Source organism: Pseudomonas sp. GW821-FHT07E12 (genome assembly GCF_058986605.1).
In genome coordinates this window covers 1-56530 of sequence record NZ_JBYSVX010000008.1, presented here as the reverse complement: position 1 = coordinate 56530, position 56530 = coordinate 1, and the positions used below count along the sequence as shown (strand labels likewise).

The following is a 56530-nucleotide window of genomic DNA, read 5'->3' as shown; positions in this document are numbered from 1 at the left end:
CATCAAATCGCAGCGGATCTCGGTGGAGAACGCGCTGGAAACCGCGCGGCAGGCGCTGGCGAGGATCATCGGCCGCGCGCCCGGCGAGCTGGCGAAGCTGCGCGAGGATTTCCCGATGTCGATGCCGGTGCCGTCCGATGTCGAAGCCTGGGTCGCGCAAGCCTCACAGAACAATCCCGACATCGGTGCCAACACGCACAGCCTGCGCGCCGCCGAGCATGCGGTGTCCGCCGCACGCGGCGGCCATCTGCCGACGCTCGCCGCCAGCCTCAGCTACGGCAAGACCGGTGCGTGGTACACCCGCGCGGCCAGCGATCCGAGCTATGGGCGCAGCGAGACCGCGATCGGCCTGACCTTGAACTTCCCGCTGTTCAGCGGCGGACTGACCCACGCGCAGGTACGCCAGGCACTGGCGCAGCGCGATGCAGCGGCCAGCCAGCTGGAAATCGCACACCGCGAGGCCGATTACGAAATCCGCACGTACTACAAGGCACTGGAACAGGGCGTCACCCAGGTCGAGGCGGCGCGTCAGGCGATGACGGCGGCGACCGATTCGGTGCGCTCGATGCAGATGGGGTACGAGATCGGCACGCAGAGCCTGACCAACCTGGTGGTCGCGATCGGCACGCTGGCCGACACCCAGAGCCAGTACTCCAGCACCCGCCACCAGTTCGTGCTCAACCTGCTGCTGCTCAAGCAGGCCGCCGGCGTGCTGGCGCCGGAGGATCTGGAAGAGATCAACCGCTGGTTGAAGTAGGACGCCTCGTCCCCTCGAACGGCTCGCGCCGCATTGCTGCTTCGATTGCCGGACTGTCGTGCTGGCAGGCGGTGGACTCTCTCCCCATCGTCCTTCCAGCACGGCAGTCCGGCGATCTTTTTTGTGAATCCCTCACAAGAGCGCGGCACATCCTTGTGCCGGGACTCTCTTTGTGAATCCCTCACAAAAGCACGGCACATCCTTGTGCCGGGACTCTTCTTTTTTTTCTACGGCTGCACCACCGTGATCGTGGTCGGATTGCTGCGGCCGACGCCGCGCAGTTCCGGCCGGTACATGTCCTCGACCAGCGACGGCGGCACCGTGTAAGTACCCGGCGTCACCGCGCGTACCAGGTAGAACACCTGCGCCTTGCCGCCTTGCGCCAGGCCCAGCGCGGCGACATAGCGATCGTCGCGGAACTCCTCGTGCTTGACGTCGGCGGCGTTGGCGCGATCGCTGATGTCGATCCCGTCCACCACCACGTCGGCCCACTGCTTGGCGTCGCCGAGATTGAAATTCTCGATCTCCAGGCCGGCTGGCAGCAGGTCGGTGAGCAATGCATCCGGCATCGGAGTACCGGCGGTGATCGACACGCGCACGATCAGCGCCTCGCCCTCGACCAGCGGCCGCGGCGTCCACGGCTTGCCGTCGGTGGTGTACCAACTGCGTTCCACGCTGATGTTGCGCTGGTCCGGCTCCGGTGCGCTGCGCGGAACACCGGCCACTTCCAGACTCGCGAACAGCGGCGCTTCGCCTTCAGGCACGAAACGCACACCGCGTGCGAGCTGGGCGCTGTCGAACACGCGGCCGAACAGCTTGGCCGGCGCGATCGGCTCGACCTGATCGCCCACGTGCAACTGCCCGCCCACCAGCTTCTTCTGGTTCACCAGCAGCACCTTGCCCAGACGCGCCAGCGCGACCTGCTCCTGCGTGCTCAGCCATAGCCAGCCGCTGTTGCGGCGCGCATCCAGCGCCCGGCCCAGGCTGACCGCACGGGCGTCGTACTCGGGCCTGGACAGGCCACGCTCGTGCAGCAGCGCAATCATCAGCGCATCGTCGCGCACCTCACTGCCGTAATCGCCGAAGTGGTACGGACGCGTGCTGTTGTCCTTGGCGAAACCTTCCTTGATCGCCGCTTCGCCGCGCTTGGCATCGCCCTGCAAGCTCAATGCGATGCCCAGATGCACCAGCGACAGTCCGCTGACCGCCTTCGCACGATCGTTGTCGTACAGCGCGCGCAGAGTACCCAGCGGCGCACGGTTGACGCGCGCCAGCACGTAGCCGGACCAGGCCTGGTTGGCGAACTTCAACTGGTCGCGACGCTCCTGGCCGTAGAACTGGTTGCCGCCGGCCAGCAGATCCTCGCTGAGACGGTTGAGCGCCTTCTGCAGCACGTTCTCCGGCACCGCGAAGCCGGCATCCTTGGCATCGAGCAGGAACTCGGCGATATACGGGGTCAGCCCCGGATTGACATAGGCGTCATCGCCCCACATCGAGAAGTGCCCGCTGGAGACCTGCATCGAGGCCAAGCGGCCAAATGCGCCCTCCATGCGTTCGCGACGCTTGTCGGTCTCCAGCCCCTGGCTGCCGAGCAGGCGTGCGGTGGCGTCGTCGAGCAGCAGCGCGGCGTAACCCTTGCTGGTGGTCTGCTCGGCGCAGCCGTACGGATACTCCAGCGCGCCCTTCAACGCGCTGCCGAACGGAATCGGCGGCAATGCGCTGACCACCATGCGCGCGTTGATCGAGCCGCTCATCAGGCCGTCGGCCAGGCTCGCATCGAAGCTCACCGGCGCGATCGGATCGATCACCCGCGTCTGCGCGCGCAGTACCGACGGCCATGCCGCGCGTACCGGCAGGTCGTAACTGCGATCGACCTTGAAGCCGTTGCCTTCCAAGCGTACCCGTACCTTGGCCACGCCGTAGCCTTCCTGTGCGGTGAGCGGGAAGTTCAACGTGGTCTTGCCGTCCACGCCCAGCTTGGCGCTGTTGCTGCCCGCGCCGATCGCCAGCGGGCCGCTGCCGTCCACGCGCACCGCGAACTCGCCGGGCTTGCCGGTGAAGTTCTGCACGTCGAGGGTGACGGTGCTGCGGTCACCGGGCGCCATCACCCGCGGCATGCTCGCCTCGGCCAGGATCGGCGCGCGCACCACGGTTTCCGCGTCGCGGTTGCCGTAACGATCGTCCGAATAGACCAGTGCGGACACGCGCAGGGTGCCGTTGAAGTCCGGCACCGGCAGCTGCACGCGCGCGTTGCCCTGAGCATCGAGCTTGACCGAACCGGAGAACAGATCGACGGTCTGCACCCGCGCGGTCGGACGCTTGGCCTGCGGCAACGCCTCCAGCCCCATGTCGCCACCGAACTTCAGCTTGCCGGTCGCGCCCTCGAAGCTCTCGATCACGCGACCATAGATGTCGTAGGCATCCACGCCAAGACGCCGCTGGGCGAAGAAGTACGCCGGCGCATCCGGCACCGGGAAGCGGGTGATGTTGAGAATGCCCACATCCACCGCCGAGATCGTCACGTGCGCGCTCTTGCCGGCCAGCTCCGGCACGCTGACCGTCACCGGCAACGGCTGCTCGGGACGCATCTGCCTGGGCGCCACCAGCCCGACCGCGACGCGTCGCGTCTTGCGATCCATCGGCACATGCGCAACGCCGACCGCACGCGCCGGGGTGATTTTGCTCGGCGCACTGCCACCTCGGAACACCAGCGCGGTGACGTAGACGTCCTGGCGCTCCCAGTCGGCGGTGACCGGGATCTCGAAGGTACTGCCGGCCTTGACGTCGATGTCCTGCACGTACAGCGGCTTGTCGCTCTCCACGATCAACAGGCCCTTGCCGGCATGCGGCGGGGTCAACGTGACCTTGAGCGTGTCGCCGGCGCGGTAGGCGGCCTTGTCCAGCGACAGCTTGACCTTGTCCGGACGCGCGTCCAGGCCACGGTTGTCGTCGTTCCAGCTCCAGCCGGCGCGGAACGGATAGCGCGTGGTCAGGCCGGTGGTCGGGTCGAACACATCGACGCGGTACTCGCCCCACTCCACCGGGAACTCGAACTTGCCGGTCTCGGTGCCGACATCCAGCGTGCGCGTCTGCTTGTTCTCGAAGCGCCGGGTGAAGTCGTAATCCCAGCGATCGGAAACGTAGCTCCAGTGGTAGTCACGCAGCTCGCGCACCAAGGTGACTTTCAAGCCCTTGGCCGGCTGCGGCTTGCCGTCGGCATCGACGCGGGTCAGTTCGAAACGGGCATTGCCGTTGGCATCGGCGCCATCGGTATCGTCGAACAGCGGGCGCACCGCGACCAACGCGTTGGCCGGCCACAGCACGCGCTTGAGCGTGCGGCTGACGGTACGCCCGCCGGTCTCGTAGACGCTGCCGGACACGATCGCGCCGATCGGCGTGGCCGGCTTGGCGCCGACCGGCAGTTCGATGTCCTCGGCCAGCTTGCCGTCGGCACCGAACTCGGTGTCGATCACGTCCTTGGCCTCGCGCGGCAGCTCCTGGGTCGGATCGCCGAAGAACCAGCCCGGCATCGCATCGAGCGGATGCTGCTCCACCATCACCGCCAGCTTGGCAGTGAAGCGGTTGCCGTCGGCCGGCGCGCCGTACAGATACGCCGCGTCGGCGGTGAGCTTGAACGGCTCGCCCGGCTTGATCGTCTTCTGCGCGCTGCCCAGCTCGAGTTTCATGCGCTCGGGCAGGAACTCTTCCACGCGCACGGTCATGCCCTGCACCGCTTCCTTGCTGGCCGGATCGGTACGGAACTCGACCTGCCAGCGCCCGGTCGGCGCATCGGCGGGAATCGCCTGGGCGAACTCGAAATAGCCCTGCTCGCCCGGCTGCAGGCGGGTTTCGCGGAAGGTCTTGCCGTCCGGCTGTTTCAGGCGCAGGAACACCGGCTGTGCCTTGACCGGCTTACCGTCGTTGTCGCGCAGGATCGCCGACACCCGCATCGTCTCGCCCGGGCGGTACAGATCACGCCCGGACCAGGCGAATACGTCGAACCAGGCGTTCTCGCGCCCGGCCACCGCGAATTCGCTCAGGTCCAGCGCCGGCTGGTTGAACGGCAGCAGGGTCACGTCGTTGCCACTGCGCGCGACCAGCACCTGCGCGGCATCGAGGCGATAGTTCAACAGTGCGTTGCCGTTGCCGTCGGTGCTGCCCTTCAAGGCCACCTCGCCCTTGGCATCGAGGATGCGCAGCTCGACGTTCTTCAGCGCATCGCCGCTTTTCAGCGAGGCGGTGTGGACGAACAACTGGTCCTTGTAGGCACGCGTGTGCAGGCCGATGTCGCTGACCGTGAAGAACACGGTGTCGTACTGGTTGTCGAAACTGCCGGTGCGCTTCATCACCGCGAAGTACAGACCCGGCTCCTGCAGTTGCTTGATCTCCTGGATCGGCAGGTAGGTCAGCGCGCGCTCGTTCTTCTTGCTGTCGAGCAGGAAGCGGTTGACGTAGACCGAATCGGCCAACTTCGAAATCGGCGACCTCTCGCCGTAGTTGTTGTCCAGTTCCCAGCTGCTGCGGCGACCGCCGCGCTGGTACTGACTGAAGAACGCCGGCAGTTGGTTCTCGCGCACGCGCAGGAACTCGACGTCCACCTCCGGCACGTTGACCGACACCACCGGCAGGCCGCGGCTCTCGCGCGCCGGCAGCACGCTGCCCTGCGAAGCGAAGCCGGCGGCGGGTTCGAGTTCGCCGGTGTAGACCTTCTCGCGCACTTCCTTGCCGAGGCGGCTGCCGTCGGCGGCGAGCAGATCGCCGGAAAGGATCAGGCTGTAATTCTTGGCCGCCTCCACGAACGGATAGCGCAGGGTCTTGCCGTCATCGGACAACGACCAGCCGCTGTCACCGTCGCCGACCTTCTCCTCGAAGCGCACCAGCTTGTCGAAATCCTGGGTACCTACCAGCGGGCGCGAGAACTCCAGCGCCAGCGCCAGGCCGTCGCCCTTCTGGTCGGGGTAGGCGCGTACCAGCGCGAAGCCCTTGACGGCCTCCTGCCTGGTCTGGATCGCCTCGCCACTGACAGACGGCAGCTGACCGGTCTCGTTGCGCTCGCAACCCGCCACGACCAGCAACGCCAGCGCAGCGACGCATGCAGCGCCGCGAACACGCCCCCAAAATCCCTTCGCCACTGACTGCCCGTCCATGCACCGCTCCTTGATGGAGCGGCGAGTATAGCGCCGGGCTGCTACCGCCTTGGGACAGTAATCCCTGCGGTAATCCCTGCGTAGGAGCGGCTTCAGCCGCGATGGGGCTCCCCCTTTGAATCCCCGCACATGGATGTGCGGGCCTTTGCGAGGGATTCGCATGAAAGCCCCATCGCGGCTGAAGCCGCTCCTACGGATATTCGACCTGCATTTCAGCGCAGCAGACGATCCATGTAGAAATCGATCAGGCCAGCCTTGTCCAGCTTCAGGCAGGCCTGCACGTTCGGCCGGCCCGGCGTCTGGCGGGTATGGCCTTCGGCGTCGACGACGATGTGCAGCGGCACCGTCGGGCACAGCGACGGCGCCAGCAGCTGCGCCACCGGCACCACGTCGAACAGGGTCGGGGTGGCGCTCGCCCAGGGCTGGTCGGTGTCGCGCCACTGGTAATAGAGCTGGGTCAGCGCGTCGGTCAGGCCGTCGCCGTGGGCGAACAACGACACCCGTGCGGATTCCTCCAGCTTCACCTGGGTCGCGTCCAACGGCAGCATCGTGATCGGCACGCCGGAAGCGAACACCGCCTGCGCCGCAGGGATGTCGGCGACGATGTTGTACTCGGGCGCCGGCGGATTCGGCGCGCGGTAGTCGGACTTGCCATAGCCGACCCGCACCGAGCCGCCCATCAGCACGATCTGCTTGAGCTGGCCGAACGCGGCCGGGTCGCGCTTGAGCGCCAGCGCGGCATCGGTCAGCGGACCCAGCACCAGCAGCGTCACCTGCCCCGGCTGCTGGCGTGCCTGCTGCAGGATCAGGTCCACCGCCGACGGCGTACCGGTCGGCAGCGTGCCGCGCTCAGCCCAGCGCGCCTGGCTGAACGGGATCGCGCTGCGGGTCGGCTCGCCGATCGCCAGCGGAATGTCCGCGCGCCCGGCCTCGACCAGCAGGTGCTGCAGCAAGCGTGCACGCAGCGCGGTATCGCCCCAGGCCGACGCGATACCGCGCAGGTCGAACTCGGGACTGCGCAGCAGCAGGCCAAGCGCGAACGCATCGTCGATGTCGTCACCGACGTCGGTGGACACCACCACCGGTTGCCGCGCCGGCGGCGTGGCCGACAGCGACCCGGCCACGCACGACAGCATCAGCGCGGCCAGCCAGCCGCTCGCACGCATTCCCATCACACCACCTCGAAAAGAAAAGTAAGAACCCCGCACATGGATGTGCGGTGCTGTTGCGAGGGACTCGCCCCAAAGAACCCCCGCACACGGATGTGCGGCGCTCTTGCGAGGGACTCGCAAACAAGACCGCCGGCATGATAGCCGGCGGTCGGGTGACACGGACTGCTGAAACCAGCGATCAGAACGCGGCGCGGAACTGCACGCCGATGATGCGCGGATCGTTGATGAAGCCAGTCAGGTTGTCGAAGTCGATCGCACCCACGGCACGGATCTGGTTGGTGCAGTTGCGGCAGAACACCGAGGCCTCGTAGGCACCGTTGGCCCAGGTGTAGCCGATCTTGGCACCGCCCTCGAGCAGCGGCTGGCCGACGAACTCACGCGACTGGTACAGGAAGAAGTTGACCTCGCTGCGGTACGACCAGTCGGTGTAGAAGAACAGTTCGCCATCCGGCCCCATCGGGATGCCATAGCGCAGCGTGGCGTTGCCGATCCACTTGGCCGCCTGCGGCAGCGGGTTGCCGTTGATCAGCGCGTAGCCATTGGCGTTGACCGGATCGGTCACCGTGCACACCCACGGCGAGCAGGTCGAGGTCGCCAGGCCGGGATCCTTGATCTCGGTGTGGTTGTAGCTGCCGTTCAAGGTGAAACGCAGGTTCTCGGTGACCAGCGCCTCGAAGTCGAACTCGGCGCCGTAGGCCTCGCTCTTCTTCGCATTGATCAGCTGCACCGCATTGGAAGTGCCGCCCACCGCGGTCAGCTGCTGGTCCTTGATGTCCATGCTGTAGACGTCGAAGCTGATGCGCGCGCGCTTTTCGAACAGGTCGGCTTTGACACCCAGTTCGTAGGACGTGACGGTTTCGGGCCGGGCCACGGTCACCGGCACGCCCGAGGACGGCGGACCGAAGCTGGCGCCGCGGAAGCCGGTCGAGAAGCGCGCGTACAGGTTGACGTCGTCGGTCAGGTTGAAGATCGCGCTGGCATCGCCGGTCACCTTCGAGCCACTGGTCTCGCCGCCGATCGGCACCGCGGTGCTGCGATCCCACTGCAAGATGTCGAAGGTCTTCTTGTCGTGGGTGTAACGCAGGCCGGCACGCAGGTTGAGCTGCTCGCTGGCCTGGTAGTTCAGCGAGCCGAACGCCGCCCAGGAGGTGTTCTTCTGGCGGGTCAGGTCGTAGCCGGTGAGTGCACCACGGCCGATCGTGTCGTAGTCGTAGGCTTCGCCCTCGACGTTGTCGTTGAAGTAGTACAGGCCGGCCTGCCAGTTCAGCGGGCCGGCGTACTGCGACTCGGCGCGCAGCTCCTGGGTGAACTGATCAACGCTCTTGATGCCGCCGGCGGTTTCCACCGAGAACGGGATGAAGCCCGGGCCATACGGCTGGCTCGGATCGACAAAGGCGCCGGCGCCGTAGCCGCCATCGATGTCACCACGGCTGTAGTACTTGGAAATGCCTTCGTAACCGGTGATCGAGTGCAGCGCGATGTCGCCCAGGTTCCAGCTCAGGTTGGCGCTGCCGCCGTAGGTGGTCAGCTCCTGCGCGTTGTGGCCGTCGATGTAGGCCTTGTCCGGATCGAAGCCATCCACCAACTGGTTGGTGCCGGCCTGGAAGATGTTGGCGCGGAACAGCCGCGCGGTGCCGTTGAGCTTGCGCGCATGGGCGTTGAACAACGCCTCGAAGTCCTCGCTGGGCTTGAACAGCAGTTGCACGCGTGCGGCTGCGTCGTCGTAGCCTTCCAGCTTCTGCCCGGTGATCTGGCTGGTCACCCAGTCGTTGCGATGCTGCTGCAGCACCGACACGCGCGCCGCCCAGGCATCGTTGATCGGCAGGTTGATCGCGCCTTCCAGCGAGGTGGTGGTGTAGGTGGCCACCGACGCGCTGACATAGCCGTCGTTGCTGCCGATCACCGGCTTGACCGAGTTGAACTTGACCACGCCGGCCGGGGTGTTGCGGCCGAACAGCGTGCCCTGCGGGCCGCGCAGCACTTCCACCGCGGCCAGATCGAACATCGGGAAGCCCTTCAGGAAGGCGTTCTCCTGCACCACGTCGTCATAGATCAGCGACACCGGCTGCGAGGCGTAGGTGGTGAAGTCGGTATTGCCGTAGCCGCGGATGTAGAAACGCGGGAATACGCGGCCGTTGGAGGATTCCACGTTCAGGCTCGGCACCTTGCCGGCCAGCACGCGCACGTCCGAGGCGCTGGTGGAAATGGCATCCAGGTACTCGGCGCGCAACACACTGGCCGAGACCGGCACGTCCTTGGAGTCTTCGGAGCGCCGCTCGGCGGTCACCTTGACCGAATCGAGCTGGGCGATACCGCCGGCGGCCTGCTGGGCAAGGGCGGCGAACGGGGCGGTGGAAAGGACGGCTAAGGCAAGTGCGCTGACGCGCAGCGAGCGGTTGGCAGACATGAAGCGCTCCGGAGCTGGGGGTGGCGGTCGTCGGTTGTGGCGGCGTTTGCCGCGTCGCAACACAATTAACACAAACTACACACCCGCAACACCTTCTCGTCACACTCCGCGGGTTCTTTTTTGCCGGTCGCCCCCGCCGTCGCGTATTCATCCACTCCGGCAGCGCCGGGACTGGGTCACGGCACCCGCAGCACCTCACCCGGCACCCGCACCCAGCCTTCCATCAGCACCCGGGCGCTGCGGCTCATGATCGCCTTGGTCACCGTCCAAACCCCGTCCAGCTGCCGGGCCTCGGCGCCGACGCGCAGCGTGCCGGAGGGGTGCCCGAAGCGCACCGCGCTGCGTTCGCCTCCACCTGCAGCCAGGTTCACCAGCGTGCCCGGGATCGCCGCGGCAGTGCCGATCGCCACCGCCGCGGTGCCCATCATCGCGTGGTGCAGCTTGCCCATCGACATCGCCCGCACCCGCAGGTCGATATCGCCCGCGTCCACGCGCTTGCCGCTGGATGCCACGTAACCCTCGGGAGACGCGACGAACGCGACCTTCGGCGTGTGCTGACGCCGGGCGGCCTCGCCGATATCGGCGATCAACCCCATCCGCACCGCGCCATGCGCGCGGATCGCCTCGAACATCGCCAGCGCCTTCGGATCGCTGTTGATCGCGTCCTGCAACTCGCTGCCGGTGTAGCCGATGTCGGCGGCGTTCACGAAGATGGTCGGGATGCCGGCATTGATCAGTGTCGCCTTCAGCGTGCCGACGCCGGGCACATCGAGATCATCGACCACGTGCCCGGTCGGGAACATCGCCCCACCCTGCTCGCCTTCATCCGCCGGATCAAGGAATTCCAGTTGCACCTCGGCGGCCGGGAACGTCACCCCATCCAGTTCGAAATCGCCGGTCTCCTGCACCTGCCCATCGGTGATCGGCACCTGCGCGACGATGCTCTTGCCGATGTTGGCCTGCCAGATGCGTACCGTGCACACGCCATCGCGCGGCACCCTGTCAGGATCGACCAGACCGTTGGCGATCGCGAACGGCCCCACCGCCGCCGACAGGTTGCCGCAGTTGCCGGACCAGTCGACGAAGGCGCTGTCGATCGACACCTGGCCGAACAGATAGTCGACATCGAAACCGGGCCGCGCACTCCTGGCCACGATCACCGTCTTGCTGGTGCTGGACGTCGCCCCACCCATGCCATCGATCTGCTTGGCATACGGATCCGGGCTGCCGATCACCCGCAGCAGCAACGCATCGCGCACCGGCCCCGGCGACTGCGCCGCCGCCGGCAGATCCTGCAGGCGGAAGAACACGCCTTTGGAGGTGCCACCGCGCAGATAGGTGGCGGGAATGCGGATCTGTGGGAGCTGGGACATGAGGGGGTCTCTGATGGCTTGTTGGCTGCAAAACGTTCCACTCGTCATTCCCGCTTGATCAGCCATTCGGTTGCTGAAAAGCGCTTCGCGGGAATGACGAGCAAGGGATTCAGGCCGCCTGCGCAGACTCCAGGAAATCCTGCGCAAAACGCTGCAACACGCCGCCGGCTTCGTAGATCGAGACTTCCTCGTCCGAATCCAATCGGCACGTCACCGGCACCTGCACGCTCTCGCCATTGGCGCGATGGACCACCAGCGTCAGATCGGCCCGTGGCTTGCGCTCGCCGATCACGTCGAACGTCTCGCTGCCATCGAGCGCCAACGTCTGCCGGTTCGTGCCCGGCTTGAACTCCAGCGGCAGCACGCCCATGCCGATCAGGTTGGTGCGGTGAATACGCTCGAAGCCCTCGGCAACGATCACCTCCACGCCGGCCAATCGCACGCCCTTGGCGGCCCAGTCACGCGAGCTGCCCTGGCCGTAGTCGGCGCCCGCGACGATGATCAACGGTTGCTTGCGCTGCATGTAGGTTTCGATCGCCTCCCACATCCGCAGCACCTTGCCCTCCGGCTCGACCCGCGCCAGCGAGCCTTGCTTCACGCTGCCGTCGTCGTTGCGCACCATCTCGTTGAACAACTTCGGATTGGCGAAGGTCGCACGCTGCGCGGTGAGGTGATCGCCACGATGGGTCGCGTAGGAATTGAAGTCCTCTTCCGGCAAGCCCATCTTCGCCAGGTATTCGCCAGCGGCGCTGTCGAGCATGATCGCGTTGGACGGCGAAAGATGATCGGTGGTGATGTTGTCCCCGAGCAGCGCCAGCGGCCGCATGCCGCGCAATGTGCGCGCTCCGGCCAATGCGCCTTCCCAGTAAGGCGGGCGTCGGATGTAGGTGCTCATCGGCCGCCAGTCATACAGCGGGTCGATCTTGCCGCCGTACTCGACGCGCACGTCGAACATCGGCCCGTACACCTTGCGGAACTGCTCGGGCTTGACCGAGGCCTTCACCACCGCCTCGATTTCCTCGTCGCCCGGCCAGATGTCCTTGAGTCGGATCTCCTTGCCGTCGACCACCGCCAGCACGTCTTTTTCGATGTCGAAACGGATCGTGCCGGCGATCGCATACGCCACCACCAGCGGCGGCGAGGCCAGGAACGCCTGTTTGGCATACGGATGGATGCGGCCGTCGAAGTTGCGATTGCCCGACAGCACTGCCACCGCGTACAGATCGCGCTCGACGATCTCCTGCTGGATCACCGGATCCAGCGCGCCGCTCATCCCATTGCAGGTCGTGCAGGCGAAGCCGACCACGCCGAAGCCGAGCTTTTCCAGCTCATCTTCGAGACCGGCCTCCTTCAGATACAACTGCACCGCGCGCGAGCCCGGCGCCAGCGACGACTTCACCCACGGCTTGCGCAGCAGCCCGAGTCGATTGGCGTTGCGCGCCAGCAGGCCCGCGGCGATCACGTTGCGCGGATTGGAGGTGTTGGTGCAGCTGGTGATCGCGGCGATGATCACCGCGCCGTCGGGCATCAATCCTTCCGCTTCCTGCGCGCGCGCCTGCGCCAGATCCGTGGCGATGCCGCGTGCGGCCAGCTCGCTGGTCGCCACGCGCGCATGCGGGTTGGACGGACCGGCCATGTTGCGGGTGACATTGGACAGATCGAAATGCAGCACGCGCTCGTATTGCGCCTGCGTGAGTTGATCGGCCCACAGTCCGGTGGTCTTGGCATAGGTTTCGACCAGCGCGATCTGCTTTTCCTCGCGACCAGTCAAACGCAGGTAATCCAGCGTCTGCGTATCGATGTAGAACATCGCCGCAGTCGCGCCGTACTCCGGGCACATGTTGGAGATGGTCGCGCGATCGCCGATGGTCAGCGCGGCAGCACCTTCGCCGAAGAATTCCAGATACGCGCCGACCACCTTCTGCTTGCGCAGGAACTCGGTCAGCGCCAGCACGATGTCGGTACAGGTGATGCCCGGTCCCGGCTTTCCGCTCAGCTCGACGCCGACGATGTCCGGCAGGCGCATCCACGAGGCGCGACCGAGCATCACGTTCTCTGCTTCCAGACCGCCGACGCCGACCGCGATCACGCCGAGCGCATCGACATGCGGCGTATGGCTATCGGTGCCGACGCAGGTATCCGGAAACGCCACGCCATCCTGCACGTAGATCACCGGCGACATCTTCTCCAGATTGATCTGATGCATGATCCCGTTGCCCGGCGGGATCACGTCCACGTTCTGGAATGCATGCCGCGTCCACTCGATGAAGTGAAAACGATCCTCGTTGCGGCGATCCTCGATCGCGCGGTTCTTCGCGAACGCATCCGGATCGAAGCCGCCACACTCCACCGCCAGCGAGTGATCGACGATCAGCTGCACCGGCACCACCGGATTGACCTTGGCCGGATCACCGCCCATATCGGCGATCGCATCGCGCAGGCCGGCCAGATCCACCAGCGCGGTCTGGCCGAGGATGTCATGGCAGACCACGCGCGCCGGAAACCACGGGAAATCCAGATCGCGACGCCGCTCGATCAGCTGCTTCAGCGAGTCGGTCAGCGTGGCCGGATCACAGCGCCGCACCAGGTTCTCGGCGAGCACGCGCGAGGTGTAGGGCAATGCGTCCCACGCACCGGGCCGGATCGCATCTACCGCAGCACGGGCGTCGAAATAGTCGAGCGAGGTGCCCGGCAGGGATTTGCGGAATTGGCTGTTCATGGCTGGCTTCTGAAACGTAATGGCGAGCATGGAGCGTGCTTCGTCATCCCCGCGAAGGCGGGGATCCAGTGTCTTCCTGCACGATCAAGGACACTGGGTTCCCCGCCTTCGCGGGAACGACGATTCGGTGTATCAGGCCCGCTTGTCGATCGGCACGAACTCGCGATCCTCCGGACCGGTGTAGTTCGCGCTCGGGCGGATGATCTTGCCGTCGATGCGCTGCTCGATGATGTGCGCGCTCCAACCGGCGGTGCGCGCGATCACGAACAGCGGCGTGAACATCGCAGTCGGCACGCCCATCATGTGATAGCTGACCGCGCTGAACCAATCGAGGTTCGGGAACATCTTCTTGATGTCCCACATCACCGTCTCCAGACGCTCGGCGATGTCGTACATCCTCATACTCTTCTCTTCGGCCGAGAGCTGGCGCGAGACCTCCTTGATCACCTTGTTGCGCGGATCGGACACCGTGTAGACCGGATGGCCGAAACCGATGATCACTTCCTTGCGCTCCACCCGCGCCTTGATGTCGGCCTCGGCCTCGTCAGGCGTGTCGTAGCGCTTCTGCACCTCGAACGCGACCTCGTTGGCGCCGCCGTGCTTGGGCCCACGCAACGCACCGATGCCGCCGGTGATCGCGCTGTACATGTCGCTGCCAGTGCCAGCGATGACGCGGCAGGCGAAGGTCGAAGCGTTGAACTCGTGCTCGGCATACAGGATCAGCGAGGTATGCATCGCGCGCACCCAGGACGCACGCGGCCTGGTGCCGTGCAGCAGATGCAGGAAGTGCCCGCCGATCGAATCGTCATCAGTCTCCACATCGATCGCGCGACCGTTGTGGCTCCAGTGATACCAGTACAGCAGCATCGAGCCGAGGCTGGCCATCAGCTTGTCGGCGATGTCGCGCGCACCGGGATGGTTGTGATCGTCCTTCTCCGGCGACACGCAACCGAGCACCGACACGCCGGTGCGCATCACGTCCATCGGATGCGCCGACGGCGGCAGTTCCTCCAGCGCTGCCTTCACCGCCGCGGGAATGCCGCGCAGCGACTTCAGCTTGGTCTTGTAAGCGCGCAACTCGGCGGCGGTGGGCAGCTTGCCATGCACCAGCAGGTGCGCGATCTCCTCGAACTCGCTGGTGGTGGCCAGATCGAGGATGTCGTAACCGCGATAGTGCAGATCGTTGCCGCTGCGACCGACCGTGCACAGCGCGGTATTGCCCGCAGCAGTACCCGACAGGGCGACGGATTTCTTCGGCTTGAAGCCGGTGACGGTGGCTTGCTCGGACATTGCGATATCTCCCAGAGTTCGCTTGCTTAGTCAGTTCTTTTTCGGTGCCGCCATCATGCGCTCTTGCCTGAGAACAGCGCGTCCAGGCGCTGTTCGAAAGCGTGATAGCCGATGCGGTCGTACAGCTCCTCGCGGGTCTGCATCGCGTCCACCACGGCCTTCTGGTGACCATCGCGGCGGACGGCCTCGTAGACGCTCTCGGCCGCCTTGTTGGCGGCGCGGAACGCCGACAGCGGGAACAACTGGATCGCCACGCCGGCCGAGGCCAGTTCGTCGCGAGTGAACAGCGGCGTCTTGCCGAATTCAGTGATATTGGCGAGCACCGGCACCTTCACCGCATCGACAAACCGGCGGTAGGTATCGAGGTCGTAAGCGGCCTCGGCGAAAATGCCGTCAGCGCCGGCCTCGACACAGGCGATCGCGCGTTCGATCGCCGCATCCACGCCTTCCACCTGGATCGCATCGGTGCGCGCGATCAGGAAGAAATCCGGATCGGTCTTGGCATCGGCAGCGGCCTTCACGCGGTCGGCCATTTCGTCCTTGGAGACGATCTCCTTGCCCGGCCGATGACCGCAGCGCTTGGCGCCGACCTGATCCTCGATGTGGCAGGCGGCCGCGCCGGCCTTGATCAGACTCTTGATCGTGCGCTCGATATTGAACGCGCTCGGGCCGAAGCCGGTGTCGATATCGACCAGCAGCGGCAGCTCACACACGTCGCTGATGCGACGCACGTCGATCAGCACGTCTTCCAGCGTATTGATGCCCAGGTCCGGCAGGCCCAGCGAGCCGGCCGCAACGCCGCCGCCGGAGAGATAGATCGCCTTGTAGCCGGCGCGCTTGGCCAGCAGGGCGTGATTGGCATTGATCGCACCGATCACCTGCAGCGGCGACTCGGCGGCCAGCGCGGCGCGGAACATCGCTCCCGGAGAAGCGGGCGCACCGGCGGAAGAAAGGTTCATGCGGGACTCCTGATCTGGCGGCGGCCCCACGGGCCGTTCCGCGATGGCGTTCAATCTGGCACCATCAAACCCATTGATCAATCTTGATTCAATGAATCAACCTATCGACATGTCGACCCAGCTGCCCCCGCCCGATCGCGAGCTGATCCCCGCCGCCGAAGCCTGCGAACGGCTGGGCATCAGCACCGCCACGCTGTACGCCTACGTCAGCCGGGGCCTGCTCAGCTCACGTCCCGGCCCGGACCACCGCAGCCGGGTCTACCTGCGCGCGGAGGTCGAGCGGCTGGCCCAGCGCAAGCGCGCCGGACGCGGCGCCGAGCGCGGCGCGGCCCAGAGCCTGGATCGCGGCCTGCCGGTGCTGGAAACCCGGATATCGCTGATCCGCCCGGACGCGCCCTATTACCGTGGCCGCTCATCGGTAACGGCAGTGCGCGAAGGCGCCACGCTGGAAGACATCGCCCGGCTGCTGTGGGAATGCGAGGAACTGGACCCGTTCGACGCGCAAGCACCCACCTCCTGGCCTGAGCGAATCGCAGCATTGGCCCTGGACACCTCGCTGCCGCCGCTTGAACGCACCATGGCCTGCATCCCGCTGCTGGCGCTGGAACTGCGCCAGTCACTCAACGCCTCCGCACCGGTACGACGCGAGGTTGCGGCAATGCTGTTGCGGCAGAACGCCGCACTGCTGGTCGGCACCCAACCCGACACGCGCCCGGTGCACCGCCTGCTTGCAGACACATGGCAACCGAACGACCCGGATTTCGCCGAACTGGTACGCGCCGCGCTGGTGCTGTGCGCCGACCACGAACTCAACGTTTCCGCATTCGCCGCGCGCGTGGTCGCCTCGACCGGCGCGCACCTGCACGCCACCGTCAGCGCAGGCCTCGCCGCACTGTCCGGCCCCCGCCATGGCGGCGCCACCGCACGCGCGCACGCCCTGCTGCGCGACGCACAGGAAGCCGATTCACCCGCCGCCTTCATCGCCGAACGCTGGCAGCGCGGCGACGACCTGCCCGGCTTCAATCACCTGCTCTATCCCGATGGCGACCCCCGCGCCGCCGAGGTGCTGCGCCTGCTGCGCGAACTGCGCGGCGACACCCCCCAGATGCGCCACGTCGAAGCCGTGATCGCCGCCGCCAGGGAAAGCAGCGGCCAACACCCGAACATCGACTGCATGCTCGCCGCGATCTGCTACGTCCACGACCTGCCCGCCGCACACGCACTGGTGATGTTCGCCACCGCCCGCCTCACCGGCTGGCTCGCGCACGCACTCGAACAACAGGCCCTGGGCAAGTTGATCCGACCACGTGCGCGCTACACCGGCCTGGCGCCGGGTGGTGGCGAGGACTCATGAACAATCAATGCTTCAACGCACGATAGAGCACCGTCAGCAGCGCCGCGTACACACCGAACCAGACCAGCGCCTTGAACGTACCGGCGATCATGTTTCCGCCGAACAGGAATTCGCCTATCCGCGCGAATACACCTGATTCCGCACTTTCTTTGGCCATGACAACTCCGCTGTTATCCAGACCGCGCGAGCTTAGCAATGCGGCTAGCGGCACATGGTCAAGCCGGCTCTTCCGGCACGCAGAAATCGCCGTGCCGGACCCGCCTCAGGATCGCGGGAACAGATGCGGACAAACTCACTTCATGCTCGCCACATCGTCTCCCGAAGCGATCCCCACGCGCTCGAACAGGCGTTCCAACGCGTGCATCTGCCCGGAATCCACGATCGCGCCGATGTATCCATCGGGGCGCACAAGTACCCAGTCACCCGGCGCCACGGAGTAGGCCTCGGCGAAGTGATCGTTCTCGTCGATCAGATCACCGCCCGGTCCAACCATATGAACCCTCACGCCAGCACGTGCAGGCACGTCCGTGCGGTCGACGTGGTAGCCCAGCAGTGTCCAGTGCGGGCCAGCAAACACGTCGAACAGACGTCGCGGTTGTCCCGCCGTGCCGCGAAGCGGAGCATCCGGAGCACGATCACCAGCGTTCAGGCCATGCTCGCGCTTGGGCTCCTCCACTGCCAGCGACGATCCGGGGTAGCCAAGATCGAGTTGCTTGACCTCGCGACCGCGCTGGTTCTCGCCACGCTTGGCATCCTCCAGCAACCGCGTGGAGAGACCGAGCATCTCGCTCGCGATCGGCCTGCGTTCTTCCTCGTAACTGTCGAGCAGCCCGACCGGCGCACCGCCCAGCACCGCAGCGAGCTTCCAGCCCAGGTTGTAGGCGTCCTGGATGCTGGTATTGAGCCCCTGCCCGCCGGTCGGCGGATGAGTGTGGGCAGCATCGCCCACCAGGAACACGCGGCCGTCGCGATATCGATCGGCCAGACGCGCGTTCATCGTGTAGGCCGATGCCCAGAACACCGATTCGATCAGGATGTCGGTACGGCCGGTGCGCTCAGCGACCATGGCATTCAAACCCGCAACCGAAAGATCGACCTCGCCCTCGAAGGGGATCGGCGCCTGCAACTGGAACATGTCGGTTCCCGCCAGTGGGCATAGCGACAGCATCTTCTCCATCGAGCCCTCGCTGAACTGGTGCCAGGCGTCGCGATCCAGCCCGACGAGATGGACGTCCGCCACGATCGCGCGGACGCCGAGCGTCTTGCCAGGAAATCCGATACCCAGCGCGCCACGCACGAAACTGCGACCGCCATCGGCGCCGACCAGATAACGGGCGCGGATGCTGTGCTCCATCCCCCGGCCTGCAACCGTCGCCGTCACCCCATCCGCACCCTGCTGCAGACCGACCAGTTCAAGGCCATAGCCGGGGCGATGACCAAGCTCGGCGAGCCGCTCGCACATCACGGCTTCGGTCAGGAACTGCGGGACCATCAATGGCATCTGGTAGGGCTCGGCGGGCGTCACGGGCGCCCGCTCCACCACCTCCGATTCGACATGGCCACCGTGATCGAGATAGGTCCGGGCCGGCGGGTATGCGCCACCGGCCGCGACCATGCGATCGACGATGCCCATGTCCTCGAAGATTTCCTGTGTCCTCGGCTGGATGCCCTTGCCCCGGGATCCCCGGAACGGGCCATCCGCCTTCTCGATCAGCTGAAACGACACTCCACGCCTGGCCAGTTCGATGGCGAGGGCCAGGCCGGCCGCACCGGCGCCACAGATCAAAACATCTACGTTCAGCTTCATGACAACCTCCAAGTATGTGTAATATGCACACTATTGGAGGAGCCTATGCCACACTCAAAGAAAGTGCAAGATACACATATCTCGGCGCAACTGAAGGAGCTGCACGGGGCGATGCTCGGCATCGTCAGCGTGATGAACCGGCCGCGTAGTAACGACGAGCAATTGATCGAGAACGCTGGCATCCGGCTCGACCAGGCGTTGTTCCGGCTGCTGGTGGTCATCGAGCGGCTCGGGCCGATCGGCGTGGTCGAGCTGGCCGACCGCCTCGGTCGCGACTACACGACGATCAGCCGGCAAGTGACCAAGCTGGAAGGCATGGGGCTGGTGCTCCGCTCGGAGAACGCACGCGACCGCCGCATGCGCGAGGCGGTGGTGTCGCCGGCCGGCAAGGCGATGACCGATCAGATCGATGCGGCACGCGAGCAGATGGGCCGCGAGATATTCAAGACCTGGGACCTAGACGACCTGGACAACCTGGTCCGGCTGATGCGCAAATTCGCGGACGCACTGGAAGCGATTGAGCTCTGAGACCACTGCAAGATCTCAGCTCACCAGCGCAGAGAAACCGATCAACGCGGCACATGACTCTTGCAGCACAGCACCCGTCGATCAGGCCTTCGCGAGACAACAAAAAGCCGGCTTCGAAGCCGGCTTTTTCTTGCTGCGAACTGCCCTGGAATCAAGGCGTCGTATTGGTGGGCGGTGCAGGGTTCGAACCTGCGACCCTTGCCGTGTGAAGGCAATGCTCTACCGCTGAGCTAACCGCCCGGTGTGTCGCGAGCCGCGTATTATATAGCAGCTGCGGCGTGCGTCAACGGGTCTTCACATCGTATAGGTCGGCTTCTCGGAATTGAGCACGCCGGCCAGCAGCACCTCGATGCGATTGCGGATCGCCTCGCCTTCAGTCCCGTCCGGCAGTTGCACGCCGATGCCGGCGGCGCGATTGCCCTGCGCGCCTGCTGGCGTGGTCCATACGACCTTGCCGGCCACCGGCAGGCGCTCGCTGGATTCGGGCAGGGTCAGCAGCAGGAATACCTCGTCGCCGAGGAAGTAACGCTTCGGCGTCGGCACGAAGATGCCGCCGTTCTTCACGAACGGCATGTAGGCGCCGTACAACGCCGTCTTGTCCTTGACCGCCAGCGACAAGATGCCCTGGCGTCCACTCGTCGCACTCATGCACTCCCCCCTTTCCGATTGGCGCGATCCCCATCGCGCCAGACAAGCAGTAGTTCGGTGACCGCCAGGTCGGCGCGCACCGTGGTGCGCAGCAGTTCGCGCGTGCGGTTGGCGGCGTCGAACCAAGCAGCCAGCTTGTGCAATCGTACGGGATCGGTCAAGCCGGTCGAGGCCTGTGCCAGCACCAGATCGGCGGCATGCCCCAGACGCCGTTCGGCCTGCTCGTCACCGGTCCAGCGCAAGGCCACCTCCAGCGCGCTGGCGCGGCCCGACCCGAGCTGCTCCAGATCCGACGCCACCTGCCGGCGCAGTTCCAGCCCGTCGCCACGCAGCCACTCCGCAGCCAGTCCGGGATGACCGCGCGCGGCGTCCAGCGCCTGCTGCGCCGCGCCTTCGGCAAATCCCTGCGCGAGCAGCCACGTCATCGCTTCATGCGCCGGCGGCAGCTTGAATTCCAGACGCTGGCAGCGGCTGCGGATCGTCGCCGGCAGCCGCGCCGGATGCGCGCTGATCAACCACAGGTAACGCCCTGGCGATGGCTCCTCCAAGGTCTTCAGCAACGCATTGCAGGCGGCGCGATTGATCGCATCGGTCGGATCGACGATCACCACCTGCGCGATGCCGTATTGCGGCGTCAACGAAAGCTTCTGCGAAACCTCGCGCACCTGTTCGATGATGATCTCGGTACGTAGCTTGTCGCCGGTGCGGTTCGGAATGAACGACACCAGTTGCAGATCCGGATGGGTGCCGGCGGCGATCAGCTGCGAGGTGCGCTGGCTGGCTTTCGGATCCGGCCCGCTGGTAAGCACGTGCTCGGCCAGCTTCAGCGCGACCTCGCGCTTGCCCAGACCAGCCGGGCCGCAGATCAGCAGGCCATGGCCCAGACGGCCGGCATCGAGCGCGGCCACGGTCTGATCGTAGGCGCGCTGCTGCCAGGGCGAGAACGTGCTCATTCGGCCGCTCCGCGCACGAATTCGGCCACTGCGGCGGCGACGTCGCGCGCTACGTCCTGCGGCGCCTGCCCGGCATCAATCACGCGGAAGCGCCCGGGATGTTCGATCGCACGCTGGCGGAAGCCGGCACGCACGCGTTCGAAGAAATCGTCGTGCTCGCTTTCGATGCGATCCGGCCACAAATCACGGCCACTGGTGCGGGCACGGCCAGTCCTCACGTCGAGGTCGAGCAGCAGGGTCATGCCCGGCTCGATCCCGACCGCGCGCCGCTCGAGTTCTGCGATCCAGCCGCGATCCAGGCCACGGCCCTCGCCCTGGTAGGCGTAGCTGGAATCGGTGAAGCGATCGCTGACCACGAACGCACCGCGCTGCAACGCCGGGCGGATCACCTCGCGCACGTGCTGGGCGCGCGCGGCGAACACCAGCAACAGCTCGGTCTCCGGCCACAGCGGCTCGATGCTCTCGTCCTTGTGCAGCAGCAGGCCGCGCACGCGCTCGGCCAGCGGCGTGCCGCCGGGTTCGCGGGTCAGCACGACCTCGTGGTCGTGGCGCACGAGCCAGTCACGGATCGCGTTGATCGCAGTGGTCTTGCCGGCGCCTTCGCCGCCTTCAAGACTGATGAAGCGCGGATGTCGGAGCAATGCGGGACTCATGGCCTGGCTGCCTCGGCCTGCGACTGGCGCAGCCGCTGCAAGTAGCGTGCGACGGCAGCAGTGTGCTGGTCGTAACTGTCGGAAAACACATGCGCGCCGCTGCCATCGCCGACCGCGACGAAGTACAGCGACTTGCCGTCGGCCGGCTTGACCGCAGCCAGCAGCGCCTCGCGACCGGGCATCGCGATCGGCGTCGGCGGCAGGCCGGTGCGGGTGTAGGTGTTGTACGGCGTGTCGGTTTCCAGGTCGCGCCGACGGATATTGCCGTCGTAAGCGCTACCGAGCCCATAGATCACGGTCGGATCGGTCTGCAGCTTCATGCCGATCCTGAGCCGGCGCGCGAACACGCCGGCGATCTGCGGACGCTCCGCCGCCAATCCGGTTTCCTTCTCGATGATCGAAGCCAGGATCAGCGCCTGCTCGGGCGTCTGCACCGGCAGATCGTCAGCGCGCTGCTGCCAGGCCGCATCCAGTGCCTTGTCCATCGCCACATGCGCACGGCGCAACACGTCGAGGTCGGAATCGCCACGCTGGTACAGGTAGGTTTCCGGCAGGAAGCGGCCTTCCGGATGTTGTCCCGGGAAGCCCAGCCGGGTCATCAGCGCGGCATCGTCCAGGTCGGTGGTTTCGTGCCGCAGTGGTTCGGCGGCGTTGAGCGCGGCGCGCAGCTGGCGGATGTTCCAGCCTTCGACCAGGGTCACGCGATATTGGATCACCTTGCCCTGACGCATCCGCAGCAGCAGCTCGCGCGGCGACAGCGGCGGCGACAGCGCGTACTCGCCGACCTTCAGCTTGCCGGCGGCATCGATCTGACGCGCCAGCAGCTGCCACTCGATATCGGACCCGTTGTCGATGCCGGCCTGGCGCAGCTTGCGCAGCACCCCCTTCAGCGAATCACCGGACGCCACCACCACGCTCGGCTGCGACGCCTGCAGCGGTTCGACGGCGAAATGCTGATAGCGCTGCCACAGCCATGCCGCCGTTCCGGCGCACAGCAGCACCAACACCAATAGCGTCGCCACTACGGTCAGACACCCTCTTTTGCAACCTGCAGCCACGCCTACCTCGTCGATATTTCCGCGCGCGCAGGATACCCCGTAGGAGCGGCGTCAGCCGCGATGGGCTTGCCCATTTGAATCTCCCCACACATGGATGTACGGGCTTTTGCAGAAGGATCCACAGAACGCCCATCGCGGCTGACGCCGCTCCTACGGGACATCCAGCGCACGCAACAGACCGCGCGCCTTGGCCCGGGTCTCGTCCAGCTCGCGCTCGGGCACCGAATCGACCACGATCCCGGCACCGGTGCGGAAACGCACATGCTCGCCGTCCACCTCCGCGGTGCGGATCAGGATGTTCAGATCCAGGTCGCCATCGCGATTCAGCCAGCCGAATGCGCCGGTGTAGGCGCCACGCGCCTCCTGCTCCAGCTCGGCGATGATCTGCATGCAGCGCACCTTGGGGCACCCGGTGATGGTCCCGCCCGGAAACACCGCGCGGATCACCTCGCCCGGCGTGGTGCCGGCGCGCAAGCGCCCGCGCACGTTGCTGACGATGTGGTGCACGTGCGCGTAGCTCTCCACCGTCATCAGTTCATCGACCTCGACCGTGCCCGGCGCGCAGACGCGGCCCAGGTCATTGCGCTCCAGGTCGATCAACATCACGTGCTCGGCACGCTCCTTGGGATGGCCGACCAGCTCGCGGATACGCTCGGCCTCGTCGTCACCGGCGAAGCGCGGCCGGGTACCGGCGATCGGCCGGGTCTCCACCACCTCTCCGCGTACCGACACCAGCCGCTCCGGCGAGGAACTGACCACTGCCCGCCCCTGCGCAACGAACAGCCCCGCGAACGGCGCCGGGTTGGCCGCGCGCAGGCGCGCATGCAAGGCCGCCGGTTCGAGCGGCCGATCGAAACGCGCCTGCCACTTGCGCGAGATATTGGCCTGGAACACGTCGCCGGCCTTGAGGTACTCCAGCACCCGCTCCACGCCCGCGGTGAAGCGCTCCGGCGCGTCCTCGTCAGCCGCCACCGGTGCCTCCCAGGCCGGCAGCGGCGCCAACATCAGCGCGGCCTCGACATCGGCCGCGATGCGCTCCAGCAGCTCGACATGCCCCGGCTCGACCACCGCGAAACACGCGCCGCTGTGGCGATCACGCAGCACCGCCGCCGGACAACGCAGCGCCAGCGCGACCGGCAAGCCATCGACGCGCGGCGGCAGCGTCAGTACCGGCTCAACCTGCGCGGCCAGTTCGTAGTCCAGCAGCAGCGCCCAGCCACCGCGGAACAATGGCGCGTCAGACGATGGCTCCGGCTCGATACGTTCAGCACGCCATACGGCGTCAAGCGCACCCAGAAAATCCCCGGCGACCGCATTGCCGCTCAGATCGCAGGTGCGGCCATCGGCCTGCAGTCGCAGGCCGCTGCCGTCGCTCATCAACAGCAGATCCCAGCGCCCGTGCACGGTGCCGGACGCGGTGGACTCGAACAACGCCGGATAGCGCTGCGGCGCAAGCCGGTGCAGCGCCAGCAGGTCGATGTCCGCGCGCAGGGATCGGGTGAGGGTCATCGGCCTGGGATCGAAACGGGAAAGACAGCAAACCATTTCTTCTCCCTCCGGGACATCAGGGAGAAGCTGCCCTGAAAGGGCGGATGAGAGTACGCGCGAAGCCTCATGCAGCTGACGCAACGCAGGGCTTCGCCCGTACCCTCGCCCCAACCGCTCTCCCGAGGGGAGAGGGGCTCACAAGCATCAAACGCGCTTGAACACCAACGTGCCGTTGGTCCCGCCGAAGCCGAAGCCGTTGGACATCGCCACGTCGATCTTCTTCTCGCGCGCCACGTTCGGCACATAGTCCAGATCGCAGCCTTCGCCCGGCTCTTCGAGGTTGATGGTCGGCGGAATGATGCCGGTGTGGATCGCCATCACCGAGAAGATCGCCTCCGCACCACCCGCCGCGCCCAGCAGGTGGCCGGTCATCGACTTGGTCGAGCTGACCATCGCCTTGTAGGCGTGATCGCCCAGCGCGCGCTTCATCGCCAGCGTCTCGGCCAGATCGCCGAGCGGGGTCGAGGTGCCGTGGGCGTTGAGGTAATCCACCTGGTCGGGGTTGAGGCCGGCATCGCGCAGCGCGGCGCGCATGCTGCGTGCCGCGCCCTCGCCGTCTTCGCTCGGGGCGGTCATGTGGAAGGCATCGGAGCTGGCGCCGAAGCCGACCAGCTCGGCATAGATGCGCGCGCCACGCGCCTTGGCGTGTTCGTACTCCTCCAGCACCAGCACGCCGGCACCGTCACCCAGCACGAAGCCATCGCGCTCCTTGTCCCACGGGCGCGAAGCCTTGGTCGGATCGTCGTTGCGGGTCGACATCGCCTTCATCGCGCAGAAGCCGCCAATCGCGGTCGGCGAAGAGCCGCGCTCGGCACCGCCGGCCAGCATCACATCGGCGTCGCCGTGCTGGACCATGCGCATCGCCGTGCCGATGGAGTGGTTGGAGGTGGCGCAGGCCGAGACCGCCGAGAACGTCGGCCCCTTCAGCCCCTTGATCAGGCTGACCTGGCCGGGAAGCATGTTGATGATCGTGCTGGGCACGTAGAACGGGGAAATCTTGCGCGCCCCGCCCTCATGAAATTTGATGGTCTGCTCTTCGATACCGAGCAGGCCGCCGATGCCCGAGCCGAGGATCGCGCCGATGCGCTCGGCATTGGCCTCGGTGATCTCCAGGCCGGCATCGTCCAGCGCCATGAACGAGGCGCCGATACCGTAATGAATGAACGAATCCATTTTCTTCGCGTCCTTCGGGGACACGAACTTGGTGGGATCGAAATCCTTGATCTCGCCGGCAATGCGCGTGGTGAACTGCGAAGCATCGATCTGCGTGATCGGGCCGATGCCCGAGCGCCCGTTGACGATGCCGTCCCAGCTGCTGGCCAGGTCATTGCCCAGCGGCGACACGATACCCATGCCGGTAACGACGACGCGACGACTCATTCCGATCTCCTCACCACGATGCAAAAATGCGAATCCCTCGCAAGAGCACGGCACATCCATGCACCGGGGTCTGAAAGTGCGAATCCCTCGCAAGAACACGGCACACCCATGTGCCGGGGTCTGAAGGTGCGTTGATTCAAAAACACAGGGCCGCATCAGCGGCCCCATGGGTTGTCGCAAGCGGGCTAGGCTCGCGCTTGCGACAGGAACAACGCATCAGCTCTTGACGTGAGCCTTGACGTAGTCGATGGCCTGCTGGACCGAGGTGATCTTCTCGGCCTCTTCGTCCGGGATCTCGCACTCGAACTCTTCTTCCAGCGCCATTACCAGCTCAACGGTGTCCAGGGAGTCGGCGCCCAGGTCATCGACGAACGATGCGCTGGTGGTGACTTCCTCTTCCTTGACGCCAAGCTGCTCGACGACGATTTTCTTGACGCGTTCTTCGATGGTGCTCATGGGGTTATCGCTCCAGATGGAGTAGTGGTGGTTCAAAATTAAGGACCCCGCACATGGTTGTGCGGTGCACCTGTGAGGGACTCACAAAAAACGCCATCGGGCTGCGATGGCCGCGCTGGATAGTGTAGTGGAAAGCGGCGGATCGATGAATGCCTGTAAAACCCTCTCCGATCAACCACTTGCAACACAATCCCTGCGCCAATGCCGATCAGGGCATGTACATGCCTCCGTTGACATGCAGGGTCTCGCCGGTGATGTACTTGGCCGAAGGTCCGGCCAGGAACGCCACCGCACCGGCAATGTCGGCCGGCTCACCCAGATGACCCAGGGCGATCTGGCCGAGCAGCGCGGTACGCGCCTCCTCGGGCAATGCCTTGGTCATGTCGGTGTCGATGAAGCCCGGTGCCACGACATTCACGGTCACGCCGCGCGAACCGATCTCCTTCGCCAGCGACTTGGAGAAGGCGATGATGCCGGCCTTGGCCGCGGCGTAATTGGTCTGGCCCGGGTTGCCGGTCACGCCGACCACCGAGGCGATGTTGATGATGCGGCCCTTGCGCGCCTTCATCATGCCGCGCATCACCGCCTTGGAGGTGCGGAAGACGCTGGTCAGGTTGGTGTCGATGATCGACTGCCAATCCTCTTCCTTCATCCGCATCAGCAGGTTGTCGCGGGTGATGCCGGCGTTGTTGACCAGGATCGAGACCGGGCCGAACTCCTTGCCGATCGCGTCGATCAGCGCGTCGATCGCCGCCGGGTCGGTCACGTTCAGCTCGCGGCCGTGGCCGCCAATGGCAGCCAGGCGCTCGCCGATCGCCTTGGCGCCCGACTCGGACGTGGCGGTACCGATGACGGTGGCGCCCTGGGCCGCCAGTTCGTCAGCGATGGCGGCGCCGATGCCACGGCTGGCGCCGGTGACCAGCGCGATTTCTCCCTGCAGGGGCTTGCTCATGTGCGATTCCTCGATGGATGTCGGGACGGCGCTTGCGCCATCGGGCGATGCGGTACGAGTTGCATCAGCGCCGAGTGATGTTCAGTTGGACCATTCGTCACGGGCGGCGCCAAACTCGGCCGGCGTACCCAGTGCGCGCGCTTCCAGCGACTTGTCGATGCGCTTGACCAGCCCGGCCAGCACCTTGCCCGGGCCGCACTCGGCGATACGGGTGATGCCCTGGGCCGCCAGCGCCTGCACGCAGCCGGTCCATTGCACCGGCAGGTACAACTGCTCGACCAGCGCCTGACGGATGGCAGGAATGCCGTCATGGACCTTCGCGTCCACGTTCTGCACGATCGGCAGCTGCGGCGCACGCCAGTCCAGTCCAGCCATGGTTTCGGCCAGGCGATTGGCAGCCTCGCGCATCAGCGGGGTGTGCGAGGGCACGCTCACCGCCAGCTTGACCGTCTTGCGCACGCCCTTCTCGGCCAGCAGCGCCAGAGCGCGATCGACCGCCGCCGTATCGCCACCGATCACGATCTGACCGGGCGAATTGAAATTGGCCGGGACCACCACCTGGCTGCCCGCAGCCTGCTCGCAGACCTCGCGCACCAGCGCGTCCTCGGCACCCAGCACCGCGGCCATCGCGCCGACACCGGCCGGTGCCGCGTCCTGCATCAGCTGCCCGCGGATACGCACCAGGTGCGCACCCTCGCGCAGCGACAGCGCGCCGGCGGCAACCAGCGCCGTGTATTCACCCAGGCTGTGGCCGGCCAGCAACGCCGGAGCCGCACCGCCCTGCGCCTGCCACAACCGCCACACCGCCACACCGGCGGCCAGCAGTGCCGGCTGGGTGAATTCGGTGCGATTGAGCATTTCTTCCGGACCGCCCTGCGAGAGCGCCCACAGATCGGCGCCAGCGCCGTCAGAAGCCTCCGCGAAGGTATCGCGCACGCCCGGGTGCAATTCGGCCAGCTCGGCCAGCATGCCCAGCGACTGCGAGCCCTGGCCGGGAAACACGAAAGCAAGTGTGGATTCGGTCACGCGAAGTCAGCCTGCGAAAAACGAGCGGGGATGATACGGGTGAATGAGCCTGATCGTCTGTACTGGCGCGTATGCAGGCGGGGCTGGGAATAGCGGCTGGGAATGGGGAATCACGTGGCGCTCTGGCTTTTCCGATTCCCCATTCCCGGCCTCTCAAACAAACAACTCCAGGATGTCCAGCTGCCCATCGGCAAACCAGTCCACGCAAAGCGCCACCACCAGCAGCACGCCGAACGAAGTCGCCGCGTGGATCACCAGGATCGAATGCGCCAGCGCCCGTCCCGACCGTCCCAGCTTGAGCATGAAGCGAGCCATGCGCTGCAGCCGCCCGGTCACCTCGTGCGCGTGCGCCAGCACCGGCGCGCGGGCTTCGCCCAGTGCGTCCACCAGCAACCGCTGCAGCACCTCGAGCCGACCGTCGTAATACTTGGCCACGCCGTAACCGAACATCAGCCAGTCGCGGGCCTGCGCCTGAGCCAGGTCCATCACTTCGAGCGGATCCTCCTCGAAGTCGATGAAGCCGATCGCATGGCCGTCATAGGTCATGTTGCGCGGCAGCGGCTGGCCGAAATAGGCGCCACGGCAATGCGCCTCGGCGATCGCCGCCAGCGCCAGCGACACCAGCGCATCACGCCCGGCCTCGTCGGCTTCGCGCAGGCAGACCGCCAATGAGCGGCCGTTGTCGCTGAGCACCAATGCGGCATGACCCTCGCCGATCACGTCCGGCACGTTGACGTGCTGCGATCGCAACTCGGCCAATCGACGCGCCTCGATCGCGCGCGCCGCATCACCACCGCGATGCGGCGGCGGACGCAACGCATCCAGACCCAGACGACGGGAGACGAACGTCAACGCTCCCAGTGCAAGTGCACGACTGCCTTCGCCGTACTGTTTAAGCCAGGCGCGCTGCCCGTCGATGACGATAGGTTCCGCCATGAAGATCCACTCCTTTGAAGCCAGCCGGCGCTACACAACAACCGGCGGCGAGCGGGCGCCATGCGCGCCCGCGAACATCAATAGCGCAGCAGCGCCGAACCCCAAGTGAAGCCGCCACCAAAGGCTTCCAGCAGCAGCAACTGTCCGCGCTGCACACGACCGGAACGCACGGCTTCATCCAGCGCCAACGGCACCGAGGCAGACGAGGTATTGCCGTGCTTGTCGACGGTGACCACGACCTGCTCCATCGACATCTCCAACCGCTTGGCGGTGGCTTCGATGATGCGCAGGTTGGCCTGGTGCGGGATCAGCCAGTCCAGGTCACGCTTGTCCAGGCCGTTGGCTTCCAGGGTCTCGTCCACGACCGAGTCCAGCGCCTTGACGGCGTACTTGAACACGTCGTTGCCCTTCATCAGCAGCGCACCGCCGCCGTTCTTGCCTTCGCCGAAGCCGACCGATACGCCGACCGGGTCCCACAGCAGTTCCTTCTTGCTGCCATCGGCATGCAGATGGGTGCTGAGAATGCCGGTTTCCTCGTCGGCCTTGAGCACGACCGCGCCCGCACCGTCGCCGAACAGCACGCAGGTGGTGCGATCGGTCCAGTCGACGATCCGGGTCAGGGTTTCGGCACCGACCACCAGGACGGTCTTGCAATCGCCGGAGCGAATGAACTTGTCGGCCACGCTCAACGCGTAGACGAAGCCGGAACACGCGGCATTGACGTCGAACGCGCCGCAACCGACCACACCCAGCCGCGCCTGCAACAGGCAGGCGGTGGACGGGAAGATCAGGTCCGGCGTGGTCGTACCAACCACGATCAGGTCGATGTCGGATGCCTGCACGCCGGCCGCTTCCAGCGCACGCAGAGAAGCCTCGTAAGCGAGGTCGCTGGTGGTCTGGTCGTCGGCGGCGATATGCCGTTCGCGGATGCCGGTACGGCTGCGGATCCACTCATCGCTGGTGTCGACGATCTTGGACAGATCCTCGTTGGTCAACACCTTCTCGGGCAAATAACTGCCCGTGCCCGCGATCCTGGAATAGACCCGCTTGCTCATATCGCTTCCTGTTGCAGGAGCCACGCGTGACGCGGCTCCGGTGAATCAAGCACCCGCTGCCGCCAGGGAGGCGGCAGACGCCACGACTCAGTCTTCTTCGACGACCGAGGTCTTGGTCTGGATGACCTTCTTGCCACGGTAGTAACCGTCGGCGGTCACGTGGTGACGCAGGTGGATCTCGCCGCTGGTCGGGTCGGTCGACAGCTGCTTGGCGCTCAGGGCGTCATGCGAGCGGCGCTGGCCACGACGGGACGGGGTGACACGGGATTTCTGCACAGCCATGGGATTGCTCCAAACTCGGTTCGATTACTTGCGTCTCGTTGCCCTGACGCAGCACGTCCCGGCATCGATTTTTACGTGGGTCCCTCACAAGAGCACCGCACGTCCATGCACGGGGGTCTTAGTCTTTCCCGCCCTTGCCGCGGCGGTTATTGCTTCTTCAGCGCTGCCAGTGCCGCGAACGGATTGGCTTTGCCCAGTTCTTCCTCGGTCGGGACCCATTCGGCCTCGACCGCTTCGCTGCCCGGCGCCACCGGCACAACCGGCACTGCCAGAACCAGCTCGTCCTCGACCAGATCGATCGCGCGCAGCATGCCGTCGTCGGGCACCAGCAGCGCTTCGTAATCCGGCGGCAACGCGGCCTCTTCAGCCTCGTCGCGAATCAACCCCAGTCGCTGCGTCGCCTGCACCGGCAGCAGGAAACGCTGCAGGCTGCGCTGGCACAGCAGCGGCAGCGCGGTATCGACACTCAGTTCAACGTAGGCCACACCCAGCAGATCATCGCGACCGAATTCCAGCGAATAGACGCACTCGCCCTCGGTATCGACCAGACTGCCGCGCAACCGCTCCATCTGGGCCAGCGGAATACGGCCGTCAAAGCGCCTGCGCGCCGTAACCAACCGCCAAGCATCCAACAGTTCGGGTACGTTTGCGGACATAAGCCGCAGAATGTTAAGGACTCGCAGTGGCCCTGTCAATTCGCCGGGCCGGGGGAGTTGCCGGCCACCGCCCAGCGGCGGGAGACTGGCGCACCTTCCATTCAGGATAGCCCATGCGCCTGGTTCTGGCCTCCACCTCGCCCTATCGCCGGGAATTGCTGGAACGGCTGCGGCTGCCGTTCGAGACCGCGCGGCCCGAGGTCGACGAAAGCCCGCAACCGGGCGAGGCCCCGGAAGCATTGGCGGCGCGCCTGGCTGCGGCCAAGGCGCGCGTCATTGCTGAACGCCTCGGCGCTGCCTGTGTGATCGGCTCCGATCAGGTGGCCAGCCTCGATGGCCTGCCGCTCGGCAAGCCGGGTGACGTAGCAGGAGCCCACGCCCAATTGGCGGCGATGTCCGGCCGCAGCGTGCGCTTCCTCACGGCGGTCCACGTGATTGCTCCCAGCTGGGAAGGCGCTGCACTGGATGTCACCGAGGTCCGGTTCCGGCCGCTCGACGCTGACGAGATCGCCCGCTATGTCGAGGCCGAATCGCCGCTGGATTGCGCCGGCAGCTTCAAGTGCGAGGGGCTGGGCATCAGCCTGTTCGAGGCGATCCGCTCGGACGATCCGACCGCGCTGGTCGGGCTGCCGCTGATCGCGCTGGCCGGCCTGCTGCGTCAGGCCGGCTACCGGTTGCCCTGAATTTCCGGCTCAGCGGGTGACCGGGGTGACCCGGCACCACTGGTAGGGATAGTCGGTCTGCCCTATCCATGAGGACAGCCGCTGGCAGGATCCAGCGTCCAGCACCAGTCCATAGCGCTCCAGTTTCTGCCCCGCGGCCAGCTGGATCGCGCGGTCCTCGGCCGGCACATCGCGCGTCGATCCTGGGCGCGGCAGCAGCCGGCAGACACCGGGGCGTGAGTCGTCCAATCGCTCGCGCAGTCCATGCCCGACCAGCCAGCGCAGGGTCTTGCAATCGGCCTGATCGGCCAGCCCTAACCGCACAGCCCAGGCATTCAGGTTCTCGACGCGCAGTGCCTTCCGGTCCACCACCGCCGGCAACACCGCGTAGCGTTCCGGACGTTCGGCCAGCAGCGCGGCGACCCGTTCGGCGTATGCCGGAGACTCAGGGAAATTGGAGGCCACCGAGAGATAGGTCGCCTCGTCCGGCAGGAACGGGATCCGCCAGGACTGCGGCTCGTCGCCAACCAGCAGCACCGCGCTCCCGCTGGCCTGCACCATCGGCGGGGCCTGCACGGTGAATCCCTGCCGCGCCCAGGGCTCATGCCCCCAATCGTTCGAGCCGCCCAGCGAAATCAACGCACAGAACACGACCAGCGCGGCTGCGACCAGCCGCGCCCGCACCGCCGGGACCACGTATTGGCAGGCGATCCAGATCATCAGCGGCGCCAGCACCTCCAGCACCACCAGATAGCGATGGATGCTGAAAAGTGTTTGCCAGCCCAGATAGGCCACCGCGAAGAACGCCAGCAGCGATGGCAGCGCTTCGAGACGCTCGGAAGGCACGATCCGTCGCCGCAGCACCACACGCACCAGCAGCGCCAGCACCAGCAGGTACAGGACCGCCCATACCGACTGGAACAACGCGATCTCGCTCACCCGCCACGGCTTGAAGGTGAACAGCAGCGGCCACGCCAACCACTCAAGGCCACCGCGCGGAAGCCAGCGCGTGTCGGCCACCGAAACCGGCTGCGCGAGCGGTGCCTGGAAGATCGCATTGAACTGCGGCAGCAGCGGATTGCCGAATGCCTCCCAGACCCGCCAATACCAAGGGCCGGCAAGCAGCGCGAAGATCAGCAGCGCCGACAGCGCCAGCAGTGTCACCCCGCCAATGCGACGCAACCCACCGCCGCCGCCCGCCAATGCCGCTACCGCCAGTCCGATCGCATAGATCGCATTGGTGAGCTTCAGCGAAACCGCCAGACCGAGCAGCAGGCCCGCCAGCAGCCAGATGCCCCAGGCCGTGCCCGATGTCAGTTGCCGCAGCTGCGCGAGCAAGACCAGCGCCAGCGCCGCCAGCACCGGCAGCGCGGTGGTGTTGTCGGCCATGCTGCCGGCGAATTCGGACAGGAAAGCGCCGGTGCACAGTCCCGCCAGCGCCAGCAGCGGCACCAGCCGCTCACGCCGCGGATGTGATCGCAGCACCTGCCAGGCGATTGCTGCGAGCGGCACGAAGATCAGCGCGTGCAGCGCGCCCATCAGGAAACCGGCCAACGGCGCTGGCGACTGTGCCATCAGCAGGTAATGCAGTACGTCCAGCAGCGGACTGAAGTAGCTCTGCATCTGCGCCGGTGCCAGATCCTGGCCCAGCCGATCGTGCAGCCACGCATAGCCGTTGTAGAGGTGGTAGTTGCGCAGGTCCCAGTTCGCGTCCTGCCCGATCAGCAGCGACACCACACCACCAAGCAGCATCACCGTGATCGAAGCGGCAACCGCGTTGGCGCGCGAGCGGAACGCGAAGCGGTGATCCAGCCAACGCAGCGGAGCTGCGATCCAGCGCCGCGTGCGCAGGCGCCCCGCAACCGTCGGCAACAGGCTCATCGCCCATCCCTCGACGAAGTCTCGTCCGAAGGCGCCGGAATCGACAGATAGGCCAGGTGCTTGGCCTCGATCCGGCCGCGCGTGACGGTATCCAGGATCAGCCCGCAGGCCAGCAGCAGGAACCCGACCAGCATCAGCGCCACGCACAGGATCGCGGTCGGGAAGCGCGGCACCAGGCCGGTCTGCACGTAGGTCTCGAACAGCGGGATCGCCAGCACCACCGACAGCAGCGAACACACCACGAATCCGATCGAGAAGAACAGCAGCGGGCGCTCGGCCTTGAACAGGCGCGCGATGGTGGACAGGATCCGCCAGCCGTCGCGCCAGGTATTGAGCTTGCTCTCCGAGCCGTCCGGGCGCACGCCGTAGCGCGTCTCCACCTCGGCCACCGGCATCCGCAGTTGCAGCGCATGCACCGCCAGTTCGGTTTCGGTCTCGAAACCCTGCGCATGCGCGGGGAACGACTTGACGTAGCGGCGCGAGAACACCCGGTAGCCGGACAGCATGTCGTCGAAGGCACGACCGAACAGCAGGCTCGCGCAGCGCGTCAGCAGCACGTTGCCGAAGCGGTGGCCGGGCCGGTACGCGGCCTGCACCTGATCGCGACGCGCGCCGACCACCATGTCGAGCCGCTCATCGATCAATCGCTGCAACAGCTGTGGCGCGGCGCTCGCATCGTAGGTGTCATCGCCATCCACCAATACGTAGACGTCGGCCTCGATATCGGCGAAGGCACGCCGGATCACATTGCCCTTGCCCTGCAGCGACACCCGGTGCACGCGCGCACCGGCGGCGCGGGCGCGCTCGCCGGTATCGTCGGTGGAGTTGTTGTCGAGCACGTGCACGAGCGCCTGCGGCAGGCTGGCGGCGAAATCGCCGACCACCTTGGCGACCGTGGCCGCCTCGTTGTGGCACGGCACGATCACCGCGACGCGCAGCCCGGTGGCACCGGACGCAGGGAGAGAAGGTGTGGACATGGAAACGCCAGAGACAGAAGAGGAAGACATCAGCGCCGCTCGACCTCGAACGGCTGCTCCCACCAGTCCTCGACGCTGCCATCGGTGCCGTGCAGGCGCAGGCCGAGCCAGTGAGTGCCGGCGGTGAACGCAGCGGCATCGAGATCCGCGCTGAAACCGACCTGGGGATGATGCGGGTCGGTGGAAATCTTCCAGTACGGTCGCACGTCCAGTTTGCCGCCATAGGTCGCTTCGGCGGCGACCTTGCCATCGACCAGCACCTCGACCCGCGCCAGCCCCGCGCCGTCCTTGAACGCCCAGCCATTGACGACGAAGCGCCCGCCCACGCGCGCATCCGGGAGCGGCGCATCCACCCAGGCCATGGCCGGGGTCACGCACTCGCCTGTTGCCTTGCGCGCCGGCAGATGGAACAGCAGGAAGCGCTGGTAGCCGTGATCGGTGGATACCACCCTGGGCGGCGGCAGCGGCCCGACCATCGCGCAGATGTCGTGATAGCGCTGCAGCAGATCGCGATAGCGCTGGTCGCTCGGCGACAGCACCAGCAGCCGCGGCCCATTGCGCTCGCCATCGACGAGCAGGTTCCACTCCATCAGTTGCGCGGTGCGCCCGTGCTTGTCGTTGAGCGGTGCCCGCAGCACTTCGATGTCGGGATGTCTCAGTTCGAAGCCCAGTTCCGCGCCGACCTTGAAGTTGTCCGCCAGCACCTGGGTGCCGGCTGGCATCGTCTTCAACTCCGCCTTCACTGCCGTGCCCAGTGACTCCCAGCCGGCGAAGTTGCGCGGGTAGTACTTCTCGCCCGCCGTGCGTTCACGGATCTGCGGGAACGACGCCGCCAGGTAGTACCCATAAGCCCCCAACATGCCGAGCAATGCCAGCAACCAGGTCGCACGCCGCCACGCGCGCGGCCAGCGCCCGAGCACCAGCGGCGCCGCCACCAGCAGCGCCAGATATCCCGGCAGCGGCCAGTGGAAGCTGATCCGCTCGATGTCACTGAAGAAGCCGAACCCGAAGATCGACAGCGTCGATATGCCACCGAGCAACCCGAAATAACGCCACTGCGCACGCGAGCCGCCACCCGTGCGCGTCCCGACCATCACCACGCGCAGCATCACCACCGCCAGCAGCGGCGTGACCAGCAGTGTCTGGATCATCAGGAACCACGCGCCGGCCGACTGGAAGCGCCACGGATGCCGGTCCAGCAACTGGAAACGCAGCCCGGCCTCGTGGTGATCGGAATTCCAGATCAACAGTGGCAGCCACGCCAGCGCGCCGATCATCAGCGCGATCCATACACGCGGGTCGCGCAGCACCGCCCTGCCCTGCGGGATCAACGCCAAGGCGATGAAACCCACGCCGATCACGCCGACGAACCGGTAATGGCTCAGTGCACCGATCACCAGACCGATGGCCAGCTCCAATGCGCTGGTGGCATCGACCTCGCGCAACAGGCGCGCACTGGCATCCAGGCACAGCACCGCCGCCAGCGCCATCGGCACGTCCGGCACCGCGAGGATCCCCAGCGTCGCCGACAACGGCATCAGCAGCGTCAGGCAGCCGGCCTGCCAGCCGACATGCGCGCCGAACCAGCGCATGGATATGTGTGCGATCAGCCACGGCAGCAGCGCCGCGATCACCAGGAACGGCAGCCGCAGCGCGAATACGTGATGCCCACCGATCTCCGTGCCCAGGCGCGCCAGCCAGGCGGTCATGCCCGGCAGATCGGAATAAGCCGCCGCCAGGTGCTGGCCTTCCTGCCAGTAGAACGCTTCATCGACGAACAGCGGCAACCGCGCCGCGATCAGCAGCTTGACGGCCGTGATCAGTGTCCACAGGATCACGAAGGTGCGATGCGTGCGCTGTTCTCCCTGCATTGCCTCTGCACCCGCCCTCAAACCATTGGGAATGTGATGTCGATACCGCTTCGTCAAGGAATGCTAACCGATGCACTGCGCAACGCGCTGCGAAGAGCGCAGGACCAGGTCAATTCGCTGCTGCTCGGCAAGCACCACGAAGTGCGGCTGGCCTTTGTCGCCCTGCTGTCCGGTGGACATCTGCTGATCGAGGACCTGCCCGGCCTGGGCAAGACCACGCTGGCGCACGCGATGGCCTCCAGTCTGGGGCTGAAGTTCCAGCGCGTGCAGTTCACCTCCGACCTGCTGCCGGCCGATGTACTGGGCGTGTCGGTGTACGACGCGCAGGCGCGGCAGTTCCAGTTTCATCCCGGCCCGGTGTTCACCCACGTGCTGCTGGCCGACGAGATCAACCGCGCGCCGCCACGCACCCAGAGCGCGCTGCTGGAGGCGATGGCCGAGCAGCAGGTCACCCTCGACGGCGTCACCCATGCGTTGCCGGATCCGTTCTTCGTGATCGCCACCCAGAATCCGGTGGACCTGTCCGGCACCTTCCCGCTGCCGGATTCGCAGTTGGACCGGTTCCTGCTGCGCTTGACGCTGGGTTATCCCAATCCCGAATCCGAACGCGCCCTGCTCGGCGGCACCGACCGCCGCCACCTGATCGCCCAGGCCGAGCCCTGCCTGGACGAAGCCGACGTGCTGCAACTGCGCGCGGCGGTCGAACAGGTACACGCCAGCGACACGCTCATCCATTACCTGCAGGCGCTGCTCACCCGCAGCCGCCAGCACGCCGGTATCCGCGTCGGCCTGTCGCCACGCGCCGGGCTGGCGCTGCTGCGCGCGGCCAAGGCTTACGCGTTGCTGCTCGGTCGCGATCATGTGTTGCCGGAAGACATCCAGGCGCTGTTCGAAGCCGTGGCCGGACATCGCCTGGTCGCCGAGGCCGAAACCGCCTCCGGCCCGGCCCTGGCCAAGAAGATCCTGCACAGCGTGCCGGTGGATTGAGCACGGTGCAGGCCTGGCATACCTGGACCGAGAGGATTGCGCGGCTGGCACGTCCGCGCGCACCCGAGTCGCTCCCACGCTCGCTCGATCGCCGCCGCATCTATGTGCTGCCGACCCCGTTCGGCAGTTTCATGGCGCTGCTGCTGGCCGCAATGCTGCTCGGCGCACTGAACTACAACAACAACCCCGCGCTGCTGCTGGCGCTGTTGCTGGCGACCGCGGGCATCGCCAGCGCGATCATGGCGCACCTGCAGCTGTCGGGCCTGCGCATCGATGCGCTCGCCGCCGAGCCGGTCGCCGCCGGTACGCCACTGCGCCTGCGCGTGGCGCTGTCCAGCCACGACCATCGTGCACGGCGCGGCCTGCGGCTGGATCTGGAAGGCCAGCAAGTGTTCTGCACGCTGCCACCGTTGAGCAACGCCACCGCCGAATTGACGCTGACCACGTCCGCACGCGGCTGGCGCGACGTCGGTCGCCTGCGCATCTCCACCACCCAGCCGATGGGGCTGGTGCGCGCCTGGTCGTGGATCTGGCCGGAGGCACCGCTGCTGGTCTATCCACACCCGGAGCAGGACGCGCCACCGCTGCCCAGTGGCGAAGGCGCAGTACTGCGCACCCGTCCGGACAGCCAGGGCGAGGAGATGCACCAGCTGCGTCCCTATCGGACCGGCGACTCGGTGCGCACGATCAGCTGGAAGCACTCCGCACGTCGCGACACGTTGCTGGTGCGCGAGTTCGAAACACCGGCCGGCGTGGAAGTGACGCTGGACTGGCGCAGGCTGGCCGCACTGCCCTACGAACGCCGGATCGCGCGACTGGCACGCTGGGTCGACGAGGCCGAACGCCAGGGCAGGCGCTACCGGCTGTACCTGCCTTCCCAGCCGCCACTCGGACCTGCCCAGGGCGCCCAGCACCGTCACCACTGCCTGCGCGCACTCGCGCTGCTGCCGCATGGCTGAGCCCGCAAACCCGCTGCGCGGCACCCGCCGGAGCTGGGTACTCGGTACGGCCTGGCTGTGCCTGCTGCCGCTGCTGCTGCAACTGCCGGGAATACTCGCGCTGGTGTTCGCGGCGGCGGCGCTGGCGACCGGGTTGGCATCCTGGCGCCGCCCGCTGCCGACCACGCTGCGGCTGTTGCTGATCCTGGCGATGCTGGCGGCGGTGTACTGGCAGGCCGGCCTGCGCTTCGGCCGCGATACCGGCTGCGCCCTGCTCGCCGCGATGCTGGCGATCAAGGCCTCGGAGCTGCACAGCATCCGCGACGCGCGCAGCCTGCTCGGCTTCGCGCTGTTCGCGCCATTCGCCGCGTTCCTGCTCGACCAGGGCCCGGTCACGATGGTGCTCGCGCTGGCCGCCGTGCTGGCCGCGCTGCTGTGCATGCAGCAGCTCGCCGACGAGGAAGCGCTGACCGAGGCGCCGCTGCCGGTGCAGTTGCGCGGCATCGCCAAACTGGCCCTGCTGGGCCTGCCGCTGGCACTGGCCGCGTTCTGGCTGTTCCCGCGCCTGGGCTCGCCGCTGTGGGGCATCCCGGAACGCGCGATGGCGCGCCCGGGTCTGTCCGACGAGATGACGCCGGGCGAGTGGATCGACCTGATGGCCGACGACACCCCGGCACTGCGTGTGCAGTTCTTCGGCGCCGCGCCACCGCCCGCGCAACGCTACTGGCGTGGCCCGGTGCTGCTGGATTTCGACGGCCGCCGCTGGACCGCGCCACGCTGGCATCCCGATTCCACGCCGCCCGTCGTGCAATCGTCGCCGACGCACTGGGACTACCAGATCGACTACGAACCCACCGATCGCCGCCTGCTGGTCGCACTCGATCTACCGCTGCAGGCGCCCGCCGACACCCGCCTCGATCCCGACTACACCCTGCGCAGCGAGCGCCCGCTCGGCAACCTGACCCGCTGGCGCCTGCAATCGGCCGCGCCGCGCCAGTTCCAGGCCACGCTTCCCGAAGCGCTGCGCCGCGAAGCGCTACGCCTGCCGCCCGGCTTCAACCCGCGCACGCTCGCCCTGGCCAGGCAGTGGCGGCAGGAAGCCGGCAGCGACGACAACGCGGTCGTGCGGCGCATGCTGAGCTGGATCCACAGCGAGTTCGCCTACACCCTGGACACCCCGCTGCTCGGACACGACAGCGTCGACGAATTCCTGTTCGAGCAGAAAGCCGGCTTCTGCGAGCACTTCAGCTCGGCCTTCGTGGTGGCGATGCGCGCGGCCGGGATTCCGGCGCGGGTGGTGACCGGCTACGTCGGCGGCGTGCGCAACCCGCTCGGCGGCTACTGGATCGTGCGGCGCATGGATGCCCACGCCTGGGCCGAAGTCTGGCTGGCCGGACGCGGCTGGGTGCGTGTGGATCCGACGGCCGAAGTCGCCCCCGAACGCATCTACGACACCCTGGAAGACCGGCTCGGCCAGGCGCGCGGTGCCGGCGGCGACACCATCGACTGGCGTGTCGGTGACCTTGGCGACTGGCTGCGCCGTGAGTGGAACGACCTGGTGCTGTCCTTCGACGCCAACCGCCAGCAGCAGTTGCTGCGCCCACTCGGCATCGATCGGCTCGAACCCGCGCAACTGATCGGCCTGTTCGCCGGCTTCGCCCTCGCCGCACTCGGCTGGATGGCCTGGCTGCTGGCGCGCGGCGAACGCGAGCGCGACCCGCTGCTGCGCGCCTGGCACCGGCTCGATCGTGGCTACGTGCGACACGGTTTGGCACGTGCGGCACACGAACCCGCGCTTGAATGGGCGCAACGCGTACATGCGCAGCGTGGCGACCCGTCCCTGATTACACTCAGCCACCGTTTCGCCGAAGCGCGCTACGCTGCCGCCGACGCGAACCATCTGCGCCTGATCAAACAGCTCATCAAAGACCTGCACCGTCATCGCCCGAGTACCGGAGCCTCGCCATGAAGACCCGCTTCATCCTTCCACTTGTCGCCGTGCTGTCGTTGGCGGCCTGCGCCACCGCCCCCAAGCCGCTGCAAGGCCAGTTCAGCACGGTGAGCCCGCGCGACGCCGTCACCGGCCAGCCGGTCGGCACCCAGGTCCGCTGGGGCGGCCGCATCATCGAGACCAAGCCGGCGCAGGGCGAGACCTGTTTCCAGTTGCTGTCGCGTCCGCTCAACGGCAGTGGCCGCCCGCAGACCAGTTCCTCCGACGCCAGTGACGGCCGCTTCGTCGCCTGCCGTGCCGGCTTCTACGATCCGGCGGTGTTCGAACCGGGCCGTGACGTGACCTTCATCGGCCACATTGCCGGCTACGAAAACACCAAGATCGGCGAGTACGAGTACCGCCTGCCGAGGATCCAGGCCGACGTGGTCTACCTGTGGCCGGTCGTGCGCGACGTGGACGTCGTGCCGGCCTATCCGTACGGTCCGTGGGGCCCAGGCCCCTGGGATCCGTGGGGCCCGCGCTGGGGCCGCTGGGGCTGGTGGTAATCGCCACGTAGCCTGCGCATGACCCACACAACGCCGCCTTCGGGCGGCGTTGTTGTTTCTGCAGTGCTGGCGAATCTGTAGGAGGGACTTCAGTCCCGACGCTTTACCGGTAAAGCGTCGGGACTGAAGTCCCTCCTACAAGGTCATCACCGCGCCTACGGCGTGCCGAAGTGCCCCAGCGGCGCACCGGCCAGCAGATGCAGATGGATGTGGAACACGGTCTGCCCGGCGTTCCCACGGCAGTTCATCACGATGCGATAACCCTCCTGCGCCAGCCCTTCGCGACGCGCGTACTCGGCCGCGGCCATCGCCAGCTTGCCGATCAGATGCGCCTGCTCCGGCTGCACGTCGTCCAGCGTCGGAATGGCCTCGTGCTTGGGCACGAACAGCACATGCACCGGCGCCTGCGGCGCGATGTCCTTGAAACCCAGCACGTCCTCGTCCTCATAGACGATGGTGGCGGGGATTTCGCGGCGAATGATCTTGCCGAAGAGCGTGTCGGTCATTGGGAAGCCGGGATTGGGGATTAGGGATTGGAGATTCGAAAGAAGGCTATGGGAGAGCTGACAGCTTTTGCAAATCCCCAATCCCCAATCCCCAATCCCCGCCCTCAAGACATCTCGGTCCGACTGCCGAACGCATACGACAGCGTGCCGCGATCGACGTACTCCAGCTCGCCGCCCAGCGGCATGCCCTGGGTAAGCCGGCTCGGGCGCACGTGGTGCTGGCGTGCCAACTGCGCCAGGTAGTGCGCGGTGGCCTCGCCCTCGACGGTGGCGTTGGTGGCGATGATCAGTTCCTGCACTTCGGCCTGCGCCAGACGCTCGGCAAGCCGGTCCAGGCCAAGTTCGCGCGGGCCGATGCCGTCCAGCGGCGACAGCCGGCCCTGCAGGATGTAGTACAGCCCGCGATAGCCGGTCGCATGCTCGATCGCCAAGCGATCGGCCGGCGATTCCACCACGCATAGCTGCTGGCGTTCGCGACTGGCGTTGGCGCAGATCGCACAGACCTCGGTCTCGCTGAAGTCGCGGCACTGCACGCAATGACCAATGTGCTCGACCGCCTGGGTCAACAGCTCGGCCAACCGCTGCCCACCTTCGCGCTCGCGCTCCAGCACGTGATAGGCCATGCGCTGGGCAGTCTTGCGCCCCACGCCCGGCAGCACGCGGAAGGCTTCGATCAGTTGTTCGAGCAGTGAGGACATGTGATTCGTGATTCGGGATGGGTGATTCGCAAAGGCAAGAAGCGGAGCTGCTTCTTCCAATCACGAATCACGAATCCCGAATCACGGCTCCTCAGAACGGCAGCTTCATCCCCGGCGGCATCGGCATGCCGGCGGTCAGGGCGCCCATGCGGGTCTTGGACTCGGCTTCGACCTTGTTGCAGGCATCGTTGAAGGCGGCTGCGATCAGGTCCTCGACCATTTCCTGGTCGGACAGGATGCTCGGGTCGATGCGGACCTTGCGGCACTCCTTGGCGCCGGTCAGGGTCACGCTGACCATGCCGCCGCCGGCGCTGCCGGTGATCTCGATCTTGGCCAGTTCTTCCTGGGCGCGCTGCAGGTTTTCCTGCATCTTCTGCGCCTGTTGCATCAATTGGGCGATGTTGCCTCGCATCGTCGTATCACTCGTCGTAAGGGCGGATGGAATCGGGGACCACGCGCGCGCCGTGCTGCTGGATCAGCTGCTGCACGCTCGGGTCGTTCATGAAGGCCTGCTCGGCGGCGCTCTGGCGCTCGCCCTGCTGGCGATTGGCGCGCTCGTGCAGCGTCTCGGCCGCGGCAGCTCCGGTCTCGATCACGATCTTCGGCGCACCGCCGAGCGAACTCGTCAGCGCCTCGGCGAGATCGCCGACCGCGCGCTCCGACTGCAAGTATTCGAAACCGGGCGCCAGTGACAGGCGCAGCACGTTGTTCTGGTGACTGATAAAGGCAGCGTTGGCGGCAAGCTGGCGCGACGGGCCGTTCAAACCGCTGCGCGCGACCAACTCGAGCCAGTGTTCGGCATCGGCGATGGCTTCGGCCGCTATCGGTGTCGCTGCCACGACCGGCGCAGGCGCAGCTACAGGCGCGGGTTCCGGACGCGGCTCGGGCGGCGGCACCATCGCCATTTCCGGCATCGCCGGACGTGCTGGCGGTGTCGGCACGGCGACCGGGTGATCGTCGGTAGCCCACGGCGGTACGTCATTCGTGGCGACGCGTGGCGGCGTCACGGCCGCTGCGGCCACGGGGTTCGCCACGATGACAGGCGCACTCGGCGCTTCGATCCTCGTCGCCACCGGGGCGGCGACCACAGGTTCGGACTGAGCCACAGGCGCGGCGGCTGCCTCCACCGGCGCCGCCTGCACACCGCCGGCACCGCTCGCGACAGGCGTGGAACGCTGACCACGGCCATCATCACCACCGGTACCCGGCGCCACGCTGCCGGCCGGACGGAACGCCAGCATCCGCAGCACCGCCATCTCGAACCCGGCACGCGGGCTCGGCGCCAAGTGCAGATCGCGACGGCCATTGAGTGCCATCTGGTACCAGAGCTGCACCACTTCCGGCCGCAGCTGCCCGGCGAATGCCACTGAATCGATGCCGTCGCCGGGCAACGTCGCACCTGGCACCAATTGACTGACCTGGATGCGGTGCAACGCCTCGGCCAGCGCTTCCAGCACGCCGCCCCAGTCCGGCGAGAACTCCGCCAGCGTCGCCACCACCTTCAGCAGGCGCACGCCATCGCCGTCGGCGAGCGCGCCCAGCATCGCCCCGACCTGGGTGCGGTCGACCGTACCCAGCATCGTGCGCACCACGTCCTCGCGCAGCGCGCCGCCGGCATAGGCGATGGCTTGATCGAGCAGCGACAGACCGTCGCGCAACGAACCATCGGCCGCCTTGGACAGCTCCACGATCGCGGCCGGGTCGGACTCGATCTGCTCGGCCGCCAGGATCTTGGTCATCTGGCCCTGGATCTGGCCTTCGTCCAAACGCTTGAGGTTGAACTGCAGGCAGCGCGACAGCACGGTCACCGGCAGCTTCTGCGGGTCGGTGGTCGCCAGCAGGAACTTCACGTGCTCCGGCGGCTCCTCCAGCGTCTTCAGCAGCGCGTTGAACGCCGCCTTGGACAGCATGTGCACTTCGTCGATCAGGTAGACCTTGTACTTGCCGCGCGAGGGCATGTACTGCGCGTTCTCGATCACCTCGCGCACGTCGTCCACACCGGTGTTGGAGGCGGCGTCGATCTCCAGCAGGTCGATGTAGCGACCGACGTCGATGTCCAGACAGGCCGGGCACTGCCCGCACGGATCAGCGCTGGTGCCCTGCTCGCAATTCAGCGATTTGGCGAAGATGCGCGCGATCGTGGTCTTGCCGACACCACGGGTACCGGTGAACAGGAAGGCGTGATGAACCCGGCCGCTGTCGAGCGCGTTGCTGAGCGCGCGGACCACGTGTTCCTGGCCCACCAGCTCGGCAAAACGCTTCGGGCGCCACTTGCGGGCGAGAACGAGATAGGACATCAGGCAACCGTCTTCATCTGAACCGCCATTGTGCCATGCCGCGCCAAGTTGATCGTTCCGCGGCGGCAGCGCCCGGGCCGCCGCCACGGGCCGGATTCATGGCTGAGCGGCGCTTTTCCGCGCCCTGGATCCGGCACTCACGCCAGGTCCCCGCTCCCGGAGCTGGGTTCACCTTGTGAAACCGGGCGACGGCGGCTAGAATTCGCCCCCTTGCGCAGGCCAAGGCCAGTGCAGGATCCGGAGAGGTGTCCGAGCGGTTGAAGGAGCACGCCTGGAAAGTGTGTAAGCGTCTAAACCGCGCTTCGGGGGTTCGAATCCCCCTCTCTCCGCCAGATTGAACAATAAAACCCCCCCCTGACTCGTCAGGGGGTTTTTTATTGGGTAACGGAGGTGCTGCAAGCCCACTTGCACAGCCCCCCGGCCGCTGCCGGCCGGATCGTTCCGCCTGGTTGATCAGACGGAGAAGCGGTCGATCACATGAACCGTCCGTAGACCGTCTGCACGATCTCGCCGGTGGTGGTGTCGATCAGCAGCGCATCCGGCCCGTAACGGACCCATTCGTAGCCCATCGGCGGAATGCTCAGATCGAACAGCCAGAAGTCGCCGATGATGAAACTCGACGCCCAGAACGCAGGCGGCAACCTTTCGCCGTAGTGCCAGCGACGGTAGTTGTAACCTCGCGGCGCCGAGTACGGACCGATGCGATAGGCACGATCAGCCCGGAAGTTGTGCCGGTAATCCTGTGACAACGCCTGCGGGCGGTTCTCGATGCCCTGCGGCCGTTGCATGCGCTGATACCCGACAGGCCCTGCCCATCGTTCCTCGCGCGGTGCTCCACGCTGCTGCATGCGCTGCTCACCCGGCCCGGCCGGCGGATGGTGCTCCTGCGCATTGGCGACACCTCCTGCCGTCAGCAACGACAGCCCCAGCAACGCGCCACCGCAGACCCGGCGCGACCGATATAGCGAAATGTTCATGAGAAACGTCTCCTACCTGTTCAAACAACCGAGGACACACTTCATCGAATAAAGCCTTGGCAACGACGACGGCGGCGAACATGCGCCTCAAGCCGTGAGTTGCGTTGCCTGGCGAGACCGGTTCATTGGCTTCGTCGAAAGGCAATCGACGGGTGCCGACGATTTGAACTTCAGCCACGTGAAGTTCCGGTATGCGCAACTGCCACACCAGGCCACACGGACCGGTTGTGTCGAGGCTAGCGGCCACCGCATCCGACCAGTTACAATCGCCGACCGCGAAACAGGTCAATCCCTGGTTTGCGGTCGACTGGGAAATCAAAGGGTTAGGTCATAACTGACTCGTTCCCTACTCTCCGTCGGTAGTCCCTCTCGAATCCGCACATCCGTTGTGCTGACTTTCAGATTGGGAATGGCGCCGCGCCATGCGCGGCCCACGTCTTATGGTGGCCCTGTCGGCCCCTCGCGACGCTAGGTCGAAAACCCCGCCAGGGCCGGAAGGCAGCAACGGTATCGATCGACGCGGGCGCCGAGGCAAGCCGGCAGGGCCGCCGCCTTTTCTACCGCGCACTTTCCCGCCAACAGCCGGTTATTCATTGCATGGGCCCGTGGCGACGGGCCAACCTTCCCCTCAACGGTTGATTTCGCCTGGCGCGGTCGAAAACCCCGCCAGGGCCGGAAGGCAGCAACGGTATCGATCGACGCGGGCGCCAAGGCAAGCCGGCAGGGCCGCCGCCTTTTCTGGGGTGTGCTTTTCGGTATCGCCCCCCAAGAAGCTCAACACTGTCATCCCCGCGAAGGCGGGGATCCAAGGACGTAGCGCGTTGATGGATCAGGCGGTGCATTTCGAATCCAGGCGTTCCGGCACGCACCGCCTGATCGGCACGAAAGTCCCTGGATCCCCGCTTTCGCGGGGATGACGTAGGAAGGATTTACTGGCCCAAGCAACGCGTTTCAAAAATCGCGCTTGCCACCCTGCTTGCCCAGCAACCGCACATCGCCAATCACCATGTCGTGGCTCAACGCCTTGCACATGTCGTAGACCGTCAGCACGGCGATGCTGGCGCCGGTCAGCGCCTCCATCTCCACGCCGGTGCGGTGCACGGTCTTCACCTCACAGGTGATTCGCAACGTGGTCTGGTCCGACCACTCGACCGAAAACCGGCAACCGTCGATCGGCAGCGGATGGCAGAACGGGATCAACTCGTGGGTGCGTTTGACCGCCTGCGTGCCGGCGACGATCGCTGTCTCCACGATCCCGCCCTTGGCGCTGCGCAAGCCACTCTCGTGCAGTTGTCGTGCAACCTCGACCGGAAAGCGCACGCTGGCCTCGGCCAATGCTTGGCGCGCAGTCGTTGCCTTGCCCGACACATCCACCATCGCAGGCAGGCCGGCTTCGTCGAGGTGGGTCAATCGTGTGTTCCGTGTCATGAGTAGCATCGAGATTCAGATCGGGAAAGCATGGCATCCACGGCTCACCCCCCAATCAGAAACATTTCCACCGGCCGGCCGCTACGTCGGCCCTGCTCGGCGCGCAACTGGCTGTAGCGATCGGCACGCGCGCGCCACACCTCGGCCAGATGCTCGGCGAACGCGTTCTCGCCCGCCTCCAGCGCCGGCCGCAGGTCCAGACCGGTACTGGCGAACAGACAGGTGTACAGGCGCCCGTCGGCGCTCACCCGCGCGCGTTGGCAGTCGCCGCAGAACGCATGCGAGATCGCGCTGATGAAGCCTATCTCGCCCTGCCCATCGAGAAATGCATGACGCGTGGCGACCTCGCCGACGTAGTGCTGCGGCAGTTCACGCAGCGGCCAGTGCGCGGCGATGCGCCGACGCAATTCGTCCGACTCGACCACCTGTCCGCGTCGCCACTCGTTGCAACTGCCGACGTCCATGTATTCGATGAAACGCAGTACATGCCCGCTGCCGCGAAAATGCGCGACCAGCGGCAGCACCTGGTCCTCGTTGACGTCACGCTGCACCACGCAGTTGATCTTGAGCGGACCGAAACCCGCGCGCTCGGCGGCGTCGATCCCGGCCAGCACCTGCGCCACCTCGCCACGCCCGCCCGACATCTGCGCGAAGCGCTGCGGGTCGAGCGCATCCAGGCTGACGGTCAAGCGATGCAAGCCGGCCCGGCGCAACGCGCCGGCCTGGGCGGCGAGCAGACTGCCGTTGGTGGTCAGCGCCAGATCCTCGATACCGTCGATCCGCGCCAGACGTGCTACCAGTTCCGGCAGACGCTTGCGCAACAGCGGCTCGCCGCCGGTCAGGCGCAGCTTGCTGACGCCGAGCCGGACGAAGCCGCGCACCAGCGTCTCGATCTGATCGAAATCCATCCGCCCGGCCGCATCCAGGCCGTAATCCGCCGGCACCTTGTCGGCCGGCATGCAGTAGCCGCAGCGGTAATTGCAGGCCTCGATCACCGACAGGCGCAGGTCGTGCAGCGGCCGCCCCAGGCGGTCGCTTACCGATCCGAGCTGGCGCGGCAGCGCGTTCACAGCGATCCCGCCCGTGGCGCAGTCGGCTCGCGCAGCGGCAGGCACTCGCCCGGCGTCGCCACGCGATGGCCGCGCGCGCGCAGCGCCTCGGCGTCAGCCGTACTGGCGTAGTGGTAGAGCACCATCCTGCGCACCAGATCCTCCGGGTATTCCCGCTCCAGATCGTCCACGCCAGTATGCGACGGGTTGCCGTGAAGGCCGCAGTCGTGGGCGACCAGTTCGTCCTCGTCGGCAAAGCGCGCCAGCATCTCCGGGATCGGCCGGGTATCTCCGCTCCAGGCCAGCGAACCCTTCAGACGCAGGCCGTAGGCGGTCTCCGGCCAGTGATGCCGGGCCGGGAACACTTCCAGGCGCACGCCGTCATGCCAGAACGCATCGCCAACCGGGATCAACCGGAACGCATCCCAGAAGTTCGCTCCGCCCTCGGCCAGCACGTTCGGGTAATCGGCCACGCGTCGCTGCAGCAACGGCACCACCGGGGCCGGCACATACAACAGGGTCTGGCCGCGCCGGGCGGAGAAATAGCCATCCACGAACAGCCGCTCGAAGCCGCCGACGTGGTCCAGATGCACATGGGTGACGAACAACGCCTGCGGCATCGCGCCGTAGTGATCGCGATAGCGGGTCAGGCCCTCGCTGCCGCAATCGATGGTCAGCCACGGCCGGCCATCGCGCTCGATCGTGGCCATCGGCGAGCCCAGCTCGACCGCCGAGGCACTGCCCACGCCGTGGAAGCGCAACGCCCAGGGGTTCATCAGTAACCCCGGTTCCAGGCCATGTCGTAGGCACGGCGCAGACGGGCGAAGTCCTTGTCGACCTCCTCGCGGCTGCGCTCGCCGCGCAGTTTCAGCAGCGAGCGCTGCAGGCGCGCCAGGTTGCGTTCGCGCCAGCGCGTGGCCGGGATCCGCAGCACGCCGCGGTCGAAGTCGATCAGCCAGCCACGGCCGTTGGCGTCGAACAGGATGTTGTGGGCGTTGAGGTCCGCATGGTCCAGGCCGGCGCGATGGAAGCTGGCGATCAGCCGCCCGGTCTCCTCCCACGGCGCGCCACGACCGGCCACCTGCGCGCGATCGGCCAGCGAGCGCACGCCCTCCAGCCGTTCCATCAGGATCGCAGCGCGGTAATGCAGCCCTTCACGCAGGTAGCAGGCGGCGATCGGGCGCGGCACCGGCAGCTTGCGCGCGATCAGCGCGCGCATCAGCCGGAACTCGGCGAAGCTGCGGGTACGGTTGGCGCCCTTCCACAGGTAACTCTGGCGACTGATGCGGGCGACCATGCCGCCGCGCAGGTACTGGCGCAGCACGCAATGCCCGAACGGCGCGTCGACAAACCACGCACCGCCGCGCCCGCCTTCGTCGACCGGGCGTGCCTTGTCGCCCCAGCGCGACGGCGAGAACAGCCCGGCATCGGCTTGCCGCACGCGCTCGCGGTCGAACAGAATGGCTCCGTATCCGCGACCCTCGCGGTACGGCGTCAGCGCTTCAGTGGCGTCGAAGGCAACCATTCCGTCGAGTCTAACAACGCATGGCTTCAGCGTCGTCCCCTTCCTTGTGCCTCCTGCGCTTGTCCGCCCTCGGGGACGTTACCCACGTGGTGCCGCTGGTGCGCACGCTGCAGCGCGGCCTGCCCGGCGTGCGCCTGCACTGGGTGATCGACAAGGGCGGCCACAAGCTGCTCGATGGGCTGGAAGGCGTCGATTTCCACGTCTACGACAAGCGCAGCGGGGTGGCCGGGATGCGTGCGCTGCGGCGTGAGCTGACGCCGGCCGGACGCTTCGATGCGCTGCTGCAGATGCAGGTGGCGCTGCGCGCCAACGTGCTGTCAGCGTTCATCCCGGCACGGCGCCGGATCGGCTACGACCGCAGCCGCTCGAAGGACCTGCATGGCCTGTTCATCAACGAACGCATCGCCGACCGCCCCGGCATCCACGTGCTGGACGCGATCGGCAGCTTCTGCGAGCCGCTGGGCCTGAAGCAGACCGAGGTGGTGTGGGATCTGCCAGTCCCCGACGATGCCCGCGCCTGGGCTCGCGCGCAGTGGGACGACGATGGCCGGCCGGTGCTGATGATCTCGCCCTGCTCCAGCCACGTGCGCCGCAACTGGTACCCGGATCGCCACGCCGCGCTGGCGCGGCATGCCCAGCAGCGCGGCTGGCGGGTGGTGCTGTGCGGCGGCCGCAGTGATCTGGAGCGCAATACCGCCGATGCGATCCAGGCCGGGCTCGATACGCCGGCGCTGGACCTGGTCGGCAAGGACACGCTCAAGCAACTGCCGGCCCTGCTCGAACGCGCCGACCTGCTGGTGACGCCGGATTCCGGCCCGATGCACATCGGCAACGCGATGGGCACCAAGGTGCTCGGCCTGCACGCAGCCAGCAATCCGCGCCGCAGCGGGCCGTACTCGGACCTGCGCTACTGCGTGGACCGTTACGACGACGCGGCACGCAAGTTCCTAGGCAAGCCCGCCGCCGAACTCAAGTGGGGCACCAAGATCGAGTTCGATGACGTGATGGCGCTGATCACGGTCGAGGATGCGGTGGCCGCGTTCGAGCGGTATGTCGCCGATCACGGCGGTTAGACCACCTCTTCGTAGGAGCGGCTTCAGCCGCGATGAGGCTTTCCCGGGAAAGCTTCATCGCGGCTGAAGCCGCTCCTACAAAGCGCGTTTCTCAGCTTGCCCGGTAATCCTGATAGGACTTTTCCTCGACATAAGCCGAGCCCAGCGCCAGGTTGATGTCCTTCTTGATCCGCGCGCGCTCGTCGTTCTCGAAATAGACGCTGCGCGCCAGCTGGATGAACTCATCATCGAAGGCCTGCGCCTTCTCCTTGATGCGGATGTCGTCCTCGATCACCCACAGCCGCTCGTTGACCGCCTTCAGCTCGGCGCGCAGCTTGGCGATGTCGCCCACCGCGGCCGGGTGCGCCAGCCAGGTCTTGTCCAGTGCGGACAACTCGTTGCGCACGTTGGCCAGCTTGGCCTCGTCGCTCATGCGCTCGGACTTGATCTGCAGGATCGAGATCTTGTCGAGCAGTTCGCCGAAGGAGACCGGCACCAGGATTTCGGACATGGCAGACACCTGCAGGAATAAAGAGCGGATTTTAGCCGTATCCGGTCGTGTGCCCGACAGACCCGCGATTCAGCATTGCTCTTCCCGGGCACGTGCCTCGAACCATCCGTTCAGCGCGGCCCGGGCCGTACCCGTTGCCGCCTCCAAAGGCTCCCCCTTGGCCAACGCGGTGGCGATCAGGCTCGCCAGCAGGCAACCGGTGCCACGCATAGCAAACGGGTAACGCGAACCGGCGAACTCGCGCATCGGCCGCTCACGCTGATAGAGCTGATCCACGACCAGAGCCGCTTCCGGCGCATGTCCGCCCTTCACCAACAGCGCTGGCGTGCGTGCCAGCAGGGCCTCCACGGCAGCCACGCCTCCTGCCTGTATCGAGCCAATGCCGTAACGGGCCGCCAGAACCATCAACTCCGGCAGGTTCGGCGTGACCAGCCGGGCCAACGGCAGCAACGCGTCGAGCAGGACCTCCACGCCTTCTTCATCCAGCAACGGCACTCCCGAACTGGACGCCAGTACCGGATCGACCACCCACGGCAGCTCGCGCGGCAACCCGGCAACCACCTCACGGACCGCCGCCGCAGTACCCAGCATGCCGATCTTCACCGCCGCTACCGGCCCCTGCTCCAGGGCGGCGCGAATCTGGGCACGCAGCGTGGTGACGGGGACCGGATGCACGTCGAGCACGGCACGATCGGTCTGTGCGGTCACTGCCGTCACTGCCATCCGCGCCACGCCGCCGAGCCGCGCCACCGCCTGTGCGTCGCGCAACACGCCGGCACCGCCACTGGAATCCAGTCCACCGATCAGCAACACCACTGGGCGATTCACGCCGCGCCCTCCCAGGCATCCGCCACCGCCAGCCACTCACGAGTGCGCGCCTGTGGATCGGCCGCCTGCTGGATATCCGTCACGACCGCCGCACTGTCGGCACCTGCGGCCAGCACCCGTGGCATGCGTTCGGGGGTGATCCCGCCGATCGCCACCAGCGGCACCGTGCCGGCACGCGTCTTCCAGGCGCGTACGCGGTCCAGCCCCTGTGGCCCCCAACGCATCGGCTTGAGCAGGGTCGGCCAGACCGGACCGAGCGCGACATAAGCCGGCGCCGACGCCAACGCGCGCTCCAGCTCGGCCTCATCGTGCGTGGACAATCCATAGCGCACACCGGCACGACGCAGCGCCGGCAGGTCGGCCTGCTCCAGATCCTCCTGACCCAGATGCACGCAATCGATGCCCAGTTCGAGCGCCAGCCGCCAATGATCGTTGAGCACCAGTTGTGCGCCATGCCGACGACAGCAGGCCTGCGCACGCAAGGCCTCCGCGCGCAGCGTCTGCAGCGGCAGATCCTTGGCACGCAACTGCACCAGTCCGACGCCGAGCGGAACCAGTCGCTCCAGCAGATCCGCAGTGCCGGTGATCAGATAGAAGGGCTTCAATCGCATCGTCATCAGCTCATCCCAACTGCGCCAGGCCGAACGCCGGCGTGGACGCCTGCGCCATGTCCCGACGCGGCATCGGCCCGGCCTGATACGCCATGCGCCCGGCTTCGATCGCCAGCGCGAACGCGCGCGCCATCGCCACCGGATCGCCTGCCTGCGCCACCGCAGTGTTGAGCAGCACCGCGTCGAAGCCCAGCTCCATCGCCTGCACCGCCTGCGAAGGCGTGCCGATACCCGCATCGATCACCATCGGCACCTCGGGGAACTGCGCCCGCAGCGCACGCAGACCGTCGCGATTGCGCAAACCCTGGCCGGATCCAATCGGCGAACCCCACGGCATCAGCACGCGACAACCGGCTTCCAGCAATCGCTCGGCCACGACCAGATCCTCGGTGGTGTACGGAAATACCGCGAAGCCCTCACTGACCAGTATCCGCGCCGCTTCCACCAGTCCAAACGGATCAGGTTGCAGCGTATCGGCATGCCCGATCACCTCCAGCTTGATCCAGTGCGTACCGAACAACTCGCGCGCCATCTGCGCGGTGGTCACCGCCTCACGCACACCGTGGCAACCGGCAGTATTCGGCAACACGCGCCGACCGATCCCCGCCAGCCATTCGCGGAACGCCGCACCACCGCGTCCCTCGCGCCGCAGCGACACGGTGACTACCTCCGCACCGCTGATTTCGACCGCTTCAGCCAGTACCGCTGGCGAGGGATATTGCGCCGTACCCAACATCAACCGGGACTGCAACTGCACGTCGTAGAACATCACTCAGCCCCCCTGCATCGGCGCGAGCACTTCGACCTTCGCACCATCGTGCAGCGCAGTCGCTTCACGCTGCGAACGCGGCACGAAATGACCGTCCATTGCCGTGGCGAACATGTCGCCGTCCATGCCCTGCTCGACCAGCAGTGCCGCCAGCGTGTTCGTCGCCGTCTGCAACAGTCGGCCGTTCAATTCGATATGCATGATCCGATCTCCTCCTGCAGGATGCCGACGACCTCGCCGGCCAACGCCGGCGCCATCAAAAACCCGTGGCGATACATGCCGTTGACGTGCAGACGCTCGCCGTCGCGGCGGATGCCCGGCAGGTTGTCGACGAAGGCCGGGCGCAGGCCGACGCCGGTCTCCACGATCCGCGCATCGGCGAAGCCCGGATGCACGGTCCATGCCGCCGACAACAACTCCATCGCCGCGCGTGCGGTGATCGGGCCATCGTCATCGCTCTCCAGCATCGTCGCGCCCACCATGTAGCGACCATCGCCGCGCGGCACGATGTAGCAGGGAAAACGCGGATGCAGCAGTCGCACCGGCCGCCCCAGCGACAGCTCTGGCGCATGCACGTGCAGCATCTCGCCACGCACTGCACGCAGACCAGACAACTCGCCGCGCGCCCACGCGCCACGGCAATCCACGATGCGTCCCGATGCCTGCCCGGCGTGGAAACACACGCCGCGTGCACGTAACCGATCCATCAATGCCGACAACGCCTGACGTGGATCCAGATGTGCTTCCTCGGCAAAGAACAGGCCACGGCTGAAACGCCCCGCCAACTCCGGTTCCAGCTCACCCGGCACCACCCACGCATGCCCGTTGGTCACACGCGCAAACCGATCCAGTTCGCCAACATCGCGCGCCGCCGCCAACACCAGCGTGCCGCGCCGGTTCACCTGCGCGCCATGCGCCATCCACCACGCCGCAGCACGCTGCCCATCGCACCCCACCTGTGCCGGCGCATGTTCGCCCTCGCAGAACGGCGCCAGCATGCCTCCGGCCCAATGCGAGGCCGATGGCACGCCGATCTCCGGTGCGATCACCTCGACAGCGAAGCCCGCCTCCATCAATGCCGTCGCCACGCACAGGCCGGTCACGCCAGCCCCCAGCACCGACAGCGTCATCCCGCCGCCCGCTCCACCGGCACATACAGCTCGCCGTCCTCGCGGAACTTGTCGGCCATCTGTGCCATGCCTTCCTGACGCTGCGCCTCGGCGCGGATGTCGTGGCTGATCCGCATCGAACAGAACTTCGGCCCGCACATCGAACAGAAATGCGCCACCTTGTGCGCCTGCTTCGGCATCGTCTCGTCGTGGAAGGCGCGCGCGGTGTCCGGGTCCAGCGCCAGGTTGAACTGGTCTTCCCAACGGAATTCGAAACGCGCGCGCGACAATGCATCGTCACGCGCACGCGCCGCCGGGTGGCCCTTGGCCAGATCGGCGGCGTGCGCGGCCAGCTTGTAGGTGATCACGCCGGTCTTGACGTCGTTGCGATCCGGCAAACCCAGGTGTTCCTTGGGCGTGACGTAGCACAACATCGCGGTACCGAACCAACCGATCATCGCCGCGCCGATCGCGCTGGTGATGTGGTCATAACCCGGCGCGATGTCGGTGGTCAGCGGCCCCAGCGTGTAGAACGGCGCCTCGTGACAGTGCTTCAACTGCTCGTCCATGTTCGCCTTGATCTTGTGCATCGGCACATGACCCGGCCCTTCCACCATCACCTGGCAATCCTTCGCCCAGGCGATCCTGGTCAACTCGCCCAGCGTGCGCAGCTCGGAGAACTGCGCCGCATCGTTGGCATCTGCAATCGAGCCGGGGCGCAGTCCATCGCCCAGCGAGAACGACACGTCATAGGTGCGCATGATTTCGCAGATTTCCTCGAAACGTTCGTAGAGGAAACTCTCGCGATGATGGTGCAGGCACCACTTGGCCATGATCGAACCGCCGCGGCTGACGATGCCGGTGACACGGTTGGCGGTCAGCGGGATGTAGCCCAGCCGCACGCCGGCATGGATGGTGAAGTAATCCACGCCCTGCTCGGCCTGCTCGATCAGCGTGTCGCGGAACACCTCCCAACTCAGGTCCTCGGCGACACCACCGACTTTCTCCAACGCCTGATAAAGCGGCACCGTGCCGATCGGCACCGGCGCATTGCGCAGGATCCATTCGCGGATGTTGTGGATGTTGCGGCCGGTGGACAGGTCCATCACCGTATCCGCGCCCCAGCGGATCGCCCAGACCATCTTTTCCACTTCCTCTTCCATCGAGGACGTGACCGCGGAATTGCCGATGTTGGCGTTGATCTTCACCAGGAAATTGCGGCCGATGATCATCGGCTCCAACTCGGGGTGATTGATGTTGGCGGGAATGATCGCGCGCCCGGCAGCGATCTCGGCGCGCACGAATTCCGGCGTCACCGCATCGGGAATCGCCGCACCGAAGTCCTCGCCATCGCGCGCGGCGTGCACCGCCGCACGACCAAGATTCTCGCGGATCGCCACATACTCCATTTCCGGCGTGATGACACCGGCACGTGCATAGGCGAGTTGCGTGATCGCACGCCCACCACGCGCACGCAGCGGCGAGCGCGTGATCGGGAACGCCGGCACACCCTCGGCAAAACCGTTGTCGACGGGCAGCACCACACGCCCGGCATAGGCTTCGGCATCGCCACGCGCACGCAGCCAGTCACTGCGCACCGCTGACAGACCGCGTGCGATGTCCAGCGACGGCAGCAGCGCAGGATCGGTATAGGGGCCGGAACTGTCATAGACGTTCAACGGCGGCTCGCCGTCGAGACTGATCTGCCGCATCGGCACGCGGATGTCGTCGTGCAGTGCACCGCGCAGATGGATCTTGCTGGACGCCGGCAGGCCACCGGTGGTGATGCGCGGGATGGTGGAAGCGTTCGGGCTCATGGTGTCTCCTCAAGATGACTTGATGAGACCCAGGTAATGCCTTGAAGCAGAAAGGCGGCCGACGGCCACCGCGCGCGAACGCATGGGAGGGCCGCAAGGCCCGAAAGAACGGTGTCCATCGCTGAATCGACGGCGCGTCCCTCGGTCTTCCTACGCCAGTATCAACTGGGTCAGGTTCGAAGGGTCGCGTCACCGGGAAGGCCATACGGCCTGCCCTGTCAGCCTCTCAGTCCCCTAGGTGGGACTCCCCCGACGTGCGGCTAAGCTCGCAGCAGAGGCATGCGCCTGTCAAATGCAGGTGGCTCTTCTGTGGCAGGTGGCGCTTCTGTTGTGGCACTTGGCTCTTCTGTGGGAGGGACTCTGGGTGGCCTCGGGCCATCAGTCCCGACGGGGGTTGCCCCAAAAGCGTCGGGACTGATGGCCCG

General features: G+C 66.5%; 50 protein-coding genes, 2 tRNA genes and 2 other RNA genes (1 of these 54 cut by a window edge). 12 read left to right on the top strand and 42 right to left on the bottom strand.

Annotation, left to right across the window (positions count from 1 at the left end; translation table 11 throughout):
* Positions 1-757, top strand: partial view of a TolC family outer membrane protein gene (locus AC3WJE_RS07250; RefSeq protein WP_493730115.1) — the 3' portion only. Its footprint begins 560 nt before the window's first position; 757 of the gene's 1317 nt are visible here — the last part of the coding sequence; its start codon lies beyond the left edge, outside the window; the stop codon is at positions 755-757.
* 227 nt (positions 758-984) lie between these two features.
* Here AC3WJE_RS07250 and AC3WJE_RS07245 read toward each other — a convergent pair whose 3' ends face one another.
* From AC3WJE_RS07245 to prpB, 7 genes are all read right to left on the bottom strand, one after another.
* Complete coding sequence (locus AC3WJE_RS07245; RefSeq protein ID WP_493730114.1) at positions 985-5904, bottom strand: alpha-2-macroglobulin family protein; 4920 nt, start codon at positions 5902-5904, stop codon at positions 985-987.
* Between the two features lie 212 nt (positions 5905-6116).
* Positions 6117-7076, bottom strand: coding sequence for a nucleoside hydrolase (locus tag AC3WJE_RS07240; protein ID WP_493730113.1), 960 nt, complete (start codon positions 7074-7076; stop codon positions 6117-6119).
* Between the two features lie 178 nt (positions 7077-7254).
* Positions 7255-9483 (bottom strand): TonB-dependent receptor, encoded by a 2229-nt coding sequence (locus AC3WJE_RS07235; RefSeq protein ID WP_493730112.1) that lies wholly within the window; start codon positions 9481-9483, stop codon positions 7255-7257.
* 176 nt (positions 9484-9659) lie between these two features.
* Positions 9660-10856 (bottom strand): 2-methylaconitate cis-trans isomerase PrpF, encoded by a 1197-nt coding sequence (prpF, locus tag AC3WJE_RS07230; RefSeq protein WP_493730111.1) that lies wholly within the window; start codon positions 10854-10856, stop codon positions 9660-9662.
* 109 nt (positions 10857-10965) lie between these two features.
* Complete coding sequence (gene acnD / locus AC3WJE_RS07225; RefSeq protein ID WP_493730110.1) at positions 10966-13575, bottom strand: Fe/S-dependent 2-methylisocitrate dehydratase AcnD; 2610 nt, start codon at positions 13573-13575, stop codon at positions 10966-10968.
* A 132-nt stretch (positions 13576-13707) separates the two neighbouring features.
* Positions 13708-14865: a bifunctional 2-methylcitrate synthase/citrate synthase gene (prpC, locus tag AC3WJE_RS07220; RefSeq protein WP_493730109.1), complete on the bottom strand. Its 1158-nt coding sequence runs from the start codon at positions 14863-14865 to the stop codon at positions 13708-13710.
* A 53-nt stretch (positions 14866-14918) separates the two neighbouring features.
* Positions 14919-15824: a methylisocitrate lyase gene (gene prpB / locus AC3WJE_RS07215; RefSeq protein WP_493730108.1), complete on the bottom strand. Its 906-nt coding sequence runs from the start codon at positions 15822-15824 to the stop codon at positions 14919-14921.
* Positions 15825-15915: 91 nt separating this feature from the next.
* On the opposite strand from prpB, the gene AC3WJE_RS07210 reads away from it, so the two are divergent.
* The gene (locus AC3WJE_RS07210) at positions 15916-17178 is read left to right on the top strand and encodes a citrate/2-methylcitrate synthase (protein WP_493730107.1); all 1263 of its coding nucleotides are present in this window, start codon (positions 15916-15918) and stop codon (positions 17176-17178) included.
* Between the two features lie 4 nt (positions 17179-17182).
* On the opposite strand, the gene AC3WJE_RS07205 is transcribed toward AC3WJE_RS07210, so the two are convergent.
* Both AC3WJE_RS07205 and AC3WJE_RS07200 read right to left on the bottom strand, forming a co-directional pair.
* Positions 17183-17335: a hypothetical protein gene (locus AC3WJE_RS07205; protein ID WP_493730106.1), complete on the bottom strand. Its 153-nt coding sequence runs from the start codon at positions 17333-17335 to the stop codon at positions 17183-17185.
* Positions 17336-17470: 135 nt separating this feature from the next.
* Complete coding sequence (locus AC3WJE_RS07200) at positions 17471-18985, bottom strand: FAD-dependent oxidoreductase (protein ID WP_493730105.1); 1515 nt, start codon at positions 18983-18985, stop codon at positions 17471-17473.
* 63 nt (positions 18986-19048) lie between these two features.
* Between AC3WJE_RS07200 and AC3WJE_RS07195 the strand changes: the two genes are divergently transcribed.
* On the top strand, positions 19049-19513 hold the full coding sequence (locus AC3WJE_RS07195) for a MarR family winged helix-turn-helix transcriptional regulator (RefSeq protein ID WP_493730104.1): 465 nt from the start codon (positions 19049-19051) through the stop codon (positions 19511-19513).
* 165 nt (positions 19514-19678) lie between these two features.
* Here the strand turns inward: AC3WJE_RS07195 and AC3WJE_RS07190 are convergent.
* The 14 genes from AC3WJE_RS07190 to AC3WJE_RS07125 all read right to left on the bottom strand — a co-directional run bounded on the left by AC3WJE_RS07190 (position 19679) and on the right by AC3WJE_RS07125 (position 31116).
* A tRNA-Val gene (locus AC3WJE_RS07190) sits at positions 19679-19753 on the bottom strand.
* Positions 19754-19807: 54 nt separating this feature from the next.
* Positions 19808-20161 carry a PilZ domain-containing protein gene (locus tag AC3WJE_RS07185; RefSeq protein WP_493730103.1) on the bottom strand — a complete coding sequence of 118 codons (354 nt, stop codon included), beginning with the start codon at positions 20159-20161 and terminating at the stop codon, positions 19808-19810.
* On the bottom strand, positions 20158-21114 hold the full coding sequence (locus AC3WJE_RS07180) for a DNA polymerase III subunit delta' (RefSeq protein WP_493730102.1): 957 nt from the start codon (positions 21112-21114) through the stop codon (positions 20158-20160). Before AC3WJE_RS07180 ends, AC3WJE_RS07185 begins: the two co-directional genes overlap by 4 nt.
* Positions 21111-21767, bottom strand: coding sequence for a dTMP kinase (tmk, locus tag AC3WJE_RS07175; RefSeq protein WP_493730101.1), 657 nt, complete (start codon positions 21765-21767; stop codon positions 21111-21113). The genes AC3WJE_RS07180 and tmk overlap by 4 nt, the downstream gene beginning before the upstream one ends.
* The gene (gene mltG, locus AC3WJE_RS07170) at positions 21764-22825 is read right to left on the bottom strand and encodes an endolytic transglycosylase MltG (protein ID WP_493730100.1); all 1062 of its coding nucleotides are present in this window, start codon (positions 22823-22825) and stop codon (positions 21764-21766) included. Before mltG ends, tmk begins: the two co-directional genes overlap by 4 nt.
* A 150-nt stretch (positions 22826-22975) precedes the next feature.
* Positions 22976-24334 carry an aminodeoxychorismate synthase component I gene (locus AC3WJE_RS07165; protein WP_493730099.1) on the bottom strand — a complete coding sequence of 453 codons (1359 nt, stop codon included), beginning with the start codon at positions 24332-24334 and terminating at the stop codon, positions 22976-22978.
* A gap of 183 nt (positions 24335-24517) precedes the next feature.
* The gene (fabF, locus tag AC3WJE_RS07160) at positions 24518-25753 is read right to left on the bottom strand and encodes a beta-ketoacyl-ACP synthase II (RefSeq protein WP_493730098.1); all 1236 of its coding nucleotides are present in this window, start codon (positions 25751-25753) and stop codon (positions 24518-24520) included.
* Between the two features lie 216 nt (positions 25754-25969).
* Positions 25970-26209: an acyl carrier protein gene (gene acpP / locus AC3WJE_RS07155; protein ID WP_002814322.1), complete on the bottom strand. Its 240-nt coding sequence runs from the start codon at positions 26207-26209 to the stop codon at positions 25970-25972.
* Positions 26210-26417: 208 nt separating this feature from the next.
* Entirely contained in the window at positions 26418-27161 is a 744-nt protein-coding gene (fabG, locus tag AC3WJE_RS07150; protein WP_493730097.1) for a 3-oxoacyl-ACP reductase FabG, read from the bottom strand.
* Positions 27162-27242: 81 nt separating this feature from the next.
* Positions 27243-28187, bottom strand: coding sequence for an ACP S-malonyltransferase (gene fabD, locus AC3WJE_RS07145; RefSeq protein ID WP_493730096.1), 945 nt, complete (start codon positions 28185-28187; stop codon positions 27243-27245).
* A 153-nt stretch (positions 28188-28340) separates the two neighbouring features.
* A complete protein-coding gene (locus AC3WJE_RS07140) occupies positions 28341-29123 on the bottom strand; it encodes a hypothetical protein (protein ID WP_493730095.1) in 783 nt (260 codons plus the stop codon).
* A gap of 77 nt (positions 29124-29200) precedes the next feature.
* Positions 29201-30178: a beta-ketoacyl-ACP synthase III gene (locus AC3WJE_RS07135; RefSeq protein ID WP_493730094.1), complete on the bottom strand. Its 978-nt coding sequence runs from the start codon at positions 30176-30178 to the stop codon at positions 29201-29203.
* 87 nt (positions 30179-30265) lie between these two features.
* Complete coding sequence (gene rpmF, locus AC3WJE_RS07130) at positions 30266-30460, bottom strand: 50S ribosomal protein L32 (RefSeq protein WP_493730093.1); 195 nt, start codon at positions 30458-30460, stop codon at positions 30266-30268.
* 146 nt (positions 30461-30606) lie between these two features.
* Complete coding sequence (locus tag AC3WJE_RS07125) at positions 30607-31116, bottom strand: YceD family protein (protein ID WP_493730092.1); 510 nt, start codon at positions 31114-31116, stop codon at positions 30607-30609.
* Positions 31117-31229: 113 nt separating this feature from the next.
* Here AC3WJE_RS07125 and AC3WJE_RS07120 point away from each other — a divergent pair, with 113 nt between their 5' ends.
* Positions 31230-31799, top strand: a complete 570-nt coding sequence (locus tag AC3WJE_RS07120; protein ID WP_493730091.1) for a Maf family protein — start codon at positions 31230-31232, stop codon at positions 31797-31799.
* Between the two features lie 9 nt (positions 31800-31808).
* Here the strand turns inward: AC3WJE_RS07120 and AC3WJE_RS07115 are convergent, their stop codons facing one another.
* The 3 genes from AC3WJE_RS07115 to AC3WJE_RS07105 are packed head-to-tail and all read right to left on the bottom strand — an operon-like array spanning position 31809 to position 36507.
* The gene (locus AC3WJE_RS07115; protein ID WP_493730090.1) at positions 31809-33659 is read right to left on the bottom strand and encodes a hypothetical protein; all 1851 of its coding nucleotides are present in this window, start codon (positions 33657-33659) and stop codon (positions 31809-31811) included.
* Positions 33656-34636, bottom strand: coding sequence for a glycosyltransferase family 2 protein (locus tag AC3WJE_RS07110; RefSeq protein WP_493730089.1), 981 nt, complete (start codon positions 34634-34636; stop codon positions 33656-33658). Before AC3WJE_RS07110 ends, AC3WJE_RS07115 begins: the two co-directional genes overlap by 4 nt.
* Before the next feature lie 29 nt (positions 34637-34665).
* Positions 34666-36507: a glycosyltransferase family 39 protein gene (locus AC3WJE_RS07105; protein WP_493730088.1), complete on the bottom strand. Its 1842-nt coding sequence runs from the start codon at positions 36505-36507 to the stop codon at positions 34666-34668.
* 60 nt (positions 36508-36567) lie between these two features.
* Here AC3WJE_RS07105 and AC3WJE_RS07100 point away from each other — a divergent pair, with 60 nt between their 5' ends.
* Genes AC3WJE_RS07100 through AC3WJE_RS07085 form a run of 4 tightly spaced genes read left to right on the top strand, consistent with a single transcriptional unit; the run spans position 36568 to position 40928 of the window.
* Positions 36568-37494 carry an AAA family ATPase gene (locus tag AC3WJE_RS07100; RefSeq protein ID WP_493730087.1) on the top strand — a complete coding sequence of 309 codons (927 nt, stop codon included), beginning with the start codon at positions 36568-36570 and terminating at the stop codon, positions 37492-37494.
* A 5-nt stretch (positions 37495-37499) separates the two neighbouring features.
* The gene (locus AC3WJE_RS07095; RefSeq protein ID WP_493730086.1) at positions 37500-38453 is read left to right on the top strand and encodes a DUF58 domain-containing protein; all 954 of its coding nucleotides are present in this window, start codon (positions 37500-37502) and stop codon (positions 38451-38453) included.
* The gene (locus tag AC3WJE_RS07090) at positions 38446-40401 is read left to right on the top strand and encodes a transglutaminase TgpA family protein (RefSeq protein ID WP_493730085.1); all 1956 of its coding nucleotides are present in this window, start codon (positions 38446-38448) and stop codon (positions 40399-40401) included. Before AC3WJE_RS07095 ends, AC3WJE_RS07090 begins: the two co-directional genes overlap by 8 nt.
* Positions 40398-40928, top strand: a complete 531-nt coding sequence (locus AC3WJE_RS07085) for a Slp family lipoprotein (RefSeq protein WP_493730084.1) — start codon at positions 40398-40400, stop codon at positions 40926-40928. The genes AC3WJE_RS07090 and AC3WJE_RS07085 overlap by 4 nt, the downstream gene beginning before the upstream one ends.
* A gap of 155 nt (positions 40929-41083) precedes the next feature.
* On the opposite strand, the gene AC3WJE_RS07080 is transcribed toward AC3WJE_RS07085, so the two are convergent.
* From AC3WJE_RS07080 to dnaX, 4 genes are all read right to left on the bottom strand, one after another.
* On the bottom strand, positions 41084-41434 hold the full coding sequence (locus tag AC3WJE_RS07080; protein ID WP_493730083.1) for a histidine triad nucleotide-binding protein: 351 nt from the start codon (positions 41432-41434) through the stop codon (positions 41084-41086).
* A gap of 104 nt (positions 41435-41538) precedes the next feature.
* The gene (gene recR / locus AC3WJE_RS07075) at positions 41539-42132 is read right to left on the bottom strand and encodes a recombination mediator RecR (protein WP_493730082.1); all 594 of its coding nucleotides are present in this window, start codon (positions 42130-42132) and stop codon (positions 41539-41541) included.
* Positions 42133-42223: 91 nt separating this feature from the next.
* On the bottom strand, positions 42224-42544 hold the full coding sequence (locus AC3WJE_RS07070; protein WP_493730081.1) for a YbaB/EbfC family nucleoid-associated protein: 321 nt from the start codon (positions 42542-42544) through the stop codon (positions 42224-42226).
* 7 nt (positions 42545-42551) lie between these two features.
* Positions 42552-44429, bottom strand: a complete 1878-nt coding sequence (gene dnaX / locus AC3WJE_RS07065; RefSeq protein ID WP_493730080.1) for a DNA polymerase III subunit gamma/tau — start codon at positions 44427-44429, stop codon at positions 42552-42554.
* Between the two features lie 239 nt (positions 44430-44668).
* Here dnaX and AC3WJE_RS07060 point away from each other — a divergent pair.
* Positions 44669-44761, top strand: a tRNA-Ser gene (locus tag AC3WJE_RS07060).
* Between the two features lie 141 nt (positions 44762-44902).
* Here the strand turns inward: AC3WJE_RS07060 and AC3WJE_RS07055 are convergent.
* Positions 44903-45406: an RcnB family protein gene (locus tag AC3WJE_RS07055; RefSeq protein WP_493730079.1), complete on the bottom strand. Its 504-nt coding sequence runs from the start codon at positions 45404-45406 to the stop codon at positions 44903-44905.
* A 449-nt stretch (positions 45407-45855) separates the two neighbouring features.
* Between AC3WJE_RS07055 and ffs (AC3WJE_RS07050) the strand changes: the two genes are divergently transcribed.
* An RNA gene (gene ffs / locus AC3WJE_RS07050) (signal recognition particle sRNA small type) lies at positions 45856-45952 on the top strand.
* A gap of 88 nt (positions 45953-46040) precedes the next feature.
* Positions 46041-46126, top strand: an RNA gene (gene ffs / locus AC3WJE_RS07045) — signal recognition particle sRNA small type.
* Between the two features lie 231 nt (positions 46127-46357).
* Here ffs (AC3WJE_RS07045) and moaC read toward each other — a convergent pair.
* The 4 genes from moaC to AC3WJE_RS07025 are packed head-to-tail and all read right to left on the bottom strand — an operon-like array spanning position 46358 to position 49408.
* Positions 46358-46834, bottom strand: coding sequence for a cyclic pyranopterin monophosphate synthase MoaC (gene moaC / locus AC3WJE_RS07040; RefSeq protein ID WP_493730078.1), 477 nt, complete (start codon positions 46832-46834; stop codon positions 46358-46360).
* Positions 46835-46878: 44 nt separating this feature from the next.
* Entirely contained in the window at positions 46879-47904 is a 1026-nt protein-coding gene (gene moaA / locus AC3WJE_RS07035; protein ID WP_493730077.1) for a GTP 3',8-cyclase MoaA, read from the bottom strand.
* Entirely contained in the window at positions 47901-48659 is a 759-nt protein-coding gene (locus tag AC3WJE_RS07030) for an MBL fold metallo-hydrolase (protein ID WP_493730076.1), read from the bottom strand. The genes moaA and AC3WJE_RS07030 overlap by 4 nt, the downstream gene beginning before the upstream one ends.
* On the bottom strand, positions 48659-49408 hold the full coding sequence (locus AC3WJE_RS07025; protein ID WP_493730075.1) for a 3-deoxy-D-manno-octulosonic acid kinase: 750 nt from the start codon (positions 49406-49408) through the stop codon (positions 48659-48661). The genes AC3WJE_RS07030 and AC3WJE_RS07025 overlap by 1 nt, the downstream gene beginning before the upstream one ends.
* Positions 49409-49467: 59 nt before the next feature.
* Between AC3WJE_RS07025 and AC3WJE_RS07020 the strand changes: the two genes are divergently transcribed.
* Positions 49468-50481 carry a glycosyltransferase family 9 protein gene (locus tag AC3WJE_RS07020; RefSeq protein WP_493730074.1) on the top strand — a complete coding sequence of 338 codons (1014 nt, stop codon included), beginning with the start codon at positions 49468-49470 and terminating at the stop codon, positions 50479-50481.
* Between the two features lie 91 nt (positions 50482-50572).
* On the opposite strand, the gene AC3WJE_RS07015 is transcribed toward AC3WJE_RS07020, so the two are convergent.
* The 7 genes from AC3WJE_RS07015 to thiC form a co-directional block, all read right to left on the bottom strand.
* Complete coding sequence (locus AC3WJE_RS07015) at positions 50573-50971, bottom strand: DUF6165 family protein (RefSeq protein WP_493730073.1); 399 nt, start codon at positions 50969-50971, stop codon at positions 50573-50575.
* A 69-nt stretch (positions 50972-51040) separates the two neighbouring features.
* Entirely contained in the window at positions 51041-51799 is a 759-nt protein-coding gene (gene thiD / locus AC3WJE_RS07010) for a bifunctional hydroxymethylpyrimidine kinase/phosphomethylpyrimidine kinase (protein WP_493730072.1), read from the bottom strand.
* Complete coding sequence (locus tag AC3WJE_RS07005; RefSeq protein ID WP_493730071.1) at positions 51796-52410, bottom strand: thiamine phosphate synthase; 615 nt, start codon at positions 52408-52410, stop codon at positions 51796-51798. Before AC3WJE_RS07005 ends, thiD begins: the two co-directional genes overlap by 4 nt.
* Before the next feature lie 10 nt (positions 52411-52420).
* Entirely contained in the window at positions 52421-53179 is a 759-nt protein-coding gene (locus AC3WJE_RS07000) for a thiazole synthase (protein WP_493730070.1), read from the bottom strand.
* Between the two features lie 3 nt (positions 53180-53182).
* A complete protein-coding gene (gene thiS, locus AC3WJE_RS06995; RefSeq protein WP_493730069.1) occupies positions 53183-53380 on the bottom strand; it encodes a sulfur carrier protein ThiS in 198 nt (65 codons plus the stop codon).
* On the bottom strand, positions 53365-54309 hold the full coding sequence (locus AC3WJE_RS06990; protein ID WP_493730068.1) for an FAD-dependent oxidoreductase: 945 nt from the start codon (positions 54307-54309) through the stop codon (positions 53365-53367). The genes thiS and AC3WJE_RS06990 overlap by 16 nt, the downstream gene beginning before the upstream one ends.
* Positions 54306-56105 carry a phosphomethylpyrimidine synthase ThiC gene (gene thiC, locus AC3WJE_RS06985; protein ID WP_493730067.1) on the bottom strand — a complete coding sequence of 600 codons (1800 nt, stop codon included), beginning with the start codon at positions 56103-56105 and terminating at the stop codon, positions 54306-54308. Before thiC ends, AC3WJE_RS06990 begins: the two co-directional genes overlap by 4 nt.
* Between the last annotated feature and the right edge of the window lie 425 nt (positions 56106-56530).

Excerpts from the sequence above, each read along its gene's own strand:
- AC3WJE_RS07245 (WP_493730114.1), bottom strand. The coding sequence starts at position 5,904 with ATGGACGGGCAGTCAGTGGCGAAGGGATTTTGGGGGCGTGTTCGCGGC.
- AC3WJE_RS07240 (WP_493730113.1), bottom strand. The coding sequence starts at position 7,076 with ATGGGAATGCGTGCGAGCGGCTGGCTGGCCGCGCTGATGCTGTCGTGC.
- AC3WJE_RS07235 (WP_493730112.1), bottom strand. The coding sequence starts at position 9,483 with ATGTCTGCCAACCGCTCGCTGCGCGTCAGCGCACTTGCCTTAGCCGTC.
- prpF (WP_493730111.1), bottom strand. The coding sequence starts at position 10,856 with ATGTCCCAGCTCCCACAGATCCGCATTCCCGCCACCTATCTGCGCGGT.
- acnD (WP_493730110.1), bottom strand. The coding sequence starts at position 13,575 with ATGAACAGCCAATTCCGCAAATCCCTGCCGGGCACCTCGCTCGACTAT.
- prpC (WP_493730109.1), bottom strand. The coding sequence starts at position 14,865 with ATGTCCGAGCAAGCCACCGTCACCGGCTTCAAGCCGAAGAAATCCGTC.
- prpB (WP_493730108.1), bottom strand. The coding sequence starts at position 15,824 with ATGAACCTTTCTTCCGCCGGTGCGCCCGCTTCTCCGGGAGCGATGTTC.
- AC3WJE_RS07210 (WP_493730107.1), top strand. The coding sequence starts at position 15,916 with ATGAATCAACCTATCGACATGTCGACCCAGCTGCCCCCGCCCGATCGC.
- AC3WJE_RS07205 (WP_493730106.1), bottom strand. The coding sequence starts at position 17,335 with ATGGCCAAAGAAAGTGCGGAATCAGGTGTATTCGCGCGGATAGGCGAA.
- AC3WJE_RS07200 (WP_493730105.1), bottom strand. The coding sequence starts at position 18,985 with ATGAAGCTGAACGTAGATGTTTTGATCTGTGGCGCCGGTGCGGCCGGC.
- AC3WJE_RS07185 (WP_493730103.1), bottom strand. The coding sequence starts at position 20,161 with ATGAGTGCGACGAGTGGACGCCAGGGCATCTTGTCGCTGGCGGTCAAG.
- AC3WJE_RS07180 (WP_493730102.1), bottom strand. The coding sequence starts at position 21,114 with ATGAGCACGTTCTCGCCCTGGCAGCAGCGCGCCTACGATCAGACCGTG.
- tmk (WP_493730101.1), bottom strand. The coding sequence starts at position 21,767 with ATGAGTCCCGCATTGCTCCGACATCCGCGCTTCATCAGTCTTGAAGGC.
- AC3WJE_RS07165 (WP_493730099.1), bottom strand. The coding sequence starts at position 24,334 with ATGACCCTCACCCGATCCCTGCGCGCGGACATCGACCTGCTGGCGCTG.
- fabF (WP_493730098.1), bottom strand. The coding sequence starts at position 25,753 with ATGAGTCGTCGCGTCGTCGTTACCGGCATGGGTATCGTGTCGCCGCTG.
- acpP (WP_002814322.1), bottom strand. The coding sequence starts at position 26,209 with ATGAGCACCATCGAAGAACGCGTCAAGAAAATCGTCGTCGAGCAGCTT.
- fabG (WP_493730097.1), bottom strand. The coding sequence starts at position 27,161 with ATGAGCAAGCCCCTGCAGGGAGAAATCGCGCTGGTCACCGGCGCCAGC.
- AC3WJE_RS07140 (WP_493730095.1), bottom strand. The coding sequence starts at position 29,123 with ATGGCGGAACCTATCGTCATCGACGGGCAGCGCGCCTGGCTTAAACAG.
- AC3WJE_RS07135 (WP_493730094.1), bottom strand. The coding sequence starts at position 30,178 with ATGAGCAAGCGGGTCTATTCCAGGATCGCGGGCACGGGCAGTTATTTG.
- rpmF (WP_493730093.1), bottom strand. The coding sequence starts at position 30,460 with ATGGCTGTGCAGAAATCCCGTGTCACCCCGTCCCGTCGTGGCCAGCGC.
- AC3WJE_RS07125 (WP_493730092.1), bottom strand. The coding sequence starts at position 31,116 with ATGTCCGCAAACGTACCCGAACTGTTGGATGCTTGGCGGTTGGTTACG.
- AC3WJE_RS07120 (WP_493730091.1), top strand. The coding sequence starts at position 31,230 with ATGCGCCTGGTTCTGGCCTCCACCTCGCCCTATCGCCGGGAATTGCTG.
- AC3WJE_RS07115 (WP_493730090.1), bottom strand. The coding sequence starts at position 33,659 with ATGAGCCTGTTGCCGACGGTTGCGGGGCGCCTGCGCACGCGGCGCTGG.
- AC3WJE_RS07110 (WP_493730089.1), bottom strand. The coding sequence starts at position 34,636 with ATGTCCACACCTTCTCTCCCTGCGTCCGGTGCCACCGGGCTGCGCGTC.
- AC3WJE_RS07105 (WP_493730088.1), bottom strand. The coding sequence starts at position 36,507 with ATGCAGGGAGAACAGCGCACGCATCGCACCTTCGTGATCCTGTGGACA.
- AC3WJE_RS07100 (WP_493730087.1), top strand. The coding sequence starts at position 36,568 with ATGCTAACCGATGCACTGCGCAACGCGCTGCGAAGAGCGCAGGACCAG.
- AC3WJE_RS07090 (WP_493730085.1), top strand. The coding sequence starts at position 38,446 with ATGGCTGAGCCCGCAAACCCGCTGCGCGGCACCCGCCGGAGCTGGGTA.
- AC3WJE_RS07085 (WP_493730084.1), top strand. The coding sequence starts at position 40,398 with ATGAAGACCCGCTTCATCCTTCCACTTGTCGCCGTGCTGTCGTTGGCG.
- AC3WJE_RS07080 (WP_493730083.1), bottom strand. The coding sequence starts at position 41,434 with ATGACCGACACGCTCTTCGGCAAGATCATTCGCCGCGAAATCCCCGCC.
- recR (WP_493730082.1), bottom strand. The coding sequence starts at position 42,132 with ATGTCCTCACTGCTCGAACAACTGATCGAAGCCTTCCGCGTGCTGCCG.
- AC3WJE_RS07070 (WP_493730081.1), bottom strand. The coding sequence starts at position 42,544 with ATGCGAGGCAACATCGCCCAATTGATGCAACAGGCGCAGAAGATGCAG.
- dnaX (WP_493730080.1), bottom strand. The coding sequence starts at position 44,429 with ATGTCCTATCTCGTTCTCGCCCGCAAGTGGCGCCCGAAGCGTTTTGCC.
- AC3WJE_RS07055 (WP_493730079.1), bottom strand. The coding sequence starts at position 45,406 with ATGAACATTTCGCTATATCGGTCGCGCCGGGTCTGCGGTGGCGCGTTG.
- moaC (WP_493730078.1), bottom strand. The coding sequence starts at position 46,834 with ATGACACGGAACACACGATTGACCCACCTCGACGAAGCCGGCCTGCCT.
- AC3WJE_RS07030 (WP_493730076.1), bottom strand. The coding sequence starts at position 48,659 with ATGAACCCCTGGGCGTTGCGCTTCCACGGCGTGGGCAGTGCCTCGGCG.
- AC3WJE_RS07025 (WP_493730075.1), bottom strand. The coding sequence starts at position 49,408 with ATGGTTGCCTTCGACGCCACTGAAGCGCTGACGCCGTACCGCGAGGGT.
- AC3WJE_RS07015 (WP_493730073.1), bottom strand. The coding sequence starts at position 50,971 with ATGTCCGAAATCCTGGTGCCGGTCTCCTTCGGCGAACTGCTCGACAAG.
- AC3WJE_RS07005 (WP_493730071.1), bottom strand. The coding sequence starts at position 52,410 with ATGCGATTGAAGCCCTTCTATCTGATCACCGGCACTGCGGATCTGCTG.
- AC3WJE_RS07000 (WP_493730070.1), bottom strand. The coding sequence starts at position 53,179 with ATGTTCTACGACGTGCAGTTGCAGTCCCGGTTGATGTTGGGTACGGCG.
- thiS (WP_493730069.1), bottom strand. The coding sequence starts at position 53,380 with ATGCATATCGAATTGAACGGCCGACTGTTGCAGACGGCGACGAACACG.
- AC3WJE_RS06990 (WP_493730068.1), bottom strand. The coding sequence starts at position 54,309 with ATGACGCTGTCGGTGCTGGGGGCTGGCGTGACCGGCCTGTGCGTGGCG.
- thiC (WP_493730067.1), bottom strand. The coding sequence starts at position 56,105 with ATGAGCCCGAACGCTTCCACCATCCCGCGCATCACCACCGGTGGCCTG.